This is a genomic window from Runella limosa DSM 17973 (genome assembly GCF_000482465.1).
Classification (GTDB): domain Bacteria; phylum Bacteroidota; class Bacteroidia; order Cytophagales; family Spirosomataceae; genus Runella; species Runella limosa.
Map to the genome: position 1 here is coordinate 477,700 of NZ_KI519420.1, position 48,497 is coordinate 526,196.

Below are 48,497 nucleotides of genomic sequence, written 5' to 3' on the forward strand. Positions count from 1 at the left end.
CCTTCATCATCTCACTATTTTATGCAGGGCTGACGTGGGCGCAAGCACCCACCATGCCCAACTACCACGCCAATGACCGTTTTGAACAATTGGGTACGGCTCTTCCTACGCCTAATACTTACCGAACGGCTTCGGGTGCGCCTGGAAAAGATTATTGGCAGCAACGCGCCGATTATGACATCAAGGTGGAACTGGACGAGGCCAATAACAAAATCATTGGTACCGAAACCATTACGTATTTTAATCAGTCGCCCGATGCGCTGCCTTACGTGTGGATTCAGCTTGACCAAAATTTGTTTGCCAAAAATTCTCCTGGACCCATTACAAGAACGGGCGATTTGGGAAATCAAACAACGATGACGAGTCTTTCGACCATTACCGATATGAATTATTCAAATGCGGATTATGGTTATAATATTCAGGCAGTTAAAGATGCAAAAACGGGAAAGCCGCTTCGCTATACCATCAACCAAACGATGATGCGGATTGATTTGCCCCAGCCTATTTTACCAAAACAAACGTATTCTTTTTCGATTGACTGGAATTACCGAATCGTAGAAGTTGCCAAAGGGGGGCGCCGAACGGGTTTTGAGGTGTTCAAAGATGGTAATAACGTCTATGAAATTGCACAGTTTTATCCTCGCTTGTGCGTTTATGACGACGTAACGGGCTGGCAGCATAAGCAATATTACAGCCAAGGTGAGTTTGCGCTGAACTTTGGTAACTTTAAATTGGCCATTACTGTACCCGATGACCACGTTTTGGGAGCAACGGGCGAGTTGCAAAATGCGGCTCAAGTACTGACACCTACGCAATTGAAAAACTTTGAAAAAGCCAAAACTTCGGAGAAAGTGGTGGTGATTTCGTCGCAAGAAGAGCGTGAGAAAGCCGAAAAAGGAAAACCTTCGGGCAAAAAAACGTGGATTTTCAAAGCCGATAATGTACGTGATGTAGCCTTTGCGACGTCCAGAAAGTACATTTGGGACGGAAAAATGCAGGAAGTAGCGGGAAAAAAAGTACTGTGCATGTCGTTTTATCCCAAAGAAGGAAATCCACTTTGGGGCAAATATTCGACCGAAGTCGTGGCGCATACCGTCAAAACCTATTCAAAATTCTCGGTGGACTACCCGTATCCCGTCGCCATTTCGTGCCACGGCCCCATCGGTGGGATGGAGTATCCGATGCTTTCTTTTAATGGCGGCCGTCCTGAAGCCGATGGCACGTATTCGGAAGCAACGAAATATGGAATGATTGGGGTAATTATTCACGAAGTAGGCCACAACTTTTTCCCAATGATTATCAACAACGACGAACGTCAGTGGATGTGGATGGACGAAGGTTTGAACACTTTTATGCAGTATTTGACCGAAAAAGAGTGGGACAAAGACTACCCAACGCGCCGTGGTGAGCCTCAAATGATTGTGGATTACATGAAGCAAGATCCCAAAAATTTGGTGCCGATTATGACCATGTCCGACAACCTCATCAACGCAGGGGCAAGTGCGTACGCAAAGCCAGCGACGGCCCTCAACATTTTGCGCGAAACCGTGATGGGACGTGAATTGTTTGATTATGCGTTCAAAGAGTACAGCCGTCGTTGGGCGTTTAAGTCACCAACGCCTGCGGACTTGTTCCGTACTTTGGAAGATGCGTCGGGTGTGGACTTGGATTGGTTTTGGAAAGGTTGGTTTTACGGCGTAGAGCCCGTTGACCAAGATTTGGTAGAAGTAGAATGGTTTGCCTTAGACACGCAAAACCCAGACATCACGAAAGCAAACGCTAAAAAAGAAGCCGAAGACAAACGCAATACGGTAGCGCGCCAGCGCGATAAGGATTTCATCAAAGAGTCGGTGGTGGAGAAAAACCCTGACATGAAGGATTTCTACAACTCGTATGACCCTTACAAAGTAACCGACGCTGACAAGAAGAAATACGAAACGTATTTGGCAAGTTTGACGCCCGACGAACGTAAGTTGGTCGAATCAGGTTTGAATTTTTACACGTTGAAAGTGAAAAACAAAGGAGGTTTGCCGATGCCCGTGATTGTGAAGATGCAATTTGAAGACGGTACGGATTCGGTAGCGCGCTTCCCAGCGGAGATTTGGCGTTTGAACGACCAACAAGTATCAAAAGTGATCACCACTAAGAAGAAAGTGGTTCAGTGGACATTGGATCCATTCCGTGAGATTGCCGATATCGACGAAGAGAGCAACAGCTTCCCGCGTCAGCCTACGAAACCAACGCGTTTCCAATTGTTCAAAGGCGGTGGTTTCCAACGCGGTACCAACCCAATGCGCGAAGCCCAACAAGCACAGCAACCCAAAGCAGGGCAGCAGGGCGGGGCTAAGAATTAGTGTTTTTTACCACTAAGGCACTAAGGGGTTTTTCTTAGTGGCTCTTAGTGTCTTAGTGGTTCAATAATCAATATGCATGACTTCCAAAGTAGCTTACCGTTTTTACCCTTCGTTGCTCAATACCTACTCACGGTTTTTGCAGGGAAAAATCAGTGAGCAGGAAGTGCTAGACCGTATCAATCGGGTGCCTATCCCACAAACCGAGGCACAGTTTAGGGGTGTTTCTTTTGAAGATGCAGTATTGAAAAAAATCGGAGAGGACCAATTTGACCCCCAAATTTTAGCAACTGTTCGCCAAAAATTACCTTCACCCATCATCAAAACGCAGGCTTACTGCCAATACCAAATTGCCGATGTGATGATTTATGGCTTTGTGGATGTATTGGGCCGAAAAGAAGCCGTTGACCTCAAAACAACTTCTCATTATTCGGCAGATCGTTTTCGGCAAGACCATCAAAATTTTTATTTACCCGCCTTATACTTCCGAGGTGTTCGGCAGATGCGTTATCTAATCACTGATTTTGTGAACGTTTACGAAGAAATCTACGAAGCCTCGGCCGATTTTGAAGGGCAGTTAGAGGAGCTTTATTCGTTTAAAATGTTTCTGGAAGAACACCGTGAACAAATAACGGATGCAAAGATTTTTGCCAAAAAGAAGTAGTTTTAACTCTTTCAGCTTAAAATATAAATCTACTATTCATTGCTCCAGAGGAGCTACATCTTAGTAGAAATAGTAAATCAGGCCCAAAACAAAGCCCCATCGGGGTGACATCTTTCACCTGTCAATCAATTAATTTATGAAATTTTGAGTGGTAAATGATTATTTTGCGGCTTTACCTTAGTGGTTTAATGTAATTTTCTCACAGAAAACATCACAAAAAGCACTAAATCAGGGATAAATGAGCATTGTGCTGCAATTACCTCAGTGAAATTTAGTGCCTTAGTGGTTTAAAAAAGATGAAACTCTGGCAAAAAGAAACAACTTCCATCTCCGAAAAAATTGAGAAATTCACCGTCGGGCGTGACCGTGAAATGGATTTATATTTGGCCCCTTACGATGTGCAAGGAAACATCGCGCACGCCACTATGCTCGAAAGTGTAGGACTCCTTGCGAGTGATGAGTTAAAAGTGTTGAGTGATGAATTGAAATCCATTTACCAAGACATTCTGCAGGGGAGGTTTGAGATTGAGGAGGGGGTAGAGGATGTACACTCGCAAGTAGAGCTAATGCTTACGCGTAAATTGGGTGATGTTGGTAAAAAAATCCACAGCGGCCGCTCACGCAATGACCAAGTATTGGTGGATATGAAGCTCTTTACGCGCAGTCGGTTAGAAGAAGTAGCACTGGCTTCTAAGAAGCTGTTTGATTTGCTTATCAAACGCTCAAATCAGCACAAAAATGACCTTTTGCCAGGCTATACGCACTTACAAATCGCGATGCCGTCGTCGTTTGGTCTTTGGTTTGGCGCGTACGCCGAAGCATTGGTGGACGACATGAGCATGATTCAAACGGCTTATAAGTTAGCCAATAAAAATCCGCTTGGTTCGGGAGCTGGCTATGGTTCTTCATTTCCTCTGAACCGCACGATGACTACCGAATTATTGGGTTTTGAAACCTTGCATTATAACGTAGTTTATGCCCAAATGTCGCGCGGTAAAACCGAACAAACGGCGCTAACGGCCATTGCGGCGTTGTCGGCGACGTTGTCTCGATTGGCGATGGATGTTTGCTTGTACAATAGCCAGAACTTTGCCTTTGTGACCCTGCCCGATGATTTGACAACGGGAAGTAGTATCATGCCGCACAAAAAGAACCCTGACGTAGCGGAGCTATTACGGGCAAAAACCAACCGTCTAAAGGCATTGCCTACCGAAATAACGATGGTTATGAGTAACTTACCTTCTGGCTATCACCGCGATATGCAGTTGCTCAAGGAGTTACTAATGCCTGCTTTTGAAGAAATCTTGGATTGTTTGGACATCACGCATTTCATGTTGGAACATCTGCAAGTAAAGCCCAATTTGTTGGTTGATGCCAAATACGATTTGTTGTTTAGCGTAGAGCGAGTGAATGAGTTGGTGGTACAAGGAGTGCCTTTCCGTGATGCGTATCGTCAAGTGGGCAAAGAAATCAACGAAAATACGTACCAAGCCTCGCGTGACCTTAAACACACCCATGAAGGAAGCATTGGAAATTTATGTAATGACCAAATTGAGGGATTGATGGAGGCCGAAATGCGCCGATTTGGATTTGAGAAAGCACATGGAGCTGTGGAGAAATTGTTGAAATAAAACTTGCCGAAATAACGTTAAAACCCTTCAGGTTTTTGACGGGTATTGCGAATTGTGATGATTTCGATGCTTGTATCAAGCACACGATAGTAAAATACGACGTGCTTGTTCATCACACATTCGCGTATGTTAGCTTGTTTTTGAGAAGCTTTATAGAGGTAGGGCATTTTGCTGATAAGTTTCATTTGCTCGGTTAGCGCCAACAAAAAATCTATTTTGATACGTTCTGACCAGTTTTGTGCCAAATAATCAGCAATTTGCTCTATATCTCGGCGGGCGCGTTCTGAAAGTTCAACGGTTAATTCCATACTGCGACTTCATAAAATCAAAGAAATCGGTTTTACGCCCAGCGTTCAAATCTTGAAGTCCCTCTTGGATTGCCGCTTGGGTAGGGGTGTCCAGATTGTCCCAAAAATCAAAAACTCCCTCGGCTTCTCGTGATAATAATACGACGTAAGCCTGTAAAACAGCATCGTCATTGATGCGTTCTATGAGGGTGTGAAGTGTTGATTTTAATTGTGTCGTGTTCATTTTAAGTTTTTATTTTCGAGGGCTTAATCTTTTTCATTTATATAAAAGTTATTCTACAAGTTTACTATGTAAATTTTGTAAAATCAAGTCGGTGGTTTATTTATCTTTGCTATCTATCGCTTTCAGCAATTCCCAAACAATATCACTTTCAAAACCTCGACTGAGGGCAAAACGCACCAATTTTTGTTTGGTAGCAGTAGGTTCGCCGCGTAGAGTACGTACTTTTTTGATGAGTAAATCTTGCAAAACGGCTTCGTATTCGTCGCCATCTATTTCGGTAAGCCCTTTTTGAATCAAGTCATTCGACAAGCCACGGAGCTTCATTTCTTGACGAATTTTCAGGCGCCCCCATTTTTTGACCCGAAATTTTCCCCTGGCAAAAGCCCGTGCAAACCGTTCTTCGTTTAGGTAATTTTGGGCAATCAATTCTTGAAGAATGGGTTCCAGCTCATCATCAGTGATTTCGAGCTCGTGCAGCCGTTGTTTTACTTCTTTGGTACTACGTTCTTGGTAAGCACAAAAGGCAGCAGCTTTGACGAGGGCTTGTTTTTGGCGTTCAGTCATTTATGAATTGTTTTGGCAAAAATAACAATAGAACTTTTAGAACATAGTCCGTAAATTGCAGCGTTTTTCCAAACCCCTCTAACACCCTTTAAAATGCCTCCCCATAACTTCCGTTGGCGGATAGTGTTTCTTCTTTTCTTGATTACGACAATCAACTACGTTGACCGAAATGTTTTGTCGTTTTCGATGCTCGACGATGCGTTTCGGAAAGAGATGTTGGGGGTGCCGCTTTCATATACCCTCACCCAAGCTGATTTAGATGCGTTTAAGATTCAATACGGCTGGGTTGATACGGCTTTTAAGCTGGCTTATGCTTTGGGTTTTATTATGATTGGTTGGCTCATCGACCGCCTCGGAACCCGCAAAGGATTGTCGTTTGCGATTGGTTTGTGGAGTTTGGCGGGCGTAGCCACGGCCTACGTAGGCAGTTTCCGAAGTTTGTTGGGAGCGCGTTTTGCGCTTGGGATTGGAGAAGCGGGAAATTTTCCTTCGAGCATCAAGTCGATTGCCGAGTGGTTTCCCAAAAAAGAACGGGCGTTTGCCACTGGTTTGTTTAATGCAGGAACCAACGTTGGGATTATTCTAACAGCCGCCCTAATTCCGTGGATGACCCTCAAATACGGCTGGCGAATGTCGTTTATGACAACAGGGGTGTTGGGGTTTGTGGTGCTGGTATTTTGGTGGCTCAACTATCAAAAACCCGAAGACCACCCCAAGGTATCGACGCGAGAATTGCGGTACATCAAACAAGATAACCAGCCCGAAGAAATAGAAGGGAGAGTCACTTGGTGGCGGTTGTTGCGCTTTCGTCAAACGTGGGCGTTGATTGTCGGGAAGTTGATGGCAGACCCCATTTGGTGGTTTTATCTGACGTGGTTACCTGACTTCTTCAATTCTAGCGAAGCACTCACCCAGCGCCTTGACTTACAAAACATTGGTTTCCCTTTCATGGTTATTTATATCATTTCGGACGGCGGGAGCATATTTTTTGGGTGGCTTTCGTCACGATTAATGAAAATGGGCTGGTCGCTGAACCGCGCGCGCAAAACGACGATGCTCTTGTGCGCGCTTTGTGTTGTTCCGATTTTCTTTGCTGCCCAAACCCAAAATGTTTACATCGCAACTGTCTTGATAGCGATTGCCGCAGCGGGGCATTTAGGGTGGTCGGCCAATGTCTATACAATTGCCTCAGACCTCTACCCTAAAAGTGCGGTGGCGATGGTAACGGGGATTGGTGGATTTTCGGGGGCGGTAGGTGGTGCACTTTTGGCCGCTGTAATCGGGCCGATACGCGTTCAATGGGGCTATTTGCCATTGTTTTTATTGGCGAGTTCCACTTATTTGATAGCGTTGCTCTTTATTCATTTGTTGATTCCTAAAATGAAACCCGTTGAGATGTAAAAAATAATCTTTTGTCTTTTTAACACAATTTCTTTATCAAAACGTTATAGCTTTGCATTTGCGTAAGATTCCTTTATTTTTCATTTTAAAAGTCCAACCTAGGCATGAAACGATTCACAAAAATGTTAGTAGCAGCGGGAGCTTTCTTGGCAGTATCGACTGCGGCAAACGCGCAAGTTAAAATTCCTGCAGACATTGAAGCTTTATTGACTAAAAATACGTGTTTAGCTTGCCACAAACCCGATCAGAGATTGGTAGGCCCAGGCTACAAAGAAGTAATGGCGAAGAAAAAATATAAGCCAGAGCAAATCGTAGAGTTGATTGCTAATCCAAAACCAGCTAACTGGCCAGGGTATCCTCCAATGGCACCACTTAATGTACCAAAGGATGAGGCTATGAAAATTGCTAAGTGGATTGTGTCTTTGGGTAAGAAATAATCCTGAGTAAAATACCACTCCCTAAAAGCCGATGTACTTGCATCGGCTTTTTTTGTAATTCTGTTGGCTTTTTTGCAACTTGGCCAAGCGTTATTCGTTTGTTTTCTATGTTTCTAAAAAGACTTTGTTTTGTTCTGTTGCTCTTGGGGCTTGGTTTGTTGGCAAATGCCCAAGAAGGGGGCAAATCCACGGCAAAAGACACGGTTAGCTTACCTGCGGCGCTGGACAATGCCACGATGACGCCTCGTTTGCCTTCTGACAAGCGCCTCGAAGATTACCGTGCTAGTCGCGACTATAATTACGAACGGGATGCCCCCCCGCCCGATAATCCGCTCGCCCGTATTTGGAATTGGTTGAGCCAAAAAATCAATGATTTTTTGAGTAGTAATGCCTATGAAAACTTTTGGCAGTACGTGTTTTTGGTGGGTATTGCAGGGGTGGTGATATGGCTGTTGTACAAAGCTGAATTTATTGGTGGAATGTTTGCCAAAAAATCGGAGGAAGAGCTGGCCTATAATCGTATCACTGAAAATATTCATGAATTAGATTTTGCCAACTTGATTGAAGAAGCAATCGCTGCCCGAAATTATCGTCTCGCAACTCGGCTCTATTACCTCAATACACTCAAGCAATTGACCGATAAAAAGTTCATACATTGGCAGCCAACCAAAACCAACCGTAGTTACGTAGAAGAATTGCAAGAAACAAAATTTAAAAAAGATTTTGAGCAACTTACGTACCAGTTTGAGTACGTTTGGTACGGTGAATTTGGCGTGACTGAATCTCAATTTTTACGCTTGAAAGAAGAATTTCAAGCATTTTCAACCCGACTCTAATACAACACAATAACGAAGGTGAATTGGCGTAGTTACTACTTTTGGTTTTTATTGTTGACAGTCGTAGCCTACGGCCTGTTTGAATACTACCGTCCAAAACCCATTGATTGGACACCGACCTATTCTAACAAAGACAAAATCCCTTTTGGGACAAAAGCTACCTATGAGCTCTTGCCCGATGTCTTTAAAAATGAAAAAGTAACGCAGCTACGGGTGCCGATTTATAATTATCTCTCAGAAAATCCGACCCTTCCCAAAAGCAATTACATTTTTGTTTGTCGAGAGTTTATTATTGACCTAAACGACCAGAAACAGCTGCTCAACTACGCGAAGCGGGGAAATAACGTGTTTATTTCGGCCTATTATTTTCCAGATAGTTTAACAAAAACGTTGGGCATAGGAGCGACGCTGAAAGACCCAACGTTACGAGATACGGCCTTGGTGATGAATTTTGTGAACCCCGCATTGTCCAAAAAAGGAGGGTATGTATTCGCACAAGACGATGGCCGCAATTATTTTTTGGTAAAAAAGCCCGAGAACGTGACAATTTTGGCTAAAAATGCCCGAAATGAGCCTATTTTTCTAAAAATAAAATATGGAAAAGGGGCTTTTTATCTGCATAATCTGCCGTTGGCTTTGACCAATTACTACGCTTTACCTTCCAAAACTTCTGATTTTGCGTTTAAATCGCTGTCGTATTTACCCGTCTTACCTGTTTATTGGGATGAATACCTAAAACAAGGGCGTTTTGGGGAGGATGAGCAGTCGATTTTTAGGTATATTATGACGCAGCCGCCACTAACATGGGCATACTACTTGATTCTGTTTGGGCTATTGCTGTATGCTATTTTTGCGGGAAAGCGCACCCAACGTGTCATTCCTGTGTTGCCTGTACCGAAGAATACGTCGCTGGAGTTTGTGGAAACGATTGGTAAAATGTACTTTCAGCAAGCTGACCACGATAACATTGCTGAAAAGAAAATTCAACATTTGCTGCTCTACATTCGCGAGCGATTTGGGCTGCGTACCCACGAAATTGACAAAGAATTTATAGAAGATCTTATTCAAAAAACGGGGCTTCCTCGAATGGATATTGAATTGCTGTTCAGCGAAATAGCCCATGCCAAGCGTACAGCTTCCTTGTCTGAATTTGCGCTCTTGAGCTTACATCACCGTATCGAAGATTTTTACGAACGCGTTAAATAACTGCTATTTTCTCTTATGGATTTTGAATCACGAATTGACTTACAAGACCTCAACGACGCGATAACAGCCATCAAAGCCGAAATCGGGAAAATTATAGTGGGGCAACAGCAAACGATTGACTTGTTGTTGACGGCAATTTTAGCCGATGGACACGTGCTTATCGAAGGAGTACCTGGAGTGGCAAAAACCCTAACGGCTAAACTATTAGCGCGTACGGTTGCCACCGAATTTAGCCGTATTCAATTCACACCCGACTTGATGCCTTCGGATGTGTTGGGAACGTCGGTTTTTAACCCAAAACACACGGATTTTGAGTTTAGAAAAGGACCAATTTTCTCAAATATTGTTTTGGTCGATGAAATCAACCGCGCCCCTGCCAAAACCCAAGCGGCGTTGTTTGAAGTGATGGAAGAGCGGCAAGCAACCGTTGACGGAACTACCTATCCCATGAGTAGCCCGTTTATTGTGATTGCCACTCAAAACCCAGTAGAACACGAAGGTACTTATCGCCTTCCCGAAGCGCAGTTAGACCGCTTTTTGTTTAAGATTGTGGTAAAATATCCTTCCCAAGAGCAAGAAGTAGAAGTGTTGCGTGGGCATCACTTACGATTAAATATGGCAGAGGCGATTGCAAACGTACAGGCAATATTAACGCCCGAACAACTAGCAGAACTGCGCCGTAAGACGCACCAAGTTCATGTGGAGGACAAATTACTGGAATACATTGCGCAGGTAGTAGTACAAACGCGCAACAATAAATCGTTGTTTTTGGGGGCTTCGCCAAGGGCATCGGTGGCGTTGCTCAATAGTGCCAAAGCTTTGGCTGCTATTCGTGGAAGGGATTTTGTGACGCCAGAGGAAATTCAGCAATTGGCACCGTCCGTTTTGCGTCACCGTATTGTGTTGACGCCCGAACGAGAAATGGAAGGAGCAACACCTGACGACATTGTTGCTCAAATTCTACAAAAAATAGAAGTACCTCGGTAGTGATTAGTCCACGGTTGGTAGTCCATAGTCCACGGTAATTAAAACCATCGACCATGGACTATCGACCATCAACTATAAAACCTTCTTCACTCTTTCTTGAACACTTTCCAAATCGGCCTTGATTTTTTCAATGTTCGTTTTTATTTCTTTCTGAATTTCAATCATTTGTTCACCCGACACCTCAGGGGCTGGTTTATGGTCGTGGTGGTGATGCTCTTCGCCTTCGTGGTGGTGGTGTTCGTGAGGAAGCCCAGGTACTTCAACCAAGCTTTCTTCCCATTCTTCAAACGATTTGGCCACAGCATCTAACTGCGCTACTGTCGAATCAATGCTTGCAATAGCTGCGGCATCGGTTAGGGATTTCTTTTTGTCGTTCAAAACTACTTTCAACGAATCAATTCCCTCAATTTGCTCGTGCAGTGCTTCTTCAATTTCCATGGAAGCCAAGTGAATTTTACCTGCTTCTTCCATTTTTGGGTCTTTGTCTGGCCCACACGCCACAAACACGAAGCTACACGAGGCAAGTACACAGCCGTAAAAAAACGTACGGTGGATGAATGTTTTCATTTTGAGGTTGGGAGTTATTGGTTAGTCAATTCTTGTCACTTCGTATCCTTGTTGACGAAGTGCAGCCAAGATAGTTTGTTCTGAGGTTTTTCCCAAATAATACCTGACCGACACCACTTCATCGTTGAGTTTTATTTGTGAAGGTACCACACCTTCTACCGACTGCAAGGTTGTGCTTAATTTTTCGACCGATTTTGGTGGTTTTTGTAACTCAAATTGCGCCACCCGTGTGCTACGAATACGCTCAAACTGTGCTTGCGCCAAGCGGCTATCTTCGGCTTGAAAATAACGGTGAGGGATGATATTAAGCACCACAGTAAGGGCCACAGCAGTCCAAAAAACACGTTTTTCAAAAAGAGAAGCAACGTGAGAAGATCTTAAATAAAGATCGTAAAAAGACCAAGCCAACACGCTTAATTGGAGAACCATCAATGGAGCACGGTACTCGGCCAGCCACGCAATTGAAGCTCCGTTAAAAAGGACTACCACCAAAGGCAACCAGCAACACAGCAAGTGTACTAGCCCCGTTAAACCTACATTTAATGTAACAGAAATAATTCTCGACATATCTATTTGCAACTGTATTGCAAAAGTACTAACAAAAACTCATCATTAAAAAGTTTACTACAAATGCTTTTTTCTAAAACTTGTTTCTAATTATCAACAAATCAGATTGTATGCAAAAGATAGCCATGCTCGGTTCGGGGTTTATTGGGCGTTTTTATGCCGATTCTATTCATGGTCAGCGCAGCCGCGACCGTGTGGTAGCGATTTATGCGCGGAGTGAAGCCAACGCTAAAAAATTTGCGGAAGACTACCGCTGTTCTTTTTGGGCGACTGACATGGAAGAGGTTATTGCCCATCCTGAGGTGACAATGGTGTGCGTAGCATTGCCCAACAATCTCCATGAAGCTGCTGTCATGCTGTGCGTAAAACACAAAAAAGCAGTAGTATGCACCAAACCGCTCGGGCGGACGGCCGAAGAAGCGCTACGGATGATGCAAGCCGTAGAGGAGGCGGGTGTATTTGGCGGATATCTGGAAGACCTTTGCTACACCCCCAAATTTCTAAAGGCATTGGCCAGTGTAAAAGAAGGAGCATTGGGGCGAATTCTATGGGCAAAATCCCGCGAGACGCACCCTGGCCCCCACAGCAATTGGTTTTGGGACAAAGAACAAGCGGGAGGAGGTTGTATATTAGATTTGGGATGCCACTGTATCGAAATCGCGCGAAACTTTATTGGTAAAGACGTCAAGCCCGTCGAAGTGATGTGCTGGGCAGCTACGCAAGTGAAGCCAATTGATGCTGAAGACCACGCCATTGCCCTTGTCAAATACGAAAACGGAGCCATAGGGCAGCTGGAAGTGAGTTGGACGTTTCGGGGAGGTATGGACTTGCGAGATGAAGTAATGGGTACAGAAGGTACCATTTGGATTAATAATTTTTTGAGGACAGGTTTTGAAATGTACACAAGTGGTACAGGAGGAGAATACGTAGCTGAAAAGGCAGAAAGTAAGACAGGTTGGTTGTTTCCTGTAGGAGATGAAGTGAACGATTTAGGATATAACCACATGTTTACGGACATGTTTAGGGCTTATGAAGAAGGAGCTGTTCCTGCCGAGACGTTTTATGACGGCTATGTCGTCAACGCGGTAATTGACGCCGCCTATCGGTCGGCACAAACAAAGCAGTGGGAGCCCGTCGTTTTGCCAGTTTGGCGGGGGCAAGAAGGGGTGTCCCAAAAAACTACGTTAGTAGAGTACGACGAGCACTATTACCTCATCAAAGAGGAAGTAACCCACGACGGGCGTCACAAAATCATTTTGAAGGACAAGCAGAGCCAACAAATTATTGAACGCGACCTGTGATACTTTGATTTATTTTTCCAAAAATTGAAGAGAGGCATAGAGTAAAATAATCCTCCGCTTTTCTTTAGTTTTAGCTTTTGTCTATTTACTGGCAGAGGTATAGTTATAGAAGTGAGAAAATAGGGTAATGCTCTTTTTTTGAGCCTTTTAGGGTGCTAAAATAACCCTTTTGAGTTGGTCAAGAGAGAAGAGGAGGAGATTAAAAAATCGACCCAAAAGTCCCAAAAAGTGATATTTTTATGTATTTTTGGGAATCGTTTACCGCATTTTTTGTAACTATTTTAGAGAATCGCCAATAAAAATTTTCTTGGCGAACGCATTACCCATTTAATATTTTCGTTTTCTTTACAGCGCAAACACTTAAACTATTTTTTCAATTAAACCCTAAAAGTAAGTCTGATGGAAAAGAAGGCTACATCTCCAGCACCGGCCAAGGCGGCCGCCCCAAAAAAATCAGCAGGTGGTCTAAACCCAATTTTGGTTATCCCTGTGTTGCTAGTCATTGGTATTTTATCGTATCAATTCATTTGTGGTGACCCTAGCCACTTTGTTGACGGCGACCACGAGAAAGGTCCAAAGTCGGGAGACTACTTCGGTATCGTTTATGAAGGAGGCCCAATCGTACCGTTGTTGTTTACCTGTTTCCTAACCGTATTGGTTTTCTCAATTGAGCGTTTCTTCATCCTTGGCCGTGCAAATGGTTCAGGTTCAATCGATGAGTTCGTTCGCAAAGTAAAATCCCTACTTGACAAAAACGAAGTTGAAAGCGCTATCAAAGAGTGCGACAAACAAAAAGGTTCAGTAGGTAATGTTGTTAAAACAGCTCTTCACAAGTTCGTTGCACTTCGCACAGAGACTGAATTGACAAAAGACCAAAAATTAGCTGCTCTTCAAAAAGAAGTTGAAGAAGCAACAAGCCTTGAGCTTCCTATGCTTGAGAAAAACCTTACTATCATCGCTACCTTGGCATCAGTTTCTACCTTGACGGCTCTTTTGGGTACGGTATTGGGTATGATTCGTGCGTTCGCGGCGATGGGTAACGCTGGTGCTCCTGATACAGGTGCTCTTGCAACGGGTATCTCTGAAGCCCTTGTAAACACGGCTCTTGGTATCGGTACTGCAGCGATTGCAACCATCATGTATAGCTACTTCACTAGCCGTATTGATACGTTGACGTACAAGATTGACGAAATCGGGTTGAGCATTCAACAAAACTTCTCTGCTCATAACTAATTATGAGTAAATCAAAGTAAATGAGTATATATAAAAAAATTATATATAAATATTTGCTTTGTATTTGTTAATGTTCTACATTTGTATAGTCAATCAAACCATAACGTATTATGCCTGCTTTAAAACCCAAGCGGAATTATCCGATGATGGACATGACGGCGATGTGCGACGTGGCATTCCTTCTACTGACCTTCTTTATCTTGACGGCTCAGTTCAAATCTCAGGATGCTGCAACCATCGAAACTCCTTCGTCTATCTCGGCGATTAAAGTTCCCGATAAGGATCTTATGATTATTAGCATCGGTAAAGACGGTAAAGTTTACTTTGGTGTTGACAATCCGCAAACACGTATCACTATGCTTGAGAATATTGCTCAAACAGAAGGGTTGCAGTTTACGGATAAGCAGAAAAAAATCTTCTCACTTCAAGCAAACTTTGGTGTGCCCATCCGTGGATTATCTCAATGGTTGCAAGTTGGAGCTACCACTCCAGACAAGCTGAAGGAGATTGCTCAACCAGGTATTCCTACCGATTCTACTGCGCAAAACGAGTTAGCAAAATGGGTTTATCAAGCCCGTCGCGCTAACAGTGGGCTTCGTATTGCCATCAAAGGTGATAACGTAGCTAAGTTTCCAGTATTTAAAGATGTAATGGGCTCATTGCAAGCACAAAACATCAACAAGTTTAACTTGATTACGGGAACGGAGGCACCTCCTCAAGGCTGGAAGGCTGACTAATTTGTACCACTTTTAAAATTCGTATAAGAAAATGGCAGAAATAGCACAAGGTGGTGGCGGACATGGTGATAAGAAAGTCCGCAGTAAAAAAGCCTCGACCCGTGTAGATATGACCCCGATGGTGGACTTAGGCTTCTTGCTTATTACGTTCTTCATCTTGGCCACTACCCTTAGCAAGCCTTCGTCAATGTCGGTAGCAGTACCTGATAAACAAACAGATGTTAAAAACCAAGAGACTGAGCCATTAAAAGCTTCTAAGGTATTGACCTTGTTTCTAGGGAAGGATAACACTGTATGGGCATTAGACCGCCTAGCAGCGGATGATGATAAGGCAAAAGCAGAGCTTAAAAAAGTGTCTTATGGTCAAGATTTGCGTGGATTGATCTTTCAATCGCAGGCTCAAGTTGATCGTGAACACGGTAAAGATGACAAAGGGCTGAGTCAATTCGTCTGCGTTATCAAACCGTTGAAGAGTAGCACTTACAAAAATATGGTGGATGCCCTTGATGAAATGGCGGTCACTAAAAGTAAGCGTTATGCCCTTGTAGATGCTCTTACAGATAGTGAGAAGACACTCTTGGGCGACAAAGCGGATTAATTGTAACTTAAAAACTAACCAAACGCAATGGCTGAAAATAAATCAACCGCGATGACTCTCGATGATATAGTATTCGAGAATCGGAATAAAGCGTATGGTGCGTATGACCTCAGAAAAGTCTATCGTCCAACCCTCACTAAATCAGTATTGATTGGTGGTGCCATCTTTGTGTTGGCGATGCTTTCCCCTGCGTTGATTAGCCTGATTCCAAAGGAAGAAGAGGAACAATTCATGCAGGAAATTGACTTGATGAAAATGCCACCTCCGCCAATTGACCCGAACGAACCGCCGCCGCCGCCACCTCCACCAATCGAGGTTCCTAAAGTGGCTACGATTAAGTTCCTTCCCCCTGAAGTAAAAAAGGATGAGGAAGTTCCCGAGGAAACACCACCACCAGTAGTGGAAGAATTGGAAAAAGCAGTTGTTGCTGATAAAACCCAAGAAGGAGACGAAAACGCCCAAGAAGCGATTGTAGCTCCCGAAGAAACTGCTCCTGTAAAGGAAGAAGTGAAGGTTGTTGAAGCAGCCCCTGTGGAAGAACAAATTTTCCAAGTGGTAGAGCAAAACCCAGAATTCCCAGGTGGGATGGCAGCATTGGGTCAGTATTTAGGTAAAAACCTCAAATACCCAGCCGCTGCTTCTCGCGCTAACGTGTCGGGAAGGGTATTCTTGACCTTCGTTGTTAACACCGACGGTAGTATCCAAGATATCCAAGTGCTTAAAGGTCTAGGCTTTGGCTGCGACGAAGAAGCACAACGCGTAGTAAAGGGTATGCCTAAGTGGAAACCAGGTAAACAATCGGGTCGTAACGTACGGGTAAAATATAACTTACCAATTAGCTTCGTCTTGGAATAATAGCACGTATGAAGCGTAAACCACTTCACCAGCAGCTGTCGTCATCACTCTCGATGGTCATAGGGCTGGCATATTTAGGAGGAGGCCTCTATTTAGTGGCCTCCTCCGCTACTTTTGGCGTACTCCCTTCTGGAGCACTTAGGTATCTTTTTGGCGCAATGTTGATTGTGTATGGAGGGTATCGATTCTATCGAGGATATAGTCTTTATAAAAGTGAAAATGAATAGAGTTCTTATTGCTTTTTTGAGTGTGGTAGTGTGTATCATCACCACCTACTCGTGCAAACAAGCCAACGACTCCGCCTTTCATGGCACTGTAACGATTACATCGGATGAATCACTTCAACCAATGGTAGAACAGCTGTGTCAAGGATATGTGGGAATCCACGCGGATACTAAGTTCAATGTTAGCTACCTTCCCGAACACTTGGCGATTGCCAAAGTACTGGAAGATAGTAGCCGCTTGGCCTTTGTAACGCGTGAACTGACCACTTCCGAACAGAATGTCTTCAAAACCCGTGGAATTCGGTATAGCCCCCAATTTATTGCCATAGATGGCCTAGCATTGCTCACCAGTAGGGCCAACGAAGACAGCCTCATTACCTTAAAAGAAGTAGAAGGTATCTTCAAAGGACAGATTAAAAATTGGTCGCAGCTCGAAGGAAGTCAACAAACAAAAGACATTGTATTGGTATTTGATAATGCCAACTCCAGCAACCTTAACTTCGTGATGAACAAGTTTGGGTTGACGGATTTGAAAGGCTTGCAGATTTTTTCGGCAGGCTCGAATAAAAAAGTAATTGATTACGTGCGCCAAAATCCCAATGCTTTAGGGTTTATTGGGGTTAATTGGATTAGCGACGGCGAAGTCCCCCTGACCGCCGAGCTGTCAAAAGGGTTGAGGGTATTGGCGGTGTCGGATAAAGAAAAGCCAACAAGGCAGGACTATTATCAACCATTCCAACAAAATCTACGCTTTGGAAATTACCCATTGGCCCGTAAGGTATATATCATTAGTCGTGAGATGCACGCAGGATTAGGGAGCGGATTGCTGAACTACATCATGCGAGATGTCGGAAGTTTAATTATCGAAAAATGTGGTCTTTGGCCTGCAAAACCGTTTAATCGGGAAGTAATATTAAAGAAAGAGATATAATATTTTTCCGTTAAAGGACAATTTCATAGTTTTGTTTCCCGTTTAAAAGTCAAATTTTTCTAATCACCCCACATTACAACCTACTGAAAGATGAACATTAGATCCAAATCGTGGTTGGTAGCGTTTGCCGCAAGTGCGTTCGTTTACAGTCAGGCACTTGCTCAAGACATTGCCACTGGTTTAAAACAATTAGATGGAAACCAAGCGTGCTTGGCAAAAGAAACTTTTGAAAAGTTAGCAACATCTACACCATCAGCAGAAAATCAGTTCTACCTTGGTTACTACCATTTACGTACCAAACAACCTGATCTTGCCAAAGAAGCTTTTGACAAAGGATTAACGGCTGATCCTAAAAACCCACTTAACAAAGTAGGGATTGGCGCTGTTGCGCTTGCAAAAGGTGACCGTACCGCTGCTCAAACTACTTTTGCCGAAGTATTGAAATCGACAAAGAACAAAAATGTAGAAGTGTTGCAGCGTATCAGCGAGGCTTATACTGGTTACATTGTTATTGATTCTTTGAAGCCTATTTACAAAACAACGGATCCTGCGGAATCTATCAGATTGGCTGATTTGGCGGTTGCCCTTATGTTGAAGAGCGGCGCTAAAAACCAAGAAGTGTATATGTCGAAAGGGGATGCTTTTTACCTCAAAGGCGAAGCAGGTCCTGCAGTATCGGCTTATGAAGATGCTATCAATGCCAACCCTAGCTTAGGAAAAGCATTTGCAAAAATTGCCAAAATCTATTGGGGAGGACGTAACTTGGAATTAGCCCAGACGAACTTTAAAAAGGCGATTGAGGTGGATCCAGAATACGGCCCAGCCAACAAAGAGTATGCTGAATTGTATTTCTACGTTCGTCAGTACAAACCAGCATCACGCTACATGGATGCGTACGTAGAGAAACTTGGTGTTTGTGCTACCGACGATGAATTGCTCCGCAGTGCGCAGTTTAACTTCGTGGCGGAAGAATTTGCCAAGGTAAACACAAAAATTGCCAAGGTAATGAGCAGTGGCCGTACAAGCGACGTACTTTACCGTATGCAAGGATGGGCAGCGTACAAAGAAAACCAGTACGAAAAAGCAATCCAAAACTTGAAGAAGTTTATCCAACAAGCGCCACAAAAAGCGATTGACAATGACTACCGCTATTTGGGTAATGCCATGCTTCGTATCACACCTGCAGATACGGCAGCGGCAGTTGCCTTTTTGGAAAAAGCAGCAGAAATAGATACCGTTGATAATGGTTACAAAGAAATTGCTGCCATGTACAACGGTGCTAAAAACTACGAAAAGGCAATTGAATATTACGAGAAAGTAATCAAGAGAGAAAAAAATCCAGCTCTTCAGGATATTGTCAATCTTTCGTTGCCACTTTACAACGTTGCTAACCGTATTTTCCCAACGGGGGCGGATTCATCAGCATTGCGCCAGAAAAAGCGTGATTATTTCATGAGAGCAGACGAGCTTTACAAGCAAATGCTTGAGCGTAAACCTGATTATTTGTATGCTCATGGACAGCGTGCCAAAGCAAATTACTATGCTTACACGCGTGAAGAAGCAATGGCCAATGGTTTGGCGATTCCTTTGATGGAAAACTATGTGAAACTTGCCGAAGAAGATAAAGCACCAATGGACGAAGCTAAGAAGGGTAACTTAAAGTCGTTCTACCAAATCTTGGGTGCTTATAGCGTGATTACGTTGAAAGACGACGCAAAGGCAAAAGAGTGGTTCACAAAATTGATTACAATTGATCCAGGTAATAAAGTGGCTGATGATTTCTTGAATCCAAAACCTGAAACACCAGCAGCACCTGCTACTCCAGCTAAAACACCTACCAAAACTCCAGCTAAAAAAGCATAGTAGTTTTAGTAGTTAGCACAACAAAAAACCTCTCGCTATCCGCGAGAGGTTTTTTGTTGTGTTAGAAACGTAATGTTACTTTTTTGGCTCCGAAATGACCCCCAAGTACCGTCCTAGCCAGTAGGGAAGTAGCCAAATATCTCCAGCACTGTGTTCTGAAGTGCCATTGCTACCTTTGCGGTCGAGGTTAAACATATTGGCATTGTGGCGCTGTACGGGGCGCTCGTCGGGCGGAAGCACTTCTTTAGTGGTTTGACCACGGAAGTTAGGCGCAAGTTTTTCGATGTCTTTGCGGTGGCTGTTTGAAATGCTCCAGTCGATGAGATCAAGTGGATGTTCTTGCAAATACCAAACCGACTCGTTTAAATCAAAGTCTTTAGCTCCTGTGAGCGCCGTAAAAATGTTCCATGCACCTTCTTTTTCGGGACGTTCGATTTCCCAGTGGTCAATGATTGCCTTTTTGAAATGGGTTTTGAGCGTATCGTTAAAGGCGTATCGGTACAAACCCCAGTAACACACAAAGTACATCTCATCGTCGGAGTGGTTCCAGCCGTCTGATAATTCTTTGCTGAGGGCGTCGGCATCGTCGGCAGCGGAGCCAATTTCTTTCATTGGACGCATCAAATTTTCAAAGTAGCCGTGTTTGTTCATTAGCTCAAAAGCCTTCTCCTTGTAGATTTCTTTCTTCGTAAAATGGTAGGCAGTTTGTAACATGGCAACGATGTTGGACGACGTAATTTTACGGTCGCCCACGTTTTTGGGCATTGCGTTTACGTACTCAGGGCTCCAGCGCCCCCAAGTAGTTGGCTTACCGTCAAAATCAATCAAATAATAATTGTTCTGAACAATGTGGCTCATCAAGCTGTCTATCAGTGTGATAGCTCGTTTTTTGAGGGATGGGTCATCAATCAACTCGGCCATTGTACCAAAGGCGAAGATGTGTCCTACGGCCTCATCACTACTCGTGGTGGCTTTCCAGTCCCATTCAGGGTCAGCGGAGTGTTGCCAACGTTCGGGGTCAGACAATTGAGGAATAAAGCCACTGCGCTCATACGAACGTGAAGGAAAGCCTTTCACAGGGTTGATGCTGTAAAGTCGCTCCATGGCTTCGAAAGCCTCTCGGCAGTTTTGAAGGGCTTCGGGGTCTTTGGTGACGGCATAACGGTAAACTTCTCCTCCCAAATACATCGAAGTCCAAAGGCCATCATTGTCAGAATCGGCCAAATAACCCGTGCCAATGTTGCCTTTTTCCATGTTGTCGAGCGAGGCATTGAAACCATTCCGAATGTGGCGGCTGCGAACTTGTTGTTCGTAGTACATGGCTTTTTCGTGAAGGGTCATTTGTTTGAAACAAATTTGACCTAGCCCACCTTTGGTCAATACCAATGCGGAGTTATTGGGGCCTTCCGAAATATGCACGACTTGGTTGCTTGGCAGCCAGCGCTCACCGTTATAGTAGTCAAATTTTCCGTCAGCACGTAGCGCAAAAGCACCGTCGGTGGTTCCAAACCAAATTTTGTCGCCAATGCTTTTGACAGCCGTAATGTCCGTCCAAGGTAGTTTTTTGCGAATGTCGCCTACTTGTTTTTGCGCTGCCATGTCCCATTCGATGTAACCATCTGAAGTACCAATAAATACTTTTTTATTGTCAGTCGAGACATCAAAAGCAGTTAAGCTGGTTCCGCTGAATACTTTGTTCAACTGGTTGTTTTTGAACGAATAAAGTCCTTGGCGGCCAAGAACCCAATAAGTGCCGCTGCTGGCTTGATAGCTTATTTGTAGTGCTTCATCCGACGATAAATTGCCTTTCCAAAGCACTTTGGAATCATTGACGAGGTAAAGGGCTTTTCCATCCGAAACCAAGAATTCAAAATTAGCACCACCCGCAAACAAACGAGCGGTAGGAAGCTGGTGTTTTGAGAAAAGCTTTCCTGCCCACGAGTTGCTCAGTACCGTTTTGTCATCGAGATAAACAAACTGGCTTTCATAGACGCCAAGCGCGCTTATTTTTTTGTTTTTGAGCGGTCGATACGTTCCGTCGGGTTGCAATTTGCCGTGGTACAAAAAATGTCCATCATAAGGCTGTGCAAGACCCTTATCGGTCAAAACCTTGATGACGCCATTGCGGTCACTATAGGCCGACAACAACGTGCCGTCGGTTGGTTGGGCGTAAAATTTGACACTATAATCTTGCCAAAATGGGGTGTCTTGGTGGACGGGTTGTTGCGTAGCTGTCGAGTTTTTGGGGCTGCACTTGGAAAAGAGCACAGCGCAAAAACAGACAAAAAATACGGTTTTGATGGTTGACATAAATGAAATATAAATAGTGAAACAGTTGTTGGTCTATCGAATCATTCCCAAATAGCGCCCCATCCAGTAGGGTAGTTGCCAAAAGACAGGTTCGCGTTCGCGGTGCGGGTCACCTCCAGCGGCAGTCCAGGGGTTTTTATCCCAGCGTACCGTCATTCGGATGCTGGGTGGTTGTAAAACATTGACTTGTTCGTCCTCCAAAACGGGCACCCTAACAATCGCGATGTCCTCGCGTTGGCGGTGGTCGATGGGCCAATCAATAAGATCGAGCGGTGTATCAACCAGAAAATCAACGGACGGTTTTAACTCTACTTGCTTGTTTCGGGCATAGCAGTAGATGAAATTGATGAGTGGATTTTGGTCGTCTTTACGTTTTTCAAACCAGTCGTCCATGTGTTTTTGGTAAAAAGCGAGGCGAGTAGGGTCTTTTTCGCATTTGAGCAAAATGGGATAAATATAGGCTTGCAAAACCACATCAAAATAAATGAACCAAGCAGGGTTTTGGTGAAGAACTTGGGCCATATTGTCGAGATAATGCTCTTTTTCGATGAGGCGAAGGTAATGCTGCTGGTAAAGGGGGTTTTGGGTAATGTGGTAGGTAAACAAAAGAAATCCGAGCATTTCCATGGAGTTTTGGGCGCGGTCGGGTGCCCACTCAGGGTCGCGGTTGAGCTGGTCGGGCGACCATACCGACCAGCGAGTAGCTTTCCCGTCGATGTCAACAAAGTTGAAATTATGCTTAATAAGGTAATCCATAATGCGCGTCACGTGGATGCGAATTGTCTTTTTTTCTGCTTCGTCGGCTACGAGTTCATAATAAAAAAAATACCCAAAGAAGTGTCCACACATCTCGTCGCTACTGGTATCTCCCTTCCAGAGCCATTGTCCATCTTTTGATTTATGCCAGCGCGTTTCAACGGGCTTGAAACGCGGTTCTTTGACCAACTCATCGGCTAGTTCCTGCGGGGTATATTGGCGGTTGCCGTCGTGTAGCCTCGTCCAATCGGCAGGTACAATGGTGCGCGCAAAAAAGCCATCGGTATCAGTGATTTGCTGTAGTTTTTGCAAGAAAAGAAAAGCCTTTTTCGCGTTTTCTTTGGCGTCGGGTGCGTGAGTGGTTGCGTAGCGAAAACTCTCCATTGCGAGGTAATTGCCCGTATATTCGCCGTCGTTGTCATCATCTTCGGGTTTCCAGCTCGAAAGGTCTCCTGCTTTTTCGAGCCAACATTGCCCTGCAATCCAAGGAGCGCGGATGTGGCGTTTGAGCAGTACATCTTGAAAAAAATCGTTTTTGGAGGCCAAGGTCATTTGCTGTTTTTTGATGACACTGACTCCTTTTGGAGTGGCGAGATAAGCATTGCCCGCAGCATCAAACGAAATGGCGTTGATACGGTCGTGGAGCAGCCACCGCTGACTAAATAACAAAGAGCCTTTGCTAGGATTGGTATATCGGACTATGCCTTTTTCGGTACCTACCCACATCGTACCATCGGGGGCTTTGTTGAGGCAAGTGACATACACCGTCGGGAGGTTATTTTGGGTCGTAATTGCTTGGACTTGCTTATGGTTTTTCAGAATGCTGACTCCCCCAAGTCCCGCAGCCCAAAGTTGCTGTTGGGCGTCCATGGCTACGCCCTTGATGTACCCGCTCATGACCTCATCTTTTGCCTTCAAAACACGGATAGTTCCTACCTTATTAATATTATATAGGCCGACGTCGGTAGCGAGCCATACATCTCCTTTCGCATCGCAGTGGGCAGCCCGAACCGAACGGGGGATTTGCACCTCTTTTTTAACAAAACTACGTCCGTCAAAACGCCACATACCCGCTGGGCCAATGGCATAGGTGCCTTCGGGAGAAGCACAAAAAACGGAGATAGGGCCGTCGGTACCTGAGACTCGCTCCAGTTTGTGGTTTGAGTAGCGATAAACGCCGTTCCAAGTGCCCAACCAGAGTGTAGAAGAAGGATCGGCAAAAACGGTGTAAGCGGGGCCATCGCTGATGATGGCTTCCCAAGCAGACTGAGCGGGTTTTTTACGAAATACCCCACTCGGAGTAGCAATCCAAAGTGTTCCATCGGGAGTTGCCCCCACACTTCTCACTTCGTCGGTGGTAGGGTGGGCTTCGTGGGTTTCTTGCCAAAAGGGACTATCTGAATAATGGCTATTTTGGGCGTGGGAAGTAATCCAACTCCCCAAGAGACACCCAACGATTGACAAACAAGCGATGCAAAACTTCATGTTGTTGTGATTATTCTAAAAATAATACGCAACGCCAGAGAGCAAAGGCTATTACCTAACTGTTAAAATTTGAGCTTCATAAAAGAAGAAATGACATGTAAGTATAATCCTGTATTATGTTTTTATTATTATATTTTCACTTTGCGTGATTTGAGGATATATTTACGCAATTTGAGACGAAGTCTTCTAACCGATGACGTATCTTTACTTCACAAATCCACAAATAGTTCTCTATCTCATTTCCTCCCAAAACCCTGAAAAACCATGGCTTGTATTAATGAATACGTCTTACGGAAAGTAATCCAAGGAGACGAACTCGCTTTTACTCAGTTGTATAATCACTACAAGACGCCAGCCACAAAATTTTGTGTTTCTCTGATCAAAGAAGAAGAAGAGGCGGAAAACATGGTACACGATGTTTTTATCAAAATTTGGGAAAAAAGAGGGCAAATCAACCCTGACCTGAATTTTAATTCTTATCTGTTTACGTGTCTTCGCAATTTGGCTTTCGACTATTTCAAGAAAGTAGAAAAGAACCAGACATTGAGACAAGAGTATTTTGATAGAATGGAAGAGGCTTACGAGATAGCACCTGACACTGAAGAAGCAAAAATTGTGCTGCTAAGGGCTGGGATTGAGGCGTTGTCGGAGAAAAGAAAGCAAATCCTAAAGTTGAATGTGGAAGAAGGGAAGTCATACCAAGAAATCGCAGAGTTGATGCGTATTTCAAAAAATACCGTTAAAAATCAGCTAGTTAAGGCAAAACAGTTTTTACGTGACCGCGTTGATTTAGCCGCGGCACTCTAATTTTATTAATTTATCGCACACTATTTCAGTGAAAAGCGAGGTCAGTGGATGCTACATCCATTGGCCTCGCTTTTTTATGCTTTAATCCAAAAAATTTACAAAAAGACATATTTATTAATTGTAATTTAATTCTGTTTTAATTTCAATTTAATATAAGTTAATAGGAAAAATGTGCTTTTGGGTTTTATAGTACATTAAATAAGATGCTGATAATCAAGTAAATGATAATAGATTTTGTAGGTAAAAGTCTTAACTAGCCGCCGCAAATGGTATCGTTTGCGGCGGCTGCTTTTATAGGAAGTAAGTCAAATTGATTGACTAGAAGCGAGGTATATTTTTTAATCGGATTTTAATCTCGTTTTTTAGCCTACCTAATGAGGTAGGGGGTATTTATGGGTACAATCAATTAAACAACTTACTAAAATGAAGGACAACTCTACTATGGGGCGAATGCTGAAGCGAATCCTACTGACGACGATGGTTGTGAGCGGATGCTTCGCGATGGTTTGGGCACAAACCAGAACCATTACGGGGAAAATTACCTCGAAAGAAGACGGGAACGCTATGCCGGGCGTGAATATCGTCTTGAAAGGCACCCAACGTGGTTCGAGCAGTAATGCTATGGGTAACTTTTCAATCGAAGTTCCAAACAATAACGCAGTACTGGTATTCTCTTTTGTGGGATACAAAACCCAAGAAATTCCAGTGGCTTCGCGTAGTATCATTGAAGTAGCCTTGGAGCCAGGCGCAGAAAGCCTGCAAGAAGTGGTGGTAACTGCCTTGGGGATTAACCGCGAAAAACGTTCTTTGGCCTATTCGGTGGGAGAGCTAAAGTCAGAAGACATCGTGAAGGCATCTAACCCTAACTTGTTGAAAGCCCTGGACGGAAAAGTAAGTGGGGTAAACCTCACAAGCTTGAGTAGCGACCCTACGTCGTCGGTGTTGGTGAACATTCGTGGGTCGTCGGCGATGCCTACTTTGAGCGATGCCAACGTTTCGTTGAAAAGTCAGCCTTTGTACGTCATCAACGGTGTGCCAGTGGGTACGCAGTCGTTTACCAACAAAGACGGGGTTGATTTTGGGAACATTCTTTCGCAACTGAACCCCGAAGACATTGCTTCAGTAACCATCCTGAAAGGTGGAAGTGCTGGTGCGCTTTACGGCGCTGAAGGTGGTAATGGGGTGATTATGATTACGACCAAATCGGGCGTGGGATTGAAAAAAGGAATTGGGGTGAGCTTTACATCGGCGGCAACGACCGAAAAAGCCTACCAGTTTTTCCCAGAACAAACAGTTTTCGGCCAAGGAGAACGTGCTTACGAGTGGCAGTATGACAACACAGATACGTGGGGGCCGATTTTGGATGGTTCATTCAAAGCCGATTATTGGGATGTAGCGGCGAAACAATGGAAAAATGGCCCAATGGTATCGTCAGGCGAAGACCGCGTGAAAGAATACCTCCGAACAGGTAGTACACTGACCAACACTGTGGGTGTGACAGGCAACTACGACAAAGGTTCGTTCCGTTTTTCGATTTCGGACATGAACAACAAAGGGGTAATGCCTAACACAAAGACCGATCAGAAGTCTTTTACGTTGAATACCACTTACAATTTGACCAAAGACATTCGCGTATCGGTGAGCGGTAATTACATCAAAACTTTTACACCAAACAAAGCCAACGTTACTGGTTCTAACAGCGTATTGAACGATTTGTTGTTCAATTTGCCCACCAACCTACAGCCACTTTCACAAATGCGTGATTATTGGTTGACAGGTTTTGCGGGAGTTCGCCAAAACGGAGCCATTATGAAAGACAATGGCATCGACGTAGCTCAAAACAACCCTTGGTGGCTTACCTACGAAAAAATCCACAAGTTTGCGCGTGACAATTACTTTGGCAAAGCGCAATTGGATTGGCAATTGTCGAAGCCATTTTCTTTGGTGCTCCGTACGGGTATGCAAAACGTGAGAGAAAACTACGAATTGCGCCAATCTTGGGGGGCAAAAGGAGATGCTTACGGACAATATGTAGTGGGTAACAACAACAGCATGGAAGCCAATACGGATGCGATTTTGACCTACAACAACACATTTGGCAAAATGAACTTGTCAGTGTCGGGCGGGGGTAACTACCGCTTCACGAATGCCAGCACGCTCGAAATCACGGGAGGAGATTTGAGCTCGCCTAACTTGTTTACGCTCGCCAACATCAAAGCAGGTACTTTGACCGTCAGCGGTACGGGTACAAACTTAGGTACAAACGTAGGTGCGCCGTATTTCAACGGAAAATCGGTAAGTGCGTACGGAATGGCAAACCTTAGCTACGACAACAAGTTGTTTTTGGAAGTAACGGGCCGCAACGACTGGAAAGGGGCGTACGCTCAAGAAAAAATCAGCTATTTCTACCCATCAGCTTCGTTGAGTTGGGTAGCTTCTGAGAGCTTCAAATTGCCACAAGTGATTAACTATTTGAAAGCCCGCTTGAACTACGCCGACGTAGGAAACGGCTTGGTGCGCCGTCGTTCGATTGATACGTACAGCTACGACGCCAGCCCTTGGGGTTCTATCAATACCGTTAGCTTGAATGCCACCATCGTGGACCCTGACTTGAAAGCGCAACACTCGATTTCTAAAGAAGCTGGTTTTGACCTTTGGATGTTTAGCAATCGTTTGAAACTTGATTTTACGTACTTCGTGAAAGACCAAAAAGACCAAATCGACAACATTCCGTTGGTACAAGGAACAGGTTATACGGGCTTGTTGACCAACATCGGCGACGTCCGCAACAAAGGGTTTGAGTGGGGATTGAACTTTACACCTATCAAAACCAAAGATTTCACTTGGGATGTATCGGCAAGTTTTACGCACTACAAAGCAACAATCACCCGCTTGTCTGACAAATTTGCGCCAGCAGGATATGTATTTGCCAGCTACGATGGTAAAACAAAAGTGAAGTTGGCCCAAGGTGAAGTAATCGGAAGTATCTACGAAGAAAACCCCATTTTGCGCGTAAAAACGGGTAAATACGCAGGAATGCCTTTGTTGGATAGCCAAGAAGGTAAAATCCAAAAATCAAGCGATGAGCGCGACCGTGGTAAACTCGGTAACTTCAACCCTGATTTTATCTTAGGCTTGAATACGACATTGAAGTACAAGCAATTTACGCTTGGCTTGGTAGGAAGCTTACGTAAAGGAGGTAAATACGTGTCGGTAAACCAGCAATATGCGGAATCGAATGGACGTGCCATGACAACCTTGGGCTCGGGCGACAATAACCCTTGGTGGGTAGGTGGACGTGACGCCGCACACGGTGGAATGGTTTGGCCCGCTGAAAATGCCAGCGACTATGCGGCCATCAACTCAAACAACAACGACAAACGCTCTGATTTTCAAGATGCTAGTTACGTAAAAGGTGTTTTCTTGAATCCCAATTACAAAGGAGATCCTGCCGCTGCTACTGACGCTGATTACATCGTAAATGGTGCAAATCCTAAAAATACGTTCTATGATTTCCCTTATAACGGCTACGGTGACATCATCTGGAACTTCTCAGCCACAAGAACGTACGATGCGACCAACTTCAAAATGAGAGAAATCACGTTGGCATACACATTGCCCAAAAACCTGACCTCTAAGTATAACCTCAACAATGTGTCGTTGGCGTTTATTGGCCGTAATTTGTTCCAATGGAATGCCTCAGGCCGCAACGAAGACCCTGAGTCAGCTTTTACGGGGGTAGGTACCAACCAAGGTATTTTGAGAGCAACCTTGCCAGCGATTCGTTCGTACGGATTGAAGCTTTCTCTTGATTTTTAAGCATTTACTATCACTGTACAATCAAGAACATGAAATCATACATAAAAATTTTCGCATTCTCAGCCTTACTGACAGGAATCACAACGTCTTGCAGTGAAGATGAACTACGGGTAGTGGATACCGTACAGCAGCTCGACGCAGTAGAATCGGTCAACGATCCGTTCTTGTTGGCGTCGGTCATTAAGCAAACGTCGCTTTTCTACCAAAACATGGGCTTTGACAACCGCCGCCTTCCTAGTGCGGTGCAACACATGCAAAGCAACTACCAGAGCGGCGACAACTTCTATTCAGGATTTAAGTCGCCGATTGACGACATGTATTCGGCCATGAATATCCTTAAATTGATTGACGGTTCGATTGGTTTGGCCGATAAACGGGCGTCAAAAGTGCACAAGGGTATTTTTATCACGTTTCGGGTGATGTTGTTTTCGTACATGACCGATTTTTATGGCGATGTGTATTATACCCAAGCCTTGAAAGCACGCGAAGGGATTTTATATCCCAAATACGACAAACAGTCGGATACCTACACAGGATTGTTGAAAGAGTTGGACGATGCCACAGCGCTAATGAACTCAGGCACCGAACCCATCGACAAAAGCTACGACTTGATGTTTGGCGGGGATAAAACCAAGTGGCTCAAATTCGCTAACTCGCTCAAATTGCGCTTAATTATGCGTGCTTCGGGCAAATTGACGGACGCTGGTGCCCGAATGACCGCCGTGCTGGCCTCTCCAATTTTTACGGATGCTACCGAAAATGCCTCCATTGCGTACGTAGGAACAACGGCAGATAACTCGTGGAAAGGTGGTACAATCAACTGGGGTACGGTCGATGAATTTAACAAACGCCGTCCTTGTAAAACATTGGTTGACAAGCTGGTAGAATTAAAAGATCCGCGTTTGAATGTATGGGTAGCTCCCGTAGAAACTCCTTGGACGACCGATAAATCGAAAGATGGACAAACGGTTTCAACAACCGATGCCAACGGCTTTACTTATACTTCCAAGTGGGAGTATTTGGATGTGAACAACAAAGACATGGCCGCGCAAGTATCCAACATCACCGATACCGACAAGCTATACGTAGGATTTATTGCGGGGATGTTGAGCGACTGGAAAAACGGAAACGGGCACTACAATACCGCCGCAGGCGGGGTTGTGGGTAACTTTAAAGTTTCGCAGTATTCGCAGTTGTTCCGCCAAAACAAGCATAATTTGCTCAAAGCCCAACTGATGAACAGCGACGAAGTGCAGTTCATTTTGGCCGAAGCAGCTGCCAAAGGTTTGATTTCGGGAAGTGCTGATACGTATTACCGCAAGGGCATCACCAACTCACTCTTGCGTTGGGGCGTAAAACAAGCCGATGTGGATAAATACGTGGCACAAACCACTGTTGCTTTGCCCGCTGATAAAGCTGGGCAGTTGGCCAAAATTGCGGAACAAAAATGGTTGGCTTTATTTACCGTTTCGACCGAAGCGTACTTGGATTTGCGCCGCACGGGCTTGCCAAATATCTTCAGTAATGGTCGCTTGACGGGTTATACATTCCCCGTTCGGTACCGCTACCCAGGCAATGAATTGGGGCAAAACCGCACGGCTTACGACTTGGGAGTAAGCACGTTATCTCCCGCAACAGATAACGAGTTTTCAAAAATGTGGTTATTGCAATAAATTAATTTATGTAGGTGAGGTAGATTTTTTATTCCTCACCTACCTATTTTTTATGTGTGGTTAAGTTATTGATAATTAGCTTGTTAAAATATTTTTTGTCTATAAACGTTAATCGAACCTTTCCTTTTCTTTACCAAAAAATAATAAATCTGCAATAGTCTGAATATTTGGTTAGTACGTACCATTGGTACTAACTAATTAAACTTAGCAGACTATATGAAACACTTTTTTCCTTTAGAGCGGGTAACGAGGATGTTGCTTGTAATAGGATTGGTATGGGGAGGCCTCTGTACTTCAGTGTACGCCCAACTTAGAACCATCACAGGTAAAGTAACGACTGGCGAAGACGGCTCTGCCATGCCTGGCGTGAACGTCGTACTAAAGGGTACCCAAAAAGGGACCAGCACAAACGCATCAGGTAATTACTCAATAGAGGTAAACGGGGCTAATCCAGTACTCGTTTTTTCGTTTGTTGGGTATGATCCAACGGAAGTTGCGGTAGGAAACCGTAACATGGTTGACGTAAAATTGAACCCAGGTGCCGAAACACTCGGGGAAGTGGTCGTAACGGCCTTGGGTATCAAACGCGAAAAACGTGCCCTTGGTTACTCGGTAGGCGAAGTGTCTGGTAAAGACATTGTAAACGTACCGCAAGAAAACGTGCTGAACGCCCTTTCGGGGCGCGTGGCTGGGGTGCAAATCAACCAGACCAGTGGCGTTGGTTCTTCGGTGAGTATTGTTATTCGTGGAGCCAAATCGTTGAGCAACGACAACCAGCCACTTTTTGTCGTGGACGGTGTACCTATGGCCAACAGTTTGAACAACCTTCGTTCGATGGGTGATCGTAACAACGTGGATTACGGTAACGCCATCTCTGACCTTAACCCCGACGATGTAGAAAGTGTATCAGTCTTGAAAGGGCCAAGTGCGGCCGCCTTGTACGGCTCACGCGCTGGTAATGGGGTGATTTTGATTACGACCAAATCAGGTAAAAAAGGAAAAGGATTGGGCGTGTCGTTCTCAACGAGCAACGTATTCGAGACCCCGTACCGCTTCTTGGATTTTCACTACAAGTATGGCAACGGAAACCGCAATGCGCGCTTAGACGAAACGTCGGCGTACTGGGCTGGCCCAGAGTTGGATAAAGGCATTTTGGCAGCGCAGTGGAATAGCCCATTGGATGCAAACGGTCAGAAAATTCCAACGGAGTTGAAGTCGTACAAAGACAACATGAAAAACTTCTTGGAAACAGGAATTACGACGACCAACAACTTGTCGATTTCGGGTTCTACCGATAAGAGCACTTACCGCGTTTCGTACAACTACATGCAAAACAACGGCCCTATCCCTAACTCGGATTTGAAGCGCCATACGTTGTCGGCAGCTGGTACGTACGATATTAGCAACAAAGTTAAACTCAGTACCAACTTAAACTTTGTTCGTTCGTTCTCTAAAAACCGCCCATCCACTGCCAACCGTGGAGCTAACCCATTGGAAGCTGTTTATTTGTGGCCACACGTGGACGTGAGAGATTTGAAAAATTACTGGGTACCTGGTAACGAGCAAATTCGCCAACTATCGCCTTCAGCAAACGGTGATAACCCTTATTTCTTGGCGTACGGAATCAACAACGGCTTCAACCGTGACCGTGTGTATGGAAACATGAAGTTGGATTATAACATCACGCCAGAACTCTCGGCCTTTGCACGGATATCGTACGATATGTTTACGGAAGACCGTGAAACCAAAATTCCTTGGAGCTATTCTCGCGTACGTAACGGAGGCTATTACATGCAGGGAATCGGCCGTAATGAAACAAACACAGACTTCTTGTTGACCTACAAAAAAGCCATCAAATCATTTGATTTGAGCGTATCAGGCGGAGGAAACTACATGGTGCAGAACTACAAAGAAGACTACATGGGTGGTAGCATTCTAACTGTGCCAGGCTTGTACCGTATCGGAAACATTCCGTTGGCATCGCTTCAAGTTAGCAATGGTAGCAACAAAAAAGAAATTTATAGCTTGTACGGAATGGCGTCTTTGGGCTATAAAAATATGCTTTACTTAGACTTGACAGCCCGCAACGACTGGTCGAGTACACTTCCTGCCGAAAACCGTTCGTATTTCTACCCATCGGCGTCATTGAGCTGGTTGGCCAATTATACCTTTAGCTTACCAAAATCAATTTCATTGTTGAAATTCAGAGCAGGTTGGGCACAAGTGGGTAACGACGCGGCACCATACCAATTGGTGCCAACGTTGGGTACAGGTACTTGGGGAAGTTTGATTACGACCAACGTACCGGGTACGTTGTTGAACGCCCAATTGAAGCCTGAAATCGCTACCTCAACCGAATTTGGTTTGGATTTTGGTTTGTTTGAAAACCGCATTCGTTTTGAAGGAACGTACTATTATGTAGAAAATAAAAACCAGATTTTGAGCATTACGACCCCATCTTCTTCGGGTTTTGGTAGCAAGCTTATCAACGCAGGTTTGTTGGCAAGCAAAGGCTGGGAAATCAACCTCGGTGGTAGCCCAATCCGCGACAAGAATGGCTGGAATTTGGATGTGAACGTAAACTTCACCCGCAACCGTACGCGTATTAAAGAGTTGACCGAAGGAATGGATTTCTACCAGCTTTGGGATGATAACAACGGTGGAGCATTTACCTACGTAGGCCAAGAAATTGGCGATATCTATAGCCGTGGCTATGCAACAGTGCAAGATGCGTCTTCGCCGTATTACCGTTGGCCTATTTTGGACAGAAATGGTAGCTGGATTCCTGTCAATGACCGTAATGCTCGGATGAAAGTAGGAAACTTTAACCCTAGCTTTATCATGGGTATGCAAACCACACTTTCGTACAAGCGCTTCTCATTGGCGGCTAGTTTTGACGCACGCATCGGTGGCAACTTCCAATCTTATACTTACCGCTACGGCGAGTCTGACTGGAAATCGCAACGTCAAGTTAATAACCTAATTCCTGGGGGATTGTATTCGGAAGCTGAGCTAGTTGCACTTTTAAAGTCAAATCCTGATCAGTACATCATCCCTACAAATGGAAACTTCCCTCGCGTAGGTGGCTACACCAAAGCCACAGGTGGTATGGGTGCCGATGGCGATGGTGCTTTTGTTCCAGGGGTAATTTTACAAGCTGATGGTACGTACAAGGAGCATTTGGGTGGTGCAGGTACTAACATTTTCCCTATTTCAAACACCTATCCTTGGAGCTACAACCAACAAATTACGTTCGACGCGTCTTTCTTGAAAATGAGAGAGCTTTCGTTGAGTTACAATATCCCTAACATTGGCGGGTTCCGTAATGCTAGCATCTCAATTTTCACACGTAACCTCATGCTTTGGAACGCTGCAAAAATCGGAATCGACCCTGAAAGAGCATTCCAAGCAGATGGCGGTCGTTTCAGACAAGGGATTGAGTTGCAAAACGTAATGCCTTGGACCATGCCAATCGGGTTTAAGTTAAACTTCAATTTGTAATCAACTAACATTCATAGCGTACGATGAAAATGTTAAAAATCTTATCAAAATCGGCGTTGGCCTTGGCAATTGTGGTTGCCTCGTCATGTAGCGACCGTTTGTCGGAAACAAACGTAAACCCAAACGGGATTGACCCAGCTACTGCCAACCCCAACCTAATGATGCCAGAGGTGATGAACTCGGCAGCTAGGGCGTATTTGGAACTTGGCTACGGCGACGTAGCAGGGGTAGCCCAACACATCCAACACGACGGCTGGTTTAGCGGCGTCAATCACTATGATTGGGGCCCGCAAGACTGGAGCGGCTGGTACAACATGCTCCGTAACAACGAGTTTATGTACAAGCGCTCGGTGGCGCTCAACTACAAGTTCCACCAGGGCGTAGCGCTCACAATGCGCTCGTTTATCTTCGGAGTTATCACGGATTTGTGGGGAGATGCTCCCTACACGTCGGCGGTGAAAGGCGACCAATCTAACGAATTGTTGAAGCCTGCTTTCGATAGCCAAGAAGTAATTTACAAAGGAATTATCGCTGATTTGAAGGCGGCTTCTGAGCTTTTTGGAACAAAAGATGCGACGGGTTACACGACGGGTTATGACTTGTTTTACGCAGGAAACCCTACATCGTGGCAGAAATTTGCCAATACGTTGTTGTTGCGTTATTACATGCGCGTTTCTGACAAAATGCCTGCTGAAGCCAAAGCGGGAATCGAAGCAATCTATAGCTCAGGTGTTTATATCAAAACACAAGCTGAAGATGCAACCATGGCTTACATTGGCGCTACTGCTGGAAATGCTTGGCCTGGTGCGGTAGCTTTTGACCAAGAGCAATCAAACTTTAGAAGAAAGAAACCTGCGCAGGCATTTGTAAATGCGCTTGTTTCAACGGGTGACCCTCGTTTGAAAGTATGGCTTGCACCAGTTCACGTTCGTTGGGTGGCTGACGAAACCCTCACAACCGACGTAGATAAGTTTATCCGTAAAGACGGGGTAATTCAACAAAATGTAAGCTATTTGACTGACTTGGTGCTACTTGCAGAAGTGAAAAAAGGCACAAAATATACGCGTCATTACAATCCAAAATTGTACAAAGGCACTTTGGATACGGGTGAGTATGTGGGTGTACCTGCGGGACTTATCCAGCCTGATACGTACAACAACAACCCAACGCCTGGCCAAACCGTACAGAACCAACACGTGTCTCAGCTTGCAGAGGTATATCGTGGAAGCAGCGGTGGCTTGTTGAAAGCGCGTTTGGCATCATCGGCAGAAGCGTCGTTTATTTTGGCAGAAGCAGCGTTGAAAGGCTGGTCGGTAGGAACTGCTCAAGCGAATTACAATGCGGGTGTCAAAAATTCTCTTGAAACTTGGGGAGTAGGTTCGCAGTATGATGCGTTTATAGCTAAACCGGGTGTTGCATTTAACAATACTTTGGCGCAAGTGATGGAGCAAAAGTGGCTTGCCAACTGGACAATGGCAACCGAAGCGTGGTTTGATTACCGCCGTACGGGACTGCCAGCGTTGAAAGCAGGGCCTGCTTCTGCCGAACCTGTTGTGGCGGTGCGTTTCAATTACGGAGACAATGAAGTAAATTTCAACCGTACCAATGCTGACGCCGCTATCAATAAATTAGAGGTAACAAAACATTCTGGTTTAAGAGGAAAAAACAGCCAATGGTCGAAACCTTGGGTACTCCAAGGGACGAATAAGCCTTGGTAATTTTTTGGGTTAGTTGAACAAAAAAAGGGCAGAACTTTTCTGCCCTTTTTTTTATCTAAATGTTTCCAAAATGGCTTTTATGTTACTTTATCTCAATTGGTTGTAAAAAAAAGTAGTTTAGGATAGCCCTTTTTAATTTGGCATACGTAAAAGGGAATAATACAACTACTTAACCAATTAATGACATGATTGAAAACTCTACACCTTCTCAAATGCTGAGGTATTTGGGGATGATGATGTTGGTAGTAGGGCTATGTATTTCCCAAGCCATAGCTCAAACTCGAACCGTCACTGGAAAAATTACTTCCAAAGAAGACGGTGCTCCCATGCCAGGAGTCAATGTAATTCTGAAAGGAACCCAGAAAGGTTCGACCAGTAATGCTACTGGAACGTACAGCATCGAAGTCAGCGGCGCTAATCCAACGCTGGTATATTCGTTTGTCGGTTATGACGCCTTAGAAGTAGTCGTCGGCAACCGAAATGTGGTGGACATTGTACTTACGCCAGGGATTGAAAACCTGAAAGAAGTGGTCGTGACCGCCTTGGGTATCAAGCGTGAAGAGAAATCATTGGGATATTCGGTGGGTAAAATCGACAGCAAAGACCTGAACCGCGTGGCCCAAGAAAACGTCCTAAACGCCATGGCGGGAAAAGTAGCTGGGGTTACCATTAGTTCAACGGGCGGTACGGGGTCATCGGTGAGTATGGTGATTCGGGGAGCTACTTCGTTGAGTAGCGACAATCAACCTTTGTTTGTGGTGGATGGGGTTCCGTTGGCCAACACCCTCAACAACATTAGCCAAGTCGGGAACGATAACCGTGCCGATTTTGGTAACTCTATTTCGAGCCTTAACCCCGACGATATCGAAAGTGTGTCGATTTTGAAAGGGCCAAGTGCAGCGGCGCTGTATGGTTCGCGGGCGGGGAACGGCGTGGTGCTTATAACCACAAAAAGCGGCTCTAAAGCCAAAAAAATGACCGTTTCGATTACTTCTAACACGGTTTTTGACAAACCATTTAAGTATTTGAAATGGCAAACTCAGTTTGGAACGGGGCAGTTTTCGGCCATTCCACCCGCCATTAGTGGTACACCTTTGAGTAATCCATTTGGGGGGTTGATTCAAGAAAATATCGCAGCTACCTACGGCGCAGCTTTGGACAAAGGCTACGAAGAAGTACAATGGAACAGCCCCATTGGTGCCGATGGAAAGCCCATGAAAATGCCGCTTGTGTCGCACCCAAATAACGTTAAAAACTTTGTGCAAACAGGCGTAACGACCACCAACGGCGTCTCGATTGCCAACAGCACAGACTTGTTCAACTACCGTTTGTCGTATTCAAACATGCAGCACAAGGGCATTGTTCCCAACTCTGATTTGTTTAGAAATACCATCAACTTAAATACGTCGGTCAAAGTAAGTGACAAACTGCGGGTAAGTACCAATTTAGACCTGAGCCGCTCAAATTCAAATAACCGACCTGCTACCAACCGAGGGGCTAACCCGCTTCAGTGGGCGTATGCCGTGTCTCCCCATACCGACATTCGTGATTTGGAAAACTACTGGTTGCCAGGTCAGGAAGGGTTGCAGCAACGCTCGCAGTTTAAGGGCATTTGGAATAACCCTTACTTCTTAGCGTATGAAGTAAACAACAGCTTTGTACGTGACCGTGCGTTTGGTAACATCAAAGCAGAATGGCAGATTACGCCCGAAATCAGTTTGATGGGGCGCTATGCCATTGACACGTATAACGAAAAACGTGAAATGAAGGTGGGCAATAGCTACACCAACGACCCGCGTGGCGCGTACGGGATCATCAACATCGCCAATTTTGAAAGCAACGCCGATTTCTTAGCGACCTATAAGAAAGATGTCAAAGACTTCAGCTTTGCGTTTTCGGTGGGAGGAAATGCCCGTTACCAAAAAGGCTCGAACGTAACCAATGCCACCAAAAGCGGTACAGGTTTGATTGTACCAGGCGTTTATACCATCCAAAACATTGCCCCTGCTAACCTCGACTACAATAGTTCGTGGTTCCAAAGAGCCATTTATAGTGGTTACGGATTGGCAAACATTGGTTACAAAGACATGGTGTTTTTGGACGTAACTGCCCGCAACGACTGGTCGAGTACGCTTCCAGCGGCCAACCGCTCATATTTCTATCCATCGGCTTCGTTGAGCTTGTTGGTGAACGAAATGCTCCCGTTGACCAACCAAATCAGTATGTTGAAACTTCGTACAGGATTTGCTCAGGTGGGTAACGACGCCAACCCGTACCAATTGCTCGGAACGCTCGGCAATGCTGGTACGTGGGACGGAGTACCTCGCCTCAGTACACCAGGTACACTCCTTATTTCTGACCTCAAACCCGAAATCGTAACCTCGTACGAAAGTGGGATTGACCTTAATTTGTTCAAAAACCGTTTGCGCTTCTCTGGTACGTACTACATGGTCGAAAACCGCAACCAGATTCTAAGTACCAAACTTCCGCCGTCGTCGGGTTATACCCTTAAAAACATCAATGCAGGATTGTTGGTAAGCAAAGGCTTTGAATTTGTGTTGGGTGGAACGCCAATCGACCGTAACAATTGGCGCTGGGATATTAATGCCAACTGGACGCGCAACCGCACAACCATCAAGCAGCTTTCGGATGACTTGCCTTACTATACGCTTTGGACAGACGCCAAAGGAGGCGCTTGGACGTACGTAGGTGAGCAGATTGGAGATATTTATGACGCGAAAGTCGTGACGGTTGAAAACAAAGAATCGCCGTATTATGGGTATCCTATTTTGGATCAAACGGGCAAGTGGCAGTCGATTGATGCCATCAATACGAAAAACAAAATCGGGAACTTCAACCCTAAATTTATCATGGGTTTGCAGACCTCGATTTCGTACAAAGGCTTTAGCTTGAGTATGTCTTTCGACTGGCGTAATGGTGGCGACTTTGTGTCGCAGACCTATCGCTTTGGGGAAGAAAACGGACAGTCGCAGTTGTTTTTGGATAAATTATTCAACCCTAACGGCTTGACAGGCAAAGCCCTCCGCGATTATTTGGTGGCAAATCAAGACAAAATGGTGCTTATCAACGGCAACAACTTCCCGTTGGTAGGTGGACCAACGCCAGATTATGGTGGGTATCCGTTTAAGTATGGCCCTTACACACTTCCTCATGGAGGTGTATTTGTTCCTGGAGTAGTAGCAACGGGCTACGATGCCAACGGAAATCCAACAGGTTTCAAAGAAAACTTGGGAGAAACAGGGACGTTGATTTTACCATTTGCAGGAAGTACCGCTTGGTCGTTTACCAGAGCGTTTTTGTACGATGCCTCTTTCCTCAAGATGCGTGAAATTACGCTTGGGTACGATTTGCCACAGAGTTGGTTGAAAAAAGTGGGTGTACAAAGCGCCAATTTCTCGGTGTATAGCCGTAACATCATTCTTTGGACAGCCGCAAAAATCAACATCGACCCAGAAATGGCATTCCAGCAAGAAGCCAGCGTGCAAGGTGGCGGAAGCCAGTTTAAACAGGGTATCGAACGCTACAACGTCAACCCTTGGGTTATTCCAGTCGGTTTTAAATTGGGTCTCACATTCTAAGAAAACATAAACAACATTAAGGCAATGAAAATCAAGAACTTTAAATCAACTTGCTTGATGCTTTTGTTTTCTTGTACAGTCTTTTCTTGTAAAGATTTAACTGTACTTAACGAAAACCCCAACGGCGTCAACCCCGCTAATGCCAATCCAAACTTGGTGTTATCAACCGTTTTAACAGAAAGCGGAAAAGCGTTTGTCAACTTGGGCTACCAAGACATCGCAGGCGTGATGCAGCATACCCAAAAAGATGGCTGGAGTAGCGGCCACAACGAGTACGATTGGGGCGGAAGCCAAAGCTGGGCGGGGTACTACGATATTTTGCGTAACAATCAATACGTCTATGACCGTGCCATCGCTACCAACTCAGAGTTGCACCAAGGCATCTCGCTGGTGATGAAATCCATGCTGTTTGGGTTGATTACCGACCTTTGGGGCGATGCGCCCTACACTTCAGCTTTAAAAGGAGCCGATGGCGGTGCCGCCAATACGTTTCCTTCGTACGATTCGCAAGAGTCGGTTTACACGGGAATTTTGGCTGACCTTGAGAAAGCAAACACATTGCTTTCCAAAAATGCGACAGACTATCCCGTAACTGTTGGTACGGCCGATGTCTATTATGGGGGAGCGCCTGCCAAATGGCGTAAGTTAGCTAACTCCTTGGCGTTGCGTTATTACATGCGTATTTCGAGCAAAAAACCTGATGTAGCAAAAGCTGGCATTGAAAAAATTGTAGGAAATGCGACGCAGTACCCCATTATTACGGCCATTGCTGACGACTGCGCGATGCCTTTTGCGGGAAATAGCAACGACGACTCTTGGCCTGCCAACGCCATTTACGATGCCAGCGAAAGTAACTACCGTCGTATCAAAATGGCGGCAACGTTTGTAGATAGATTGTTGGCAATCAAAGACCCGCGTCTGGGAGTTTGGGCCAACAAAGTAAAAATTCAGTTGGTAGTGGACCCATCTTTGCCAAAAGGAACCGACAAAATTGACGGTAACAAACGCTATTTGTCGCCCGATAAAGTGGCTGGAAAAGAGTATAATACCAACGAATACGTTGGGCTGCCAACGGCGATGGTGGGAGGTGCTGCGTATAACCTGAGCCCAACCGCCGAACAAGCGGCCAACAACCCGCACGTATCGTGGTTGAACGATATTTACAAACAAGCCAAAGGAACACTTTTGAAGTCGCGTTTGATGTCGGCTGCCGAAATACGTTTTATTTTGGCCGAAGCTGCGCTGAAAGGCTGGGCGGTAGGCGATGCCAAAACGCATTATGAAGCAGGAGTAAAAGCCTCTTTAGATACCTGGGGCGTAGGAAGCAGTTATGCTACTTATATTGCAGGAGATGGCGTAAAATACGACGGAACGGTGAAACAAATCATTGAGCAAAAATGGATTTCGAGTTGGACGGCGGCCCAAGAAGCATGGTTTGACTACCGCAGAACAGGGTTTCCTGCGTTGGTTGCAGGGCCACAAGCCAAGCGCAAAGTGTTGCCAGTTCGGTTTTTCTACATGCTCGACGAACGTAATTTGAACAAGGTGAATGCCGAAAGTGCGATGAGTAAACTAGAACAAACCGAGTTTTCTGCGGCAGATGGTAAAAATAGCCCATGGTCGAAGCCTTGGGTAGCCCAAGGAACAAGCAAACCTTGGTAAGAATAAGCGTTGAAGAGAATAAAAAAGGTGGAAAACTTTCCACCTTTTTTTGCACATACCTTTATTCAATAGTCCACAAATGTAAGTTTACCGTATGCTCTTTAGGGGGATTTTAGTGGGGAGTGTCGAACATTGTGCGTCGGGTTGCTCCCAACCCGACGAGTAGCGGGAACGTCGAATATTGTGCATCGGATTGCTCACAACCCGACGAGCAGCGGGAATGTCGAATATTGTGCATCGGGTTGCTCCCAACCCGACGAATTTACCGAAAAACCAAAATCAGTATGAAAAAACGAATACTACTTAGCATAGTTATTGGGGTTTGGGCAGCCTTTGCGAGCATAGCGCAGGAGTTACGCGTGGGAGCTGCGTTGCGGGTCATTACGCCTAATCCACTGCTTCCTGCCTCAGGCGGAATAGGTACGCCTAAGCCTACCACGGAGAAAAAAGGGGATTTATTTGCCCGCGTGATGGTCCTCGAAAAAGGCGGAACGCGCGTGGCAATCGTGGGTGTTGATAACCTTGGTTGGTCGTCGGTTTTGGGCAACAAATCGCGGGCGCTAATCAAAGGCATTCCTCCCGGAAATGTGATGATTGGCTGCACCCACACCCACAGCGGCCCCGATGCGTACGCGTTTCCTGACCAGACGGGCAAATCGTCGGCCGATTTGAAGTATTTGGATGATTGTGTCAAAAAAATCGCCGATGCCGTCAATGAAGCTATTTCAAAATTAGAACCTGCTACGCTAAAAATCGCGGTGGGGGAAGCCAAAGGGCAAATTGCCTACAACTACTACGCTCCGCAGTTGTACGACCCACGTTGTGGGGTGATTCAGGCCATCAACAAACAAGGAAAAACGATTGCGACGTTGGTCAACTACGCCATTCACCCCGAAATCATTGGGTCGGGAAGAGGAATTATGAGTCCCGATATGTGCGGGCCGTTGTACGACCGCATCGAGTCGAAAGTGGGCGGAATTGCTTTGTTTATGAACAGTGCCCAAGGAGGAATGGTCACGGCTGATAACCGTCGTGAGTCGAACAATGAAGCCAATACGTGGGAAGAGTGTATCCGAATTGGCGAACTGCTGGCCGACGAAGCCTTGCGCATCGTTACTCCCGCTCCGCCCCTCGATAATGCCTCGTTGTACTGCACGGCACGCACGGTAGAGTTGCCCGTAGAGTCAGAATTGATGCGTTATATTCTTAAAAACTCACCCCTCAAGCACCCCAATGCCAAAGATGCCAGCGTAAGTACGCAGGTGAATTTAGTGAACATTGGCCCCGCCCAAATCCTGACGATTCCAGGCGAAGCGTTGCCCAACATTGGTTATTACTTAAAGCGAAACATGAACACCAAACTGCCGTTTTTGTTTGGTCTCACCAACGACGCCTTTGGGTACATGCTCGCCAAAGTCGATTTCAACAGTTTCAAACGCTATGAGTATGTGAGCCGAACCAGTTTGGGAGAAATGACTGCCGAAATTTACATGGAACAAGCCTTAAAGCTCGTCAAAGAGAGCCCTAAGGCACAATAATTGAACGATAAAATGATGAAAAAACAGTGGCTCTGGTGGAGCATGATGGGGTTGTCGATGGGAACAACGTGGGCGCAACGAAACGTCAAAGACATCAAAAAAGATTTCTTGAACCCCAAATCGAATACCGTACTGGTGGCCTCGCACCGAGCAGCGCACAACCAATTTCCCGAAAACTCCATTCCCGCCATCAAAGAAGCCATACGGCTAGGGGTAGATATTTTGGAGATTGACGTAAAAGTAACTTCCGACGGCGTGCCCGTAATTATGCACGACGGGACGGTCAATCGTACCACGACGGGAAAGGGAAAGTTAGAAGAAATGACCTTTGCGCAGCTTAATCAGCTTTTTTTGGTTGAAAATGGCAAAGCAACCACTGAAAAAATTCCGACGTTGGAAGAGGCACTTTTGCTGGCAAAAGGCCATATTTTGGTCGATTTAGACCTAAAAACCGATAAAATGGACGAGGTTTTGGCCGTAATCCGAAAAACGAAAACGGAAGATATTGTTATTTTCTTTGACAGCGATTATGAAATTCTGAAGTACGTTGACAAGAAAAACAAACGCTACATGATGATGCCACGGGCGCATTCGCTGTCCGAAGCCGATTCGGCCATTGCGTTGTTTGAGCCCGAAATTGTCCACATCGACTTCTCGTTTTATACCCCCGAAGTAGTGGGAACCATCAAAAAGCATTCGTCGCGGGTTTGGATAAATGCACTAGGTCCCGTGGATGCGGCGCTTCGGGCAGGAAAAACCGACGAAGCCCTGGGGCAGCTGCTCAAACACGGAGCCAACGTGGTGCAAACCGACGAGCCAGAGCTGTTGTTGAAATTGCTCAAAGAGCGAAAAATTCATTTATAAGTCTAACATTCTCTAACTCCAAAAATAATGCAAAAGCCATTTTTTAAACTCTTTTTGATAGCGGCCATCGTTTGGGTGGCTACTCCGTTTCTTCAGGCCCAACAAGCAAACGTTACCCCCGAAACTGCCCTCAAAAGTTACATCAACAACGGTGACGATACCTTTACGTGGGAATTGAAAGACTCGTTTCCGATGGGTGACGTGACGGGCTATAACCTTCTTTTGACTTCTCAAAAATGGCGAGGAATTACGTGGCGTCACCAGCTTACGGTGTTTGTTCCCAAAGAAAATACCCACGATGGCGCGCTGTTGTTTATTACGGGTGGTTCCAATAAAGATGAGCAGCCCAACTGGAGTACCAAAGACAAGCTTTGGTTGCCGCTGGCGGGAATTTCGTCCAAAAATAAAGCCATTGTTGTGTTGTTGAAACAAGCACCTAACCAACCACTTTATGGCAAATTGACGGAAGATGCACTCATTTCTTACACCTTGCACAATTTCAAAAAGGACGGCGATTACACCTGGCCGTTGTTGTTCCCGATGGTGAAAAGTGCGGTGAAAACCATGGATGCCGTGCAGGCATTTTCAAAACAAAAACTCAACCATGAGGTTAATAGCTTTGTAGTGACAGGTGCGTCAAAACGTGGGTGGACAACTTGGCTGTCGGCGGCGATTGATGATGCGCGTGTAAAGGCCATCGGGCCGATGGTGATTGACATGCTCAACATGCCAGCAACGCTTGATTATCAGCTCAAAAGCTACGGTGAATACAGCGTTCAAATCGAAGATTACGTAAAATTGGAGATTCCCCAAACGGCCAATACGCCCAAAGGAGCAGCCATTACGACGATGATTGACCCGTATTCGTACCGTGCAAAATTGACAGTGCCCAAAATCATTTTCATTGGTACCAACGACGAATACTGGACGGTGGATGCCATCAAACATTACTATGACCAGATTCCTGGACAAAACATGATTCACTACGTACCCAACGCAGGGCACGATTTGGGGGGAGGAGCGCAAGCGTTGGAAGCATTGAGCGCATTCTTTGGAACGACCATCAACAACCGCGCGTATCCGACTCCAAAGTGGAAAGCATCGTCGAGCCGTAAAGGGGTAAAACTGAGTATAAATACGGCAAGCGACGGTTTAGTCGATGCGATTGTTTGGTCGGCTACTTCGACGGACAAAGATTTTAGAAACGAAAAGTGGACAAGTCAGTCGTTGGGTGTGTCGAATACGTCAAAAATCAAGCTAAAAGAAAACTACCCAAGCAGTGGCTACAAAGCGTTTTACGTTGACTTAAAATACAAAAACCCAGAGGGGGGAACCTATACCGTAAGCACTCGCGTATTTCTGACAGACCAGAAAAAGGTGCTTTAAAGTAGTCTTTTGGGTAGTCTTTGGCGTACTTTAGATATACTGTATAAACAAATGACCATGGAACACTCCCGTCCAGAGTACCTAGTCGATAAGCTACTAAGCAACAAGCTGTCGAAAGAGGAGTTTGACGAATTGTTGGTAGGACTGGGAGCAACCGAAATGTCTCCAGAGTACTCTGTCATTCTGGAAGAGTATTTTAATAAGCTCATGTCAGAGTATGATGCAAAGACGCCCTTTCAACTGAGATAGTTAATTCGTTTTTCTATGAAATATGCCCAAAGGTATGCGATAACACTGCTTATCGCGCTACTTAGCATTTTTACGGGAGTTGCTCAAACAGCTCCCGTTCTGCCTGCCTCCAAAAATAAATTGGTGGTCATTGCTCACCGAGGCAACCACGTCAATGTTCCCGAAAATAGCTTGGCGTCCTACGAAGAAGCCATCAAAAGTGGCGCTGATTACGTTGAAATTGACCTACGGACGAGCAAAGATGGTATGTTGATGATTCACCACGATGCTACCGTTGACCGCATGACCAATGGACAAGGCAACGTAGCGGACAAAACGTGGGCCGAACTTCAATCGCTTCAACTCAAAAACCCCAAAGCCGACGACCCAACAGCCTACCGAATCCCTGAGTTTCGGGAGGTGCTGCGTTTGTGCAAAAACCGCATCAATATTTACCTAGATTTTAAAAATGCGGACGTGGCCGAAACCTGGAAACAGATTCAGGCAGAGGGAATGGAGAAGCAAATAGTCGTCTATTTGAACAAAGTTCCTGACTACAAAAAATGGCGAAGCGTGGCTCCCCAAATGCCGTTGATGACGAGCTTATTTGACGAGGTAAAAAATAAAGACCAACTGCGGTATTTTCTGGGACAAGTAAAAATCGAGGCGCTCGATAACATCTATGACAAAGAAATGGTGCAAGCCGCCCAAAGCGAGGGCGTAAGCGTTTGGTTAGATGTTCAAAGCCCCTCGGAAGGCGCCGAAGCGTGGAATAATGCGCTTCAAAAAGGTGTCAATGGTATTCAAACTGATCAGCCCGAAGCGTTAGTAAACTATTTAACGACCAACGGCTGGCGAAATGGACTGAGTCAAAATGCAGCTCCGTTGCCTAAAAAACCAAGCTATCAGTCGCTGTTGGATGTGTCGTACGGTGATGCCGAAGGGAAACAGAATTTGCTTGATGCGTTTTATCCCGATAATCACAACAGCAATACGAAGCTGATTGTATATATCCACGGTGGGTCGTGGAGTAGGGGAGATAAAAGTGAGTTTCCCAAACAGTTGATTGAAGAGCTGGTGGGGAACCGTGGTTACATGGTGGTTTCTATCAATTATCGTTTGGTAAACGACGGAAAAAACCTTTTCCCCGCTCAAATTGAAGATGTAAAAAAAGCCCTTGAATTTTTGTCGAGCAAGGCAAAACGATACGGTTTTAACGGTAATGAATTTGCCCTCATGGGCGGCAGTGCAGGGGCGCATTTGGCAATGCTGTACGCCTATAAACACGACGCGAAAAAGCAAGTGAAAACGGTGGTGAACCTTTGGGGGCCAACGGACTTGACCGATAAAGCCATTCGTCCCGATGGCAGCGATGCCGACAATACCGTCATTCGTTTTCTAGGAACGCCCGACCACAAAGCCCAAATCTGCGTGGATGCAAGTCCATTATTACATTTGACCAAAGAAACATCAGTGCCTACCATTTCCTTCCACGGCGTAGAAGACCCGTTGGTAAACGTCAGTCAGGCCGAAAATCTTCATAAAAAACTACAATCGTTGGGAACGCTTTCGCAACTCGAACTTTATCCCAAAGAAAAACACGGGATGAGTGCTTCGGCAGCCGTAGATGTGTTTTCAAAAATTGTCACTTGGCTCGAAAAGCAGTATCCTGCGAAGTAAGAAATATTACCTTCCCGAAAGTTCTACCACCTTCCCGAAAGTTTTAAACTTTCGGGAAGGTACGTTAAGCCTTAATTCTCTCATTTTTATGCAATTACGTTTTCTCACACCATTCGTTTTTCTCGCTTTTTTTACGTTCAAAATTCAAGCCCAAACCACGGTCAAAGAAGTACTCGACGGCGCAGTGACGCGCTTGTACAAACAACTGACTCCCGCTCAGTTAGACACAATTTCGGATGAATACATCCTTGGCTTTTTGTCAGCAAAAGAACGTCAAATTTTAGCGACGCGTTACTGGACGTTTGAGGTAAACGTCCCCGTGGTAGTCTCACTCATGCGCGACCAAGCCCAGAAAGTGCCTCCGTTTTGGCTAGCTAAAAGTGGTTTCCAAAAAACAACCATGCAAGTCAAAAACGAAGAATATACTTACGAGGTGTGGCAAAAGAAGTTTAACAAAGGAGCAGTTCAGTTAGGAATAAACGGATTTGACAAACACCGTCCTGTGTACTTTATCAGTGTAGGTCCGCAAAAAAAGGGGGATAAAGTAAAGATTACGCGGGTGTCGCCTGCCAATCAGCAGTTGCACGAAATGAAAGTGGGGGCGTTTACGTACCACGACTGGGACGACCTCGTGTTGGAAGAAGTCCCCGAAGCATTACGGGGTCAAATTCTCTTTACGACGATTCGGGGGCGGGCGCGGGAAGCGCATTTAAAAAATGCGTTTCGTCAAACGCTTTACCCGTCGCAGTCGCGCCCCGACCAAGTGGTGCTCAATCTCAGCGGTGACCCCAAAACGACCATGGATGTACAGTGGCGTACGCGACCAAACGTTACGAAAGGCCAAGTAAACTATTGGAAAGCGCAAACAACCGATACACTACGGGCAGAAGCCTCATCGATAAAGATTGAAGACCGACTTCTCCGTAACGACCGTTACATCAATCATTTTTCGGCGCAATTGAAGGGGTTACAACCTGCCACTACCTATTATTATCGAGTAGGGGCGGCGAGCAGTGGCTGGTCGGAAGTAGCATCGTTTAAAACCCAAGCCGCTACGCCCGAAGGCTTTTCGTTTATTTGGTTTGGAGATACGCACAAGTCACCCGATTGGGGAGCGATGGCACAAAAAACGTTAGCCCGCCACCCCGAAATTTCGTTTTATTCTATCATTGGAGATTTGGTCAGTACGGGCCTCAACCGCGACGAATGGGACGAGTTTTTTCATCATTCGGGCAATGTGCTGAGTTACAAACCACTGATGCCCATTCCAGGCAACCACGATAGCCAAGACGGTCTTGGGGCGGCTATGTACCAACAACTTTTTAGCCTACCTACCAATGGGCCTGCGCAGTTGCCCAAAGAGCGTACCTACTCGTTTGAGTACCAAAATGCGCTTTTTGTGATGATTGACGGGACGTTTCTGAACCACGAACAAACGGCTTGGATAGAGAAACAGCTGGCGACATCAAAAGCCAAATGGAAGTTTGTGATGCTGCACTTTCCACCCTACAATTTTGAAGAAGACTACGCCCAAATCCGTAAAGACTGGGGCGTTCTTTTTGACCGTTATCATGTGGACATGGTCATGAGCGGACACGTGCATTATTATATGCGGAGCAAACCCATGAATGCCGAAAAGATAGTGGAAAGTCCGCAAAATGGAACGATTTATACCATTTCCATTAGCATTCCGAGCCATCATAAAGAATGGCCTGAGGAGACGTATGCGGCGGCGCGTTTTCAAAGTGGCCCTGTATATCAGCATATTCGCATCGACGGCAACCGCCTCGTGTATCGTTGCCTCGACCCCGATGGCAAGGTAAAAGATGAATTGACGATTGAAAAGTAGTGTACTCTTTGGGTCAGCCTTTGTACCTTTGCCGCAAAGATTCCGAGTATCATGTCAAAACCCATCTTAGTTTTAAAATTCGGCAGCGCAGCCATCACCAAATCAAATGGAGAGCTTAACCAACTCGTCATGGTGGAA

Annotated in this window: 35 protein-coding genes (1 of these 35 running past the window's edge); 28 read left to right on the top strand and 7 right to left on the bottom strand. The window is 45.3% G+C overall.

The features are described from left to right. The 3 genes from K339_RS0111935 to argH all read left to right on the top strand — a co-directional run. Nucleotides 1–2,354, top strand: partial view of a M1 family metallopeptidase gene (locus tag K339_RS0111935; protein WP_028523778.1) — the 3' portion only. Its footprint begins 13 nt before the window's first position; the window shows 2,354 of its 2,367 coding nt (coding positions 14–2,367); its start codon lies off the left edge, out of view; the stop codon is at nucleotides 2,352–2,354. Between the two features lie 76 nt (nucleotides 2,355–2,430). Next, on the top strand, nucleotides 2,431–3,015 hold the full coding sequence (locus tag K339_RS0111940; RefSeq protein WP_028523779.1) for a hypothetical protein: 585 nt from the start codon (nucleotides 2,431–2,433) through the stop codon (nucleotides 3,013–3,015). A gap of 296 nt (nucleotides 3,016–3,311) precedes the next feature. Next, on the top strand, nucleotides 3,312–4,646 hold the full coding sequence (gene argH, locus K339_RS0111945; RefSeq protein ID WP_028523780.1) for an argininosuccinate lyase: 1,335 nt from the start codon (nucleotides 3,312–3,314) through the stop codon (nucleotides 4,644–4,646). A gap of 17 nt (nucleotides 4,647–4,663) precedes the next feature. Here the strand turns inward: argH and K339_RS0111950 are convergent, their stop codons facing one another. The 3 genes from K339_RS0111950 to K339_RS0111960 all read right to left on the bottom strand — a co-directional run bounded on the left by K339_RS0111950 (nucleotide 4,664) and on the right by K339_RS0111960 (nucleotide 5,741). Next, nucleotides 4,664–4,954, bottom strand: a complete 291-nt coding sequence (locus K339_RS0111950) for a type II toxin-antitoxin system RelE/ParE family toxin (protein ID WP_028523781.1) — start codon at nucleotides 4,952–4,954, stop codon at nucleotides 4,664–4,666. Continuing rightward, nucleotides 4,938–5,177, bottom strand: a complete 240-nt coding sequence (locus tag K339_RS0111955) for a hypothetical protein (RefSeq protein WP_028523782.1) — start codon at nucleotides 5,175–5,177, stop codon at nucleotides 4,938–4,940. The genes K339_RS0111950 and K339_RS0111955 overlap by 17 nt, the downstream gene beginning before the upstream one ends. A gap of 96 nt (nucleotides 5,178–5,273) precedes the next feature. Beyond that, nucleotides 5,274–5,741 carry a regulatory protein RecX gene (locus K339_RS0111960; protein ID WP_028523783.1) on the bottom strand — a complete coding sequence of 156 codons (468 nt, stop codon included), beginning with the start codon at nucleotides 5,739–5,741 and terminating at the stop codon, nucleotides 5,274–5,276. Between the two features lie 93 nt (nucleotides 5,742–5,834). Between K339_RS0111960 and K339_RS0111965 the strand changes: the two genes are divergently transcribed. From K339_RS0111965 to K339_RS0111985, 5 genes are all read left to right on the top strand, one after another. Beyond that, nucleotides 5,835–7,142: an MFS transporter gene (locus tag K339_RS0111965; protein WP_028523784.1), complete on the top strand. Its 1,308-nt coding sequence runs from the start codon at nucleotides 5,835–5,837 to the stop codon at nucleotides 7,140–7,142. Between the two features lie 104 nt (nucleotides 7,143–7,246). Then, nucleotides 7,247–7,579, top strand: a complete 333-nt coding sequence (locus K339_RS0111970; RefSeq protein WP_028523785.1) for a c-type cytochrome — start codon at nucleotides 7,247–7,249, stop codon at nucleotides 7,577–7,579. 107 nt (nucleotides 7,580–7,686) lie between these two features. Beyond that, on the top strand, nucleotides 7,687–8,415 hold the full coding sequence (locus K339_RS0111975; protein WP_037300225.1) for a DUF4129 domain-containing protein: 729 nt from the start codon (nucleotides 7,687–7,689) through the stop codon (nucleotides 8,413–8,415). A gap of 18 nt (nucleotides 8,416–8,433) precedes the next feature. Next, the gene (locus K339_RS0111980) at nucleotides 8,434–9,621 is read left to right on the top strand and encodes a DUF4350 domain-containing protein (protein ID WP_028523787.1); all 1,188 of its coding nucleotides are present in this window, start codon (nucleotides 8,434–8,436) and stop codon (nucleotides 9,619–9,621) included. Nucleotides 9,622–9,636: 15 nt separating this feature from the next. Next, nucleotides 9,637–10,608 (top strand): AAA family ATPase, encoded by a 972-nt coding sequence (locus tag K339_RS0111985; RefSeq protein ID WP_028523788.1) that lies wholly within the window; start codon nucleotides 9,637–9,639, stop codon nucleotides 10,606–10,608. A gap of 72 nt (nucleotides 10,609–10,680) precedes the next feature. Here K339_RS0111985 and K339_RS33520 read toward each other — a convergent pair whose 3' ends face one another. Both K339_RS33520 and K339_RS0111995 read right to left on the bottom strand, forming a co-directional pair. Next, the gene (locus K339_RS33520) at nucleotides 10,681–11,175 is read right to left on the bottom strand and encodes a hypothetical protein (RefSeq protein ID WP_051397972.1); all 495 of its coding nucleotides are present in this window, start codon (nucleotides 11,173–11,175) and stop codon (nucleotides 10,681–10,683) included. 21 nt (nucleotides 11,176–11,196) lie between these two features. Continuing rightward, nucleotides 11,197–11,742: a heavy-metal-associated domain-containing protein gene (locus K339_RS0111995; protein WP_028523789.1), complete on the bottom strand. Its 546-nt coding sequence runs from the start codon at nucleotides 11,740–11,742 to the stop codon at nucleotides 11,197–11,199. A gap of 110 nt (nucleotides 11,743–11,852) precedes the next feature. Between K339_RS0111995 and K339_RS0112000 the strand changes: the two genes are divergently transcribed. The 7 genes from K339_RS0112000 to K339_RS0112030 all read left to right on the top strand — a co-directional run bounded on the left by K339_RS0112000 (nucleotide 11,853) and on the right by K339_RS0112030 (nucleotide 19,484). Next, on the top strand, nucleotides 11,853–13,043 hold the full coding sequence (locus tag K339_RS0112000; protein ID WP_028523790.1) for a Gfo/Idh/MocA family protein: 1,191 nt from the start codon (nucleotides 11,853–11,855) through the stop codon (nucleotides 13,041–13,043). 399 nt (nucleotides 13,044–13,442) lie between these two features. After that, entirely contained in the window at nucleotides 13,443–14,276 is an 834-nt protein-coding gene (locus K339_RS0112005; protein WP_028523791.1) for a MotA/TolQ/ExbB proton channel family protein, read from the top strand. A 110-nt stretch (nucleotides 14,277–14,386) separates the two neighbouring features. Then, a complete protein-coding gene (locus K339_RS0112010; RefSeq protein WP_028523792.1) occupies nucleotides 14,387–15,013 on the top strand; it encodes an ExbD/TolR family protein in 627 nt (208 codons plus the stop codon). Between the two features lie 31 nt (nucleotides 15,014–15,044). After that, on the top strand, nucleotides 15,045–15,611 hold the full coding sequence (locus K339_RS0112015) for an ExbD/TolR family protein (protein WP_028523793.1): 567 nt from the start codon (nucleotides 15,045–15,047) through the stop codon (nucleotides 15,609–15,611). A gap of 27 nt (nucleotides 15,612–15,638) precedes the next feature. Further along, a complete protein-coding gene (locus K339_RS0112020; protein ID WP_028523794.1) occupies nucleotides 15,639–16,466 on the top strand; it encodes an energy transducer TonB in 828 nt (275 codons plus the stop codon). A gap of 219 nt (nucleotides 16,467–16,685) precedes the next feature. Further along, nucleotides 16,686–17,621, top strand: coding sequence for a PstS family phosphate ABC transporter substrate-binding protein (locus K339_RS0112025; protein ID WP_028523795.1), 936 nt, complete (start codon nucleotides 16,686–16,688; stop codon nucleotides 17,619–17,621). Nucleotides 17,622–17,711: 90 nt separating this feature from the next. Next, entirely contained in the window at nucleotides 17,712–19,484 is a 1,773-nt protein-coding gene (locus tag K339_RS0112030; RefSeq protein ID WP_028523796.1) for a tetratricopeptide repeat protein, read from the top strand. 75 nt (nucleotides 19,485–19,559) lie between these two features. Here K339_RS0112030 and K339_RS0112035 read toward each other — a convergent pair whose 3' ends face one another. Continuing rightward, entirely contained in the window at nucleotides 19,560–21,794 is a 2,235-nt protein-coding gene (locus K339_RS0112035) for a ligand-binding sensor domain-containing protein (protein ID WP_028523797.1), read from the bottom strand. A gap of 33 nt (nucleotides 21,795–21,827) precedes the next feature. Beyond that, on the bottom strand, nucleotides 21,828–24,035 hold the full coding sequence (locus tag K339_RS0112040; RefSeq protein WP_028523798.1) for a ligand-binding sensor domain-containing protein: 2,208 nt from the start codon (nucleotides 24,033–24,035) through the stop codon (nucleotides 21,828–21,830). Nucleotides 24,036–24,299: 264 nt separating this feature from the next. Here K339_RS0112040 and K339_RS0112045 point away from each other — a divergent pair, with 264 nt between their 5' ends. The 13 genes from K339_RS0112045 (at nucleotide 24,300) to K339_RS0112105 (ending at nucleotide 48,359) form a co-directional block, all read left to right on the top strand. Further along, on the top strand, nucleotides 24,300–24,842 hold the full coding sequence (locus K339_RS0112045; protein ID WP_028523799.1) for an RNA polymerase sigma factor: 543 nt from the start codon (nucleotides 24,300–24,302) through the stop codon (nucleotides 24,840–24,842). Between the two features lie 423 nt (nucleotides 24,843–25,265). Continuing rightward, entirely contained in the window at nucleotides 25,266–28,661 is a 3,396-nt protein-coding gene (locus K339_RS0112050) for a SusC/RagA family TonB-linked outer membrane protein (RefSeq protein ID WP_028523800.1), read from the top strand. Between the two features lie 29 nt (nucleotides 28,662–28,690). After that, nucleotides 28,691–30,334: a SusD/RagB family nutrient-binding outer membrane lipoprotein gene (locus K339_RS0112055; protein WP_028523801.1), complete on the top strand. Its 1,644-nt coding sequence runs from the start codon at nucleotides 28,691–28,693 to the stop codon at nucleotides 30,332–30,334. A 216-nt stretch (nucleotides 30,335–30,550) separates the two neighbouring features. Further along, complete coding sequence (locus K339_RS0112060; RefSeq protein WP_028523802.1) at nucleotides 30,551–33,835, top strand: SusC/RagA family TonB-linked outer membrane protein; 3,285 nt, start codon at nucleotides 30,551–30,553, stop codon at nucleotides 33,833–33,835. A gap of 29 nt (nucleotides 33,836–33,864) precedes the next feature. Next, a complete protein-coding gene (locus K339_RS0112065; protein ID WP_310586619.1) occupies nucleotides 33,865–35,553 on the top strand; it encodes a SusD/RagB family nutrient-binding outer membrane lipoprotein in 1,689 nt (562 codons plus the stop codon). Between the two features lie 236 nt (nucleotides 35,554–35,789). Then, on the top strand, nucleotides 35,790–39,152 hold the full coding sequence (locus tag K339_RS0112070; protein ID WP_374754639.1) for a SusC/RagA family TonB-linked outer membrane protein: 3,363 nt from the start codon (nucleotides 35,790–35,792) through the stop codon (nucleotides 39,150–39,152). 24 nt (nucleotides 39,153–39,176) lie between these two features. Next, complete coding sequence (locus K339_RS0112075) at nucleotides 39,177–40,814, top strand: SusD/RagB family nutrient-binding outer membrane lipoprotein (protein WP_028523805.1); 1,638 nt, start codon at nucleotides 39,177–39,179, stop codon at nucleotides 40,812–40,814. 284 nt (nucleotides 40,815–41,098) lie between these two features. Beyond that, the gene (locus tag K339_RS0112080; RefSeq protein WP_037300230.1) at nucleotides 41,099–42,352 is read left to right on the top strand and encodes a hypothetical protein; all 1,254 of its coding nucleotides are present in this window, start codon (nucleotides 41,099–41,101) and stop codon (nucleotides 42,350–42,352) included. 12 nt (nucleotides 42,353–42,364) lie between these two features. Next, entirely contained in the window at nucleotides 42,365–43,216 is an 852-nt protein-coding gene (locus K339_RS0112085) for a glycerophosphodiester phosphodiesterase family protein (protein ID WP_229598732.1), read from the top strand. A 27-nt stretch (nucleotides 43,217–43,243) separates the two neighbouring features. Then, nucleotides 43,244–44,602 (top strand): PhoPQ-activated pathogenicity-related family protein, encoded by a 1,359-nt coding sequence (locus K339_RS0112090; protein WP_028523808.1) that lies wholly within the window; start codon nucleotides 43,244–43,246, stop codon nucleotides 44,600–44,602. A gap of 57 nt (nucleotides 44,603–44,659) precedes the next feature. Next, the gene (locus K339_RS0112095) at nucleotides 44,660–44,851 is read left to right on the top strand and encodes a hypothetical protein (RefSeq protein WP_028523809.1); all 192 of its coding nucleotides are present in this window, start codon (nucleotides 44,660–44,662) and stop codon (nucleotides 44,849–44,851) included. A 15-nt stretch (nucleotides 44,852–44,866) separates the two neighbouring features. Then, entirely contained in the window at nucleotides 44,867–46,510 is a 1,644-nt protein-coding gene (locus K339_RS37550) for a glycerophosphodiester phosphodiesterase family protein (RefSeq protein WP_051397975.1), read from the top strand. A gap of 88 nt (nucleotides 46,511–46,598) precedes the next feature. Further along, nucleotides 46,599–48,359, top strand: coding sequence for a purple acid phosphatase family protein (locus tag K339_RS0112105; protein WP_028523810.1), 1,761 nt, complete (start codon nucleotides 46,599–46,601; stop codon nucleotides 48,357–48,359). The last annotated feature ends 138 nt before the right edge of the window (nucleotides 48,360–48,497 follow it).

What these genes read in the sequence shown, in the direction of transcription:
- K339_RS0111940 (WP_028523779.1), top strand. Translation starts at nt 2,431, where the DNA reads ATGACTTCCAAAGTAGCTTACCGTTTTTACCCTTCGTTGCTCAATACC.
- argH (WP_028523780.1), top strand. Translation starts at nt 3,312, where the DNA reads ATGAAACTCTGGCAAAAAGAAACAACTTCCATCTCCGAAAAAATTGAG.
- K339_RS0111950 (WP_028523781.1), bottom strand. Translation starts at nt 4,954, where the DNA reads ATGGAATTAACCGTTGAACTTTCAGAACGCGCCCGCCGAGATATAGAG.
- K339_RS0111955 (WP_028523782.1), bottom strand. Translation starts at nt 5,177, where the DNA reads ATGAACACGACACAATTAAAATCAACACTTCACACCCTCATAGAACGC.
- K339_RS0111960 (WP_028523783.1), bottom strand. Translation starts at nt 5,741, where the DNA reads ATGACTGAACGCCAAAAACAAGCCCTCGTCAAAGCTGCTGCCTTTTGT.
- K339_RS0111965 (WP_028523784.1), top strand. Translation starts at nt 5,835, where the DNA reads ATGCCTCCCCATAACTTCCGTTGGCGGATAGTGTTTCTTCTTTTCTTG.
- K339_RS0111970 (WP_028523785.1), top strand. Translation starts at nt 7,247, where the DNA reads ATGAAACGATTCACAAAAATGTTAGTAGCAGCGGGAGCTTTCTTGGCA.
- K339_RS0111975 (WP_037300225.1), top strand. Translation starts at nt 7,687, where the DNA reads ATGTTTCTAAAAAGACTTTGTTTTGTTCTGTTGCTCTTGGGGCTTGGT.
- K339_RS0111985 (WP_028523788.1), top strand. Translation starts at nt 9,637, where the DNA reads ATGGATTTTGAATCACGAATTGACTTACAAGACCTCAACGACGCGATA.
- K339_RS33520 (WP_051397972.1), bottom strand. Translation starts at nt 11,175, where the DNA reads ATGAAAACATTCATCCACCGTACGTTTTTTTACGGCTGTGTACTTGCC.
- K339_RS0111995 (WP_028523789.1), bottom strand. Translation starts at nt 11,742, where the DNA reads ATGTCGAGAATTATTTCTGTTACATTAAATGTAGGTTTAACGGGGCTA.
- K339_RS0112000 (WP_028523790.1), top strand. Translation starts at nt 11,853, where the DNA reads ATGCAAAAGATAGCCATGCTCGGTTCGGGGTTTATTGGGCGTTTTTAT.
- K339_RS0112005 (WP_028523791.1), top strand. Translation starts at nt 13,443, where the DNA reads ATGGAAAAGAAGGCTACATCTCCAGCACCGGCCAAGGCGGCCGCCCCA.
- K339_RS0112010 (WP_028523792.1), top strand. Translation starts at nt 14,387, where the DNA reads ATGCCTGCTTTAAAACCCAAGCGGAATTATCCGATGATGGACATGACG.
- K339_RS0112015 (WP_028523793.1), top strand. Translation starts at nt 15,045, where the DNA reads ATGGCAGAAATAGCACAAGGTGGTGGCGGACATGGTGATAAGAAAGTC.
- K339_RS0112020 (WP_028523794.1), top strand. Translation starts at nt 15,639, where the DNA reads ATGGCTGAAAATAAATCAACCGCGATGACTCTCGATGATATAGTATTC.
- K339_RS0112025 (WP_028523795.1), top strand. Translation starts at nt 16,686, where the DNA reads ATGAATAGAGTTCTTATTGCTTTTTTGAGTGTGGTAGTGTGTATCATC.
- K339_RS0112030 (WP_028523796.1), top strand. Translation starts at nt 17,712, where the DNA reads ATGAACATTAGATCCAAATCGTGGTTGGTAGCGTTTGCCGCAAGTGCG.
- K339_RS0112035 (WP_028523797.1), bottom strand. Translation starts at nt 21,794, where the DNA reads ATGTCAACCATCAAAACCGTATTTTTTGTCTGTTTTTGCGCTGTGCTC.
- K339_RS0112040 (WP_028523798.1), bottom strand. Translation starts at nt 24,035, where the DNA reads ATGAAGTTTTGCATCGCTTGTTTGTCAATCGTTGGGTGTCTCTTGGGG.
- K339_RS0112045 (WP_028523799.1), top strand. Translation starts at nt 24,300, where the DNA reads ATGGCTTGTATTAATGAATACGTCTTACGGAAAGTAATCCAAGGAGAC.
- K339_RS0112050 (WP_028523800.1), top strand. Translation starts at nt 25,266, where the DNA reads ATGAAGGACAACTCTACTATGGGGCGAATGCTGAAGCGAATCCTACTG.
- K339_RS0112055 (WP_028523801.1), top strand. Translation starts at nt 28,691, where the DNA reads ATGAAATCATACATAAAAATTTTCGCATTCTCAGCCTTACTGACAGGA.
- K339_RS0112060 (WP_028523802.1), top strand. Translation starts at nt 30,551, where the DNA reads ATGAAACACTTTTTTCCTTTAGAGCGGGTAACGAGGATGTTGCTTGTA.
- K339_RS0112065 (WP_310586619.1), top strand. Translation starts at nt 33,865, where the DNA reads ATGTTAAAAATCTTATCAAAATCGGCGTTGGCCTTGGCAATTGTGGTT.
- K339_RS0112070 (WP_374754639.1), top strand. Translation starts at nt 35,790, where the DNA reads ATGTTGGTAGTAGGGCTATGTATTTCCCAAGCCATAGCTCAAACTCGA.
- K339_RS0112075 (WP_028523805.1), top strand. Translation starts at nt 39,177, where the DNA reads ATGAAAATCAAGAACTTTAAATCAACTTGCTTGATGCTTTTGTTTTCT.
- K339_RS0112080 (WP_037300230.1), top strand. Translation starts at nt 41,099, where the DNA reads ATGAAAAAACGAATACTACTTAGCATAGTTATTGGGGTTTGGGCAGCC.
- K339_RS0112085 (WP_229598732.1), top strand. Translation starts at nt 42,365, where the DNA reads ATGATGAAAAAACAGTGGCTCTGGTGGAGCATGATGGGGTTGTCGATG.
- K339_RS0112090 (WP_028523808.1), top strand. Translation starts at nt 43,244, where the DNA reads ATGCAAAAGCCATTTTTTAAACTCTTTTTGATAGCGGCCATCGTTTGG.
- K339_RS0112095 (WP_028523809.1), top strand. Translation starts at nt 44,660, where the DNA reads ATGGAACACTCCCGTCCAGAGTACCTAGTCGATAAGCTACTAAGCAAC.
- K339_RS37550 (WP_051397975.1), top strand. Translation starts at nt 44,867, where the DNA reads ATGAAATATGCCCAAAGGTATGCGATAACACTGCTTATCGCGCTACTT.
- K339_RS0112105 (WP_028523810.1), top strand. Translation starts at nt 46,599, where the DNA reads ATGCAATTACGTTTTCTCACACCATTCGTTTTTCTCGCTTTTTTTACG.